31 protein-coding genes and 2 tRNA genes (1 of these 33 cut by a window edge) are annotated in these 57,671 nt (G+C 44.9%); 16 read left to right on the top strand and 17 right to left on the bottom strand.

All coding sequences use genetic code 11. From position 1 onward, the window contains the following. The 8 genes from tyrS to KUA50_RS11150 form a co-directional block, all read left to right on the top strand. Nucleotides 1-458, top strand: the end of a protein-coding gene (gene tyrS, locus KUA50_RS11185) for a tyrosine--tRNA ligase (protein WP_118115946.1). 844 nt of this gene lie to the left of the window's left edge; the window shows 458 of its 1,302 coding nt (coding positions 845-1,302); its start codon lies beyond the left edge, outside the window; the stop codon is at nucleotides 456-458. A gap of 65 nt (nucleotides 459-523) precedes the next feature. Further along, nucleotides 524-594 (top strand) — tRNA-Gln (locus KUA50_RS11180). 85 nt (nucleotides 595-679) lie between these two features. Then, nucleotides 680-1,201, top strand: coding sequence for an RNA polymerase sigma-70 factor (locus tag KUA50_RS11175; protein ID WP_218456089.1), 522 nt, complete (start codon nucleotides 680-682; stop codon nucleotides 1,199-1,201). Between the two features lie 24 nt (nucleotides 1,202-1,225). Continuing rightward, nucleotides 1,226-3,970 carry a TonB-dependent receptor gene (locus KUA50_RS11170; protein WP_256624130.1) on the top strand — a complete coding sequence of 915 codons (2,745 nt, stop codon included), beginning with the start codon at nucleotides 1,226-1,228 and terminating at the stop codon, nucleotides 3,968-3,970. A 56-nt stretch (nucleotides 3,971-4,026) separates the two neighbouring features. Next, nucleotides 4,027-5,046, top strand: a complete 1,020-nt coding sequence (locus KUA50_RS11165; RefSeq protein ID WP_218456090.1) for a DUF4249 domain-containing protein — start codon at nucleotides 4,027-4,029, stop codon at nucleotides 5,044-5,046. A 17-nt stretch (nucleotides 5,047-5,063) separates the two neighbouring features. Further along, on the top strand, nucleotides 5,064-5,879 hold the full coding sequence (locus tag KUA50_RS11160) for a FecR family protein (RefSeq protein ID WP_218456091.1): 816 nt from the start codon (nucleotides 5,064-5,066) through the stop codon (nucleotides 5,877-5,879). Between the two features lie 157 nt (nucleotides 5,880-6,036). After that, on the top strand, nucleotides 6,037-6,882 hold the full coding sequence (gene kduI, locus KUA50_RS11155; RefSeq protein ID WP_218456092.1) for a 5-dehydro-4-deoxy-D-glucuronate isomerase: 846 nt from the start codon (nucleotides 6,037-6,039) through the stop codon (nucleotides 6,880-6,882). An 83-nt stretch (nucleotides 6,883-6,965) separates the two neighbouring features. Continuing rightward, nucleotides 6,966-7,769 carry a gluconate 5-dehydrogenase gene (locus KUA50_RS11150; protein WP_218456093.1) on the top strand — a complete coding sequence of 268 codons (804 nt, stop codon included), beginning with the start codon at nucleotides 6,966-6,968 and terminating at the stop codon, nucleotides 7,767-7,769. Nucleotides 7,770-7,865: 96 nt separating this feature from the next. Here the strand turns inward: KUA50_RS11150 and KUA50_RS11145 are convergent, their stop codons facing one another. Continuing rightward, a complete protein-coding gene (locus KUA50_RS11145; RefSeq protein WP_022110103.1) occupies nucleotides 7,866-8,141 on the bottom strand; it encodes an HU family DNA-binding protein in 276 nt (91 codons plus the stop codon). Nucleotides 8,142-8,349: 208 nt separating this feature from the next. Between KUA50_RS11145 and KUA50_RS11140 the strand changes: the two genes are divergently transcribed. The 3 genes from KUA50_RS11140 to secDF all read left to right on the top strand — a co-directional run bounded on the left by KUA50_RS11140 (nucleotide 8,350) and on the right by secDF (nucleotide 13,589). Further along, the gene (locus KUA50_RS11140) at nucleotides 8,350-9,303 is read left to right on the top strand and encodes a rhomboid family intramembrane serine protease (RefSeq protein ID WP_022110104.1); all 954 of its coding nucleotides are present in this window, start codon (nucleotides 8,350-8,352) and stop codon (nucleotides 9,301-9,303) included. A gap of 54 nt (nucleotides 9,304-9,357) precedes the next feature. Further along, nucleotides 9,358-10,446: an endonuclease/exonuclease/phosphatase family protein gene (locus KUA50_RS11135; RefSeq protein WP_218456189.1), complete on the top strand. Its 1,089-nt coding sequence runs from the start codon at nucleotides 9,358-9,360 to the stop codon at nucleotides 10,444-10,446. 119 nt (nucleotides 10,447-10,565) lie between these two features. Then, nucleotides 10,566-13,589, top strand: coding sequence for a protein translocase subunit SecDF (secDF, locus tag KUA50_RS11130; protein WP_218456094.1), 3,024 nt, complete (start codon nucleotides 10,566-10,568; stop codon nucleotides 13,587-13,589). Nucleotides 13,590-13,838: 249 nt separating this feature from the next. On the opposite strand, the gene KUA50_RS11125 is transcribed toward secDF, so the two are convergent. After that, nucleotides 13,839-13,910, bottom strand: a tRNA-Arg gene (locus KUA50_RS11125). Between the two features lie 176 nt (nucleotides 13,911-14,086). Here KUA50_RS11125 and KUA50_RS11120 point away from each other — a divergent pair. After that, nucleotides 14,087-15,100, top strand: coding sequence for an endonuclease/exonuclease/phosphatase family protein (locus KUA50_RS11120; protein WP_218456095.1), 1,014 nt, complete (start codon nucleotides 14,087-14,089; stop codon nucleotides 15,098-15,100). Nucleotides 15,101-15,365: 265 nt separating this feature from the next. Here KUA50_RS11120 and KUA50_RS11115 read toward each other — a convergent pair whose 3' ends face one another. The 10 genes from KUA50_RS11115 to KUA50_RS11070 all read right to left on the bottom strand — a co-directional run bounded on the left by KUA50_RS11115 (nucleotide 15,366) and on the right by KUA50_RS11070 (nucleotide 31,368). Next, complete coding sequence (locus tag KUA50_RS11115) at nucleotides 15,366-15,821, bottom strand: DUF6078 family protein (RefSeq protein WP_218456096.1); 456 nt, start codon at nucleotides 15,819-15,821, stop codon at nucleotides 15,366-15,368. Between the two features lie 209 nt (nucleotides 15,822-16,030). Then, on the bottom strand, nucleotides 16,031-17,452 hold the full coding sequence (locus KUA50_RS11110; protein WP_218456097.1) for an ATP-binding protein: 1,422 nt from the start codon (nucleotides 17,450-17,452) through the stop codon (nucleotides 16,031-16,033). 526 nt (nucleotides 17,453-17,978) lie between these two features. Next, nucleotides 17,979-19,295 (bottom strand): ATP-binding protein, encoded by a 1,317-nt coding sequence (locus KUA50_RS11105; protein ID WP_218456098.1) that lies wholly within the window; start codon nucleotides 19,293-19,295, stop codon nucleotides 17,979-17,981. A 443-nt stretch (nucleotides 19,296-19,738) separates the two neighbouring features. After that, nucleotides 19,739-20,341 carry a hypothetical protein gene (locus KUA50_RS11100; protein ID WP_218456099.1) on the bottom strand — a complete coding sequence of 201 codons (603 nt, stop codon included), beginning with the start codon at nucleotides 20,339-20,341 and terminating at the stop codon, nucleotides 19,739-19,741. Between the two features lies 1 nt (nucleotide 20,342). Continuing rightward, a complete protein-coding gene (locus tag KUA50_RS11095) occupies nucleotides 20,343-20,636 on the bottom strand; it encodes a hypothetical protein (protein WP_218456100.1) in 294 nt (97 codons plus the stop codon). A 673-nt stretch (nucleotides 20,637-21,309) separates the two neighbouring features. Then, nucleotides 21,310-21,549 (bottom strand): hypothetical protein, encoded by a 240-nt coding sequence (locus tag KUA50_RS11090; protein ID WP_218456101.1) that lies wholly within the window; start codon nucleotides 21,547-21,549, stop codon nucleotides 21,310-21,312. An 11-nt stretch (nucleotides 21,550-21,560) separates the two neighbouring features. Next, nucleotides 21,561-26,981, bottom strand: coding sequence for a carbohydrate binding domain-containing protein (locus tag KUA50_RS11085; protein WP_218456102.1), 5,421 nt, complete (start codon nucleotides 26,979-26,981; stop codon nucleotides 21,561-21,563). 455 nt (nucleotides 26,982-27,436) lie between these two features. Further along, complete coding sequence (locus tag KUA50_RS11080) at nucleotides 27,437-29,428, bottom strand: glucosamine-6-phosphate deaminase (protein WP_218456103.1); 1,992 nt, start codon at nucleotides 29,426-29,428, stop codon at nucleotides 27,437-27,439. 86 nt (nucleotides 29,429-29,514) lie between these two features. After that, on the bottom strand, nucleotides 29,515-30,306 hold the full coding sequence (gene nagB, locus KUA50_RS11075; protein ID WP_218456104.1) for a glucosamine-6-phosphate deaminase: 792 nt from the start codon (nucleotides 30,304-30,306) through the stop codon (nucleotides 29,515-29,517). 171 nt (nucleotides 30,307-30,477) lie between these two features. Next, complete coding sequence (locus KUA50_RS11070; protein WP_022111103.1) at nucleotides 30,478-31,368, bottom strand: helix-turn-helix domain-containing protein; 891 nt, start codon at nucleotides 31,366-31,368, stop codon at nucleotides 30,478-30,480. 391 nt (nucleotides 31,369-31,759) lie between these two features. Here KUA50_RS11070 and KUA50_RS11065 point away from each other — a divergent pair, with 391 nt between their 5' ends. Continuing rightward, nucleotides 31,760-33,949: a glutamine synthetase III gene (locus KUA50_RS11065; RefSeq protein WP_218456105.1), complete on the top strand. Its 2,190-nt coding sequence runs from the start codon at nucleotides 31,760-31,762 to the stop codon at nucleotides 33,947-33,949. A gap of 351 nt (nucleotides 33,950-34,300) precedes the next feature. Here KUA50_RS11065 and KUA50_RS11060 read toward each other — a convergent pair whose 3' ends face one another. The 5 genes from KUA50_RS11060 to KUA50_RS11040 all read right to left on the bottom strand — a co-directional run bounded on the left by KUA50_RS11060 (nucleotide 34,301) and on the right by KUA50_RS11040 (nucleotide 44,090). Then, nucleotides 34,301-36,391 carry an Omp28-related outer membrane protein gene (locus tag KUA50_RS11060; protein ID WP_218456106.1) on the bottom strand — a complete coding sequence of 697 codons (2,091 nt, stop codon included), beginning with the start codon at nucleotides 36,389-36,391 and terminating at the stop codon, nucleotides 34,301-34,303. 62 nt (nucleotides 36,392-36,453) lie between these two features. Continuing rightward, a complete protein-coding gene (locus KUA50_RS11055) occupies nucleotides 36,454-38,574 on the bottom strand; it encodes a M6 family metalloprotease domain-containing protein (protein WP_218456107.1) in 2,121 nt (706 codons plus the stop codon). A 36-nt stretch (nucleotides 38,575-38,610) separates the two neighbouring features. Then, nucleotides 38,611-39,501 carry a Calx-beta domain-containing protein gene (locus KUA50_RS11050; protein ID WP_218456108.1) on the bottom strand — a complete coding sequence of 297 codons (891 nt, stop codon included), beginning with the start codon at nucleotides 39,499-39,501 and terminating at the stop codon, nucleotides 38,611-38,613. 34 nt (nucleotides 39,502-39,535) lie between these two features. Beyond that, complete coding sequence (locus KUA50_RS11045) at nucleotides 39,536-41,077, bottom strand: RagB/SusD family nutrient uptake outer membrane protein (protein ID WP_218456109.1); 1,542 nt, start codon at nucleotides 41,075-41,077, stop codon at nucleotides 39,536-39,538. A 25-nt stretch (nucleotides 41,078-41,102) separates the two neighbouring features. Further along, nucleotides 41,103-44,090: a SusC/RagA family TonB-linked outer membrane protein gene (locus KUA50_RS11040; protein ID WP_218456110.1), complete on the bottom strand. Its 2,988-nt coding sequence runs from the start codon at nucleotides 44,088-44,090 to the stop codon at nucleotides 41,103-41,105. A 408-nt stretch (nucleotides 44,091-44,498) separates the two neighbouring features. On the opposite strand from KUA50_RS11040, the gene KUA50_RS11035 reads away from it, so the two are divergent. The 3 genes from KUA50_RS11035 (at nucleotide 44,499) to KUA50_RS11025 (ending at nucleotide 57,327) form a co-directional block, all read left to right on the top strand. Next, nucleotides 44,499-46,979 (top strand): hypothetical protein, encoded by a 2,481-nt coding sequence (locus tag KUA50_RS11035; protein ID WP_218456111.1) that lies wholly within the window; start codon nucleotides 44,499-44,501, stop codon nucleotides 46,977-46,979. Nucleotides 46,980-47,155: 176 nt separating this feature from the next. After that, nucleotides 47,156-50,539, top strand: coding sequence for a M6 family metalloprotease domain-containing protein (locus tag KUA50_RS11030; protein ID WP_218456112.1), 3,384 nt, complete (start codon nucleotides 47,156-47,158; stop codon nucleotides 50,537-50,539). A gap of 47 nt (nucleotides 50,540-50,586) precedes the next feature. Beyond that, nucleotides 50,587-57,327, top strand: coding sequence for a choice-of-anchor J domain-containing protein (locus KUA50_RS11025; protein ID WP_218456113.1), 6,741 nt, complete (start codon nucleotides 50,587-50,589; stop codon nucleotides 57,325-57,327). Nucleotides 57,328-57,671 lie beyond the last annotated feature (344 nt).

Genomic DNA, 57,671 nt, shown 5'->3' with positions numbered 1-57,671 from the left:
AGACTATTGATGCTCTCGTAGAAGAGCATAAGCAGGATCCAGGTCGCCGTGTTCTCCAGAAGCGTTTGGCTGAGGAGGTTACTGTAATGGTTCACTCTCAGGAAGACTTGGATATGGCTATTGCAGCCAGCAACATTCTCTTCGGTAAGGCAACCAAGGAGAATCTTGCACAGCTTGATGAGGCTACCTTGAATGATGTATTCGCTAATGTACCTCATTATGATCTCGACAAGAACTTGCTTGGCGGAGCAGCAGTTGACCTTTTCAATCAGGAAGGTATGCAGATCTTCCCAAGTAAGAGTGAGATGCGTAAGCTCGTCAAGGGCGGTGGTGTTTCACTCAACAAGGAGAAGCTTGCAGCTTTCGATCAGATAGTAACTGCAGACGACCTTATTGATGGTAAGTATCTCTTGGTACAAAAGGGCAAGAAGAATTACTTCTTGATTACCGTGAAATAATCGTTAAAAGTATTGAAAATATTTGGTAGTGGAGAAAAAATCCACTACCTTTGCACCCGATTTATTGTCCTATGGTGTAATGGTAGCACTACAGTTTTTGGTTCTGTCAGTGGTGGTTCGAATCCGCCTGGGACAACATCTCGCAAAATAACCCTTCAAGTCTTCATGGATTTGGAGGGTTATTTTGTTATATAAGAGTTTAGTTTAGGTAGAGAAGGTTTATGCAAAAGATAGACTTGATATTTCAGCAGTATTATCGTCCGCTATGTCTTTATGCCACTCATTATCTGCATGATATCGATGAGGCTGAAGACGTGGTGCAGGATTGTTTTGTGAAATTGATAAGTAGGAACATCATGCCAGAAAACATCAAGGCTTTCTTATATACCTCTGTGCGCAATGCCTGCATCGACCGATTGCGCCGCCAGTTTCCGATAGATACGGAGATTTCTCCTTCTGACTTGAGCGGCACAATCTCTGATGATCAGGCGCAGGAATGTTCTTTCCGGGAGGCGGAACTGTGGACGGCTATCGAGCTATTGCCCGAACGATGCAGGGAAATCTTCCTGATGAGCAAGCGTGATGGCATGACTTATCGGGAGATAGCCGAAGAACTGAATCTATCAGAAAAGACCGTGGAGCATCAGATTTCCAAGGCTTTAAAGACCTTACGAGGCAAGAAAGATGATTTTCTTGCAGATTTTTTCTATATTTTACCTTTCATCCATGGGGGTATTCTGTAATTCTTGCGTTATAGCAATAAAAGAATGAATAAAAGTACAGTTATGAAAGGTAAAGAGATTATTTTTGCGCTCTCAATTCTAGCCTTGCCAGCTCCAACGTTGGCAGGCACGCCGAAGATGATGGTGGAAGCCCAGGCTGCTACCACAATCCGTCAGCAGATGGATTGGCTGCACCGCATCAGGAAAATCAACTTCGTTTATGATTCATCGCTTGATGGGGAATTGAACATCAAGTATCATGGACCAGATATCCAGCATCTTTCGGTGAAAAAGGCACTGAAGGCACTTTTCGAGAAAACTCATATTCTATATAATATCAATGCGAACTATGTGATATTGAAGCGAAAACCCGTACAACAAATATCAACATCTTACACGAATATCAATCACAAAGTTCAGCGGGTTCAGCGTCGCCATACTCTCAGCGGATACGTCCGTGACGAGAGTGGCGAATCGCTGATTAATGCCACCATTTATGATCTGACGGATGGCATCGGTACAACCACCAATGAATATGGTTTCTTTTCGCTTACCCTGCCCGAAGGCGAGCATCAGCTTCGCTTTTCGTATGTGGGCTATGCCGACAAGGTGGAGAAGCTGAATCTCTCGAAAGATATGCATCATAATATGGCACTCCGTGTTGATGGTAAATTGCCTGAGGTGGTGGTAGATGGCGACTTGAACTCTCCTCTTCTGACCACACAAACCGGCAAGCGCTCCTTTTCGAACAAGGATATCAAGACAGAGTTTGCCCTGATGTCTTCGCCTGATGTGGTGAAGACTCTGCAGCGTGTGAGTGGAGTGGCAGAAGGACAGGAGTTGGCAAGCGGACTCTATGTGCATGGCGGCAATGGCGATGAGAATCTTTTTCTGATTGATGGTACTCCGCTTTATAATACGAATCATGCGCTGGGGCTTTTCTCCAGTTTCAATGCCGATGTGGTGAAAAACGTGGATTTCTACAAGAGCGGCTTTCCTGCACGATATGGTGGAAGATTGTCGTCGGTGGTGGATGTGCGTACTGCCGATGGAAACATGAATCAGTTTCATGGTGCCTATCGCATCGGACTGCTCGATGCCAGTGTGCAGTTTGAGGGACCTATCCAGAAAGGCAAGACCTCTTATAATATAGGTATGCGCCGTTCCTGGTTGGATTTGCTGTCCCGTCCCCTGACCAAGGCTTTCTCTGATCCGGATGAGAAACTTTCGATAGGTTATTACTTCATGGACCTGAATGCCAAGGTAACCCATCGGTTCAGCGACCGTTCGAAGATAGACTTGAGCCTCTATCATGGAAAAGACAGTTGGGATGTGAAGGATGATCTGGACGAAAGCAAAGGAGATTGGTATCATGAAGGCGATTCATATAATAAGGAATTAACGAAGAGTCAGCTCAATTGGGGAAACTTCAATATGGCTTTGAACTGGAACTATCTATTCTCGCCGAAGCTCTTTGCCAACTTCACGGCTGTATATTCCCATAACCGTTCCAAGCTTTATTCTCTGGATGATGATAGAGAGATATATCCACAAACCCAGAAAGAAATGTTGTATAGCCATTTAGAGCATGGCTATACTTCTACTATCTATGATGCCGGTTATCGCACGGCTTTCGATTATCGTCCGAATCCCCGTCATCATATCCGCTTCGGTCATGACTACACGATGCATCTCTTTCGACCGCAGACAGTGATGCAACTTGACTATGTGGGCAGTGGAAGTGATGCTGAGATAGATACCCTCCGTGTGAATAGTACCAATAGGCATGTGTCTCATGAATGGTCGGCGTATGCGGAGGATGAAATCTATCTCAGTGATAAATGGAGCCTGGATGCAGGTTTTCATTTAGGATTGTTTCATATTAGCAATAAGAACTTTTTCAATATCGACCCTCGTTTCGCCCTGAAATACCAGTGGAGCCATGCGGTATCGCTGAAGGCTTCTTTCACGCAGATGACTCAGTATGTGCATAAGATATCCAACAGTTATCTGGATTTGCCTACAGATTATTGGGTGCCAACCACCAAGGATTTGAAACCGATGCGTTCTTATCAGATAGCGGCTGGCATCTATGCGCAGCCGAATCGCCACTGGATCTTATCGCTCGAAGGCTATTACAAGTTCTCGAAGCATCTTCTGCAATACAGCAGCTGGCTGGGCATCGAACCTCCGGCAGAGAATTGGGATAGTCAGGTGATGGATGGCAAGGGATTGTTCTATGGTTTGGAGGCAGATGCCACTTATCGTACCAATCACCTGACCTTGAGCGGTTCCTATACGCTTTCCTGGAACAAGCGAAAGTATGATGAGTTCTATCAGGACTGGTATTACGACAAGTATGACAATCGCCATAAGTTGAATCTTTCCTTGAGATATGATTTCAACAGGAAGGTGAGCTGCTATGCGGTGTGGAGTTATCATTCCGGCAATCATGCCACCGTGCCAACTCAGATTGTAGCACTTCCTGGTTTGCCGGATGGTGGCAATCAATACCCTGGCAGTTGGTGGAATTCGGCATCTTTTGTCTATGCCATCCCCAACAACCTGACCTTGCCGGCTTATCATCGTCTGGACTTGGGCTTTGATTTCCATCATGTTACCAAGCATGGACATGAGCGCATCTGGAACTTGAGCATCTACAATGCATATTGTCACCTGAACTCGATGTATGTCAAGGTGGATTACGATGAGAAAACAAAGCGGTTTACGGCAAAGAACAAGGGATTTGTCCCAATCATTCCTTCGTTCAGCTATACCATTAAGTTCTAAGGAATTGCATGGTGAATAGTAGATGTAGATTTATGTAAAGATAAAAAGAGATAAAAATGAAAACAATGATATATAGGGCATTTAGCCTCATGCTTTTATGTCTGGCGCTGATTTCCTGTAAGGATGATTTTGATATTCAAAAGCTGCAGGATCATTCCCGACTGGTGGTGTATTGCTTTCCTACCGAAGGTGATACCACGCTCGTCAGTGTAGCTAAGAGTCTGCCTGTAGCATCAGTAAAGGGGAATGTTGACATCTTATCCCGCGAAAAGGTAGATGCACATATTATATATAAGGTGAATGGGGTGGAGCAAACGGTGAAACGCATCGCAAACGAGGAAGAGGCTCAACTCTTTACCAGAAGCACAAACTCCGATGTCCTTTCACAACTGGTAGGCCAGTATTATGTGGTAGGCAAGCAGAATGCTGGAGATAAAATCAGTCTCCAGGTTTCTGCTCAGGATTTCTCATCTGTTTCAGCATCTACTTATATCCCAGAGAAGGTAGGAGTGGAGTTGGGCGATGTTAAATTGGAAATGAAATCATCGGATGGTTATAACTCGATAACCATTGATAGGGTAGAAGCCATTTTCCATGATAATCCTTCTTCGGAAGATTATTATTCGGTGAAGCTCAGATTACTGAATCGAGAAAAGAGCCGTGATCTGGGGCTGCTGACAGACAATGAACCCTTGTTGAACAAGAAGTCGAAGCTGGATGATGATTTCGGTATGGATGATTATGAGTATTTTGGTAATGCCTACATCTTCAATGACCGTACGATAAATGGCAAGACCTATACACTTCATCTGGATACATACTCTAATTCATATTATCAGTCATTTTATAGATTTTCTTATGTAGTAGATTTATACAAGGTAACTCCTGAATATTATCGGTTTCTCAAGAGTATCAACGATGCACAGAGCAACAGTTGGGCAGATGTGGGCTTGATGCAGGTTACGCCTACCTATTCGAATGTAAAAGGAGGCTTCGGAGTGGTGGCTGGCTACAATATAAGCTCTGTTTCGAAGTTCTTCTGCTCTTCTGATTCCGAAGATAATGGAGAAATTTAAAGGAAGAAAGGGATTCTATGATGAAGATCAACAAGAATGAACAGGAGTTTGTGCTGAAGTATTTTCAGCCGGGCAAGCTGGATACCCGGAAGGCCTTGCAGAAGGTGAAGGTTCGGGTAGGCATTGCTAATGAAGAGGTTTCGCATACTGCAACTGTATCTTTACGAATGCGTCGCATCCGTTGGATAGCTGTGGCTGCATCTATTCTGGTGCTCTTCACTATAGGCGCCTATACGCTTTTGCAGCCTAAGACGGTGACGCTTTCTGCCGAATCAGAAGTAGTGGCGTATCATCTGCCTGATGGAACGAAGGTATCGTTGATGCCTCATTCTTCTCTTTCCTATCAGGAAGATGATTGCAGAAAGGTGGATATGAAGGGCTGCATCTATTATCAGGTGAAGCATGATGAACAGCATCCTTTCGATGTAGTAGGAGAACATGGACACGTAAGAGTGCTCGGTACCCAGTTTATGGTGGATGAAAGAACGGATGTTCCCGAAGTAATGGTAACCAGTGGAAAGGTGCTTTTCACGGCTCGCAGTTCTGCTGAAGGTGTTTTCCTGATTAAAGGCAAGCGGGCACGTCTGTTGAAAGGGGCTGTCCAGCCTGAGCTGTTGGCGGATTATGATATCAACGATGTGGCATGGGCTACGCATCGCCTGCATTTCGACAACACTCCATTATCTGAAGTATTGGAGGAACTTTCTAAATTATCAGGCACAAGATATACGGCTTCTGATGAGAGCAAGCGTCTGACGGGTGATTTTGATGCAGATTCCATTCCGCAGGTCATCCAAGTGATAGAAGAAACATTGGGTGTTCAGATACGATAAGAGTTGAATAAAGCATCGTAAAAAGGAACCAATTTGAGAAAAATAGAAAATAAATTAAGAAATAAGTAAAAAGTGATATTCTTTCGTACATATTTAATAGTGAGATTCAAAAATATTTTGTATCTTTGCCCTCAGAACAAACAAATCGAAAGAAGTAATGAAGACGAATTATGAATTGAGATACGCATCCAATCCGGTTGATGCAAAGACGTATGATACCTCCCGATTGAGAAAGGATTTCTTGATCGAGACTCTTTTTGTGGCAGATGAAGTCAATATGGTGTATTCCATGTATGACAGAATGATAGTGGGTGGTGCTATGCCTGTCAATGAAAAACTGAAGCTGGAGGCCATAGAACCTCTGAAAGCTCCATACTTTACGACCCGTCGTGAAATCGGAATCTTTAATGTGGGCGAAGGCGTAGGTGTCGTTCAGGTAGGAGAAGAGGTCTTTGAGTTGGGGCTCAAAGAGGCTCTTTACATTGGTAGTGGTGAGCGTGATGTATTCTTTGAAAGCAAAGACCCAGCCAGTCCAGCCAAATTTTATTTCAATAGTACAACGGCTCATCAGAGTTATCCATGCAAGAAGGTGACGAAGGCTGATGCAATCAGTGTACACATGGGATCACTGGAAATGAGCAATGAGCGTACCATCAACAAGATGTTGGTTAATCAGGTATTGCCTACTTGCCAGTTGCAGATGGGTATGACAGAACTTGCTACAGGTTCTGTTTGGAATACGATGCCAGCCCATGTTCACAGTCGTCGTATGGAAGCTTATTTCTATTTTGAGGTTCCTGAGAGTCAGGCTGTGTGCCATCTGATGGGTGAACCGCAGGAAACACGCCATATCTGGATGAAGGGCAATCAGGCGGTTCTTTCACCAGAATGGAGCATACATAGTGCTGCTGCCACTCACAATTATACCTTTATCTGGGGTATGGGAGGTGAAAATCTTGACTATGGTGATCAGGACTTTTACGAGATTACAGACTTAAAATAATAAAATACGTATGGTCTGAAGGAGTGTTTCGGAAGACCAGTGTATGAAAGATAATCATAAACAACTATAAATCGAACAAAAACATGGATTTTTCTAAGTTATTCTCTCTTGAGGGTAAGGTAGCCCTCGTAACAGGTGCCGCTTACGGCATTGGTTTTTCAATTGCTGAGGCTTATGCCAAGGCTGGTGCAAAAATCGCTTTCAACTGCCGTAGCCAGCATCACATGGATCAGGCTTTGGCTGACTATAAGGCTAAGGGTATTGATGCTAAGGGTTATATCTGTGATGTAACTGATGAAGAGCAGGTTAAGAATATGGTAGCTGATATTGAGAAGGAACTCGGTGTGATCGATATCTTGGTTAACAATGCTGGCATCATCAAGCGTATTCCTATGACAGAAATGTCTGTAGAGGATTTCAAGCAGGTTATCGACATTGACCTTAATGCTCCTTTCATCGTTTCTAAGGCAGTTCTCCCAGGTATGATCAAGAAGGGCCACGGTAAGATTATCAACATCTGCTCTATGATGAGTGAGTTGGGCCGTGAGACTGTTTCTGCTTATGCTGCAGCTAAGGGTGGTTTGAAGATGTTGACCCGTAATATCTGCTCTGAGTTCGGTGAGTATAATATCCAGTGTAACGGCTTGGGCCCTGGTTATATTGCTACACCACAGACAGCACCTCTTCGTGAGCGTCAGGCAGACGGTAGCCGTCATCCATTCGATAGCTTCATTTGCGCTAAGACTCCTGCTGGTCGTTGGTTGGAACCAGAGGAGTTGATGGGTCCTGCGGTATTCTTGGCTTCTGATGCTTCAAATGCGGTAAATGGTCACATCCTTTATGTAGATGGTGGTATTTTGGCATACATTGGCAAGCAGCCTAAATAAAGAAGCTTTCGGCTTTCCAAAGAGAGGCTTATATAAAATGGAATAGGGCAGTCCAATACGGACTGCCCTTTATTTGTCTTAAATAATCTTTACAAATTATTCGTTGATAGCATCAGCAAGTTCTGCACCAGCCTTGAATTTAGCTACCTTCTTTGCTGCAATTTGGATCTTCTCCTTAGTAGCAGGGTTGATACCCTCACGAGCAGGGCGCTCGCTGACACTGAATGTGCCGAAACCTACCAACTGGATTTTATCACCAGCAACGAGAGCCTCTTTGAGAGCGTTAGTTGTAGCGTCAAGAGCCTTCTTTGCATCAGCCTTGCTAATACCAGCACCAGCTGCAATCTTGTCGATCAATTCTGTCTTGTTCATAATTTTTCTTTATTAAATGATTAATATTTTCGTTCCTTATCCAATTTTGCTTACAAATATAGGTTATTCCTTTTAAAAAAACAACAAAAAGAGAAGAAAAATGTAGATTTTATTGAAATTTAAGTGTAATATGCTTATTTTATGGTGCTATAACGGATATTTTTCGTAATTTTGCCCCAAATTTCGTAAAAAGATAAAGTTTTAGATTATGCGTAATATACCTATAGTTACAAAGAACTTGCTGATAGTGAATATCGTGGCTTTCCTGATTACATATATATTGGGAAAGGACGCTTCAGGTGGTTATGTTCTAAATGATCTCTTGGGACTCCATTTCTTTATGGCATCTGATTTTCAGGTCTATCAACTGATTACTTACATGTTTATGCATGGTGGTTTCGAGCATATTATCTTCAATATGTTTGCACTTTGGATGTTCGGTTGTGTCGTGGAAAGAGTGTGGGGACCTAAGAAATTCCTTTTTTATTACATAGCTTGTGGGTTAGGTGCAGGATTGTTTCAGGAGTTGGCTCAGACTATTCAGTTTTATTTTACAGCGTCTGAACAGTTTCCGGAATTGACAATATCCCAATTATGGACCATAGGACATAATAGTGCTGATGTTTTGAATGGTTGGACTACCGTTGGAGCTTCTGGTGCCATTTATGGTATTTTGTTGGCTTTTGGTATGATATTTCCAGAGGAACGTATTTTCATTTTCCCATTGCCTATTCCTATCAAGGCTAAGTATTTTGTAATAGGATATGCTGCTATCGAATTGGTTTCTGCCATCGCTACAACAGGTGATGGTGTGGCACATATTGCTCACCTTGGTGGTATGGTTGTTGGATTCTTTATGATTCGTTATTGGAGAAAACAAGTTAATGGATATAGTGGCAGCAGTGCTCGTGATGCTTTTGAGAAACTTCGTGATTCTTTAGGTGGAAAGCGTAATCGTCAGCATTTTAACTATACCCGCAATCATAATCCTCAGTCTGATAACAACTCTTACCAGTCTCATCAGCAGGATTGGGATTATAATGCCCATAAGCGTGCCACCCAAGAGGAGATAGATCGTATATTAGACAAGATTCGCAAAAGCGGCTATGATAGTTTGACAAAAGATGAGAAGCAGACTCTTTTTGACCAGAGTAAGAAATAAGCTGGTTTTTCTGGGCACAATAGATTATGATATAAAGAAATAAGTGGCAAGATGATATTTAAACAATTGAGGCAGTTTTCTATCAGGATGATTGCGGGGGCAAATATTGCTACCATAATTATCCTGTTTCTTATAGGCTTTTCAGATCATCTTCATCCGGAAAGATTTGCCATGTTGTCGAATGTAGGTTTGCTTTTCCCTGTTTTTCTCTTCATCAACTTAGGGTTTCTTATCTTTTGGCTGATATTTAAGGTGCGTTATGCGCTGATTCCTTTCATGGGGTTCATTATCTGTTATGTACCTGTGCGTGAATATATTCCCTTCAATATTCCTCGTGAGGCTCCGGAGGGTTCCGTCAAGATCCTTTCATATAATACCTGGGCTTTTGCTGAGGGAGAGATGGGGGAAGATGGCGTTAATCCTATTGTGAAGTATATCAAAGAACAGAATGCAGACATTGTATGTCTTCAGGAAGCAGGACATAATGGGGATGTGGAGAACCAGTTGGATTCTCTTCTCTACCCGATGTATGCTTATCGGGATACAACCTGGCATTTGGGAGGCGGTAATGTGATTGGCATATTGAGCAAATATCCGATTCTTTCTAAGGAACGTATCCCATATGAGTCAGCGGGAAATCTCAGTGTGGCTTATCAGTTGGAAATCAACCATGAAAAGGTACTCTTGATTAATAATCATCTGGAAACAACGGGGTTGACCTTGGAAGAACGGGCGCAGTTTAAGCAACTGATCAAGGGAAAACTGGAGACTGATACGGCTGAAATCACTTCCAAGTTGCTGGTCGTGAAATTGGGAGAGGCCACCCGTAAGCGAGCATCACAGGCAGAAGCAGTCGCAAATTACATCCGTCAGCATCGGGATATGAGTATTATCCTCTGTGGTGATTTCAATGACGGACCGATTTCTTATACCCATCGAACTATAGCCGATGGGCTTACAGATTGCTATGTAGCAAGTGGCAACGGACCGGGTATCAGTTATCATCATGCGGGATTTTTTGTAAGGATTGACAATATGATGTGTTCAGATGACTGGGAACCATATGAATGCAAAATAGACCGCAAAATATCGTCATCTGACCATTATCCTATCGTTTGTTACCTAAAAAAGCGGGATAAATAGCAAAAAAGCCTCAAATTATTCTTATAAAAGAAAAAAAATGATTATTTTTGCACGTCATTATGTTGATAATAAAGAAATTAGACGAAAATAAAATAAATAATTAATAATAAATAATAGAAATGCAAAACAAAGGAATTGTAATTTGTGTTGCCGTCTTATTGACGCTTGCAAGCATCTTCTATCTGTCATTCTCAGTAGCAACAAGCTACTATGACAGTGAGGCTGCAAAGATCAAAGACCCTATTGCCCAGCAGGACTATAAGGATTCTGTGAAGTACTTGGGTGTTTATTCTTATCAGAATTGCTTGGAAACTCAGATCGGTCTTGGACTTGACCTCAAGGGCGGTATGAATGTAATTCTTGAGATTTCTGTACCTGATGTAATTGAAAACCTCGCTGACCACAAGACAGACGCTGGTTTCACCAATGCCATGAAGGAAGCCAGAGCTCAAGAGGAAGCTAACGGTGGTGACTTTGTGTCACTTTTCATTAACGCTTATCACAAGAGCGCACCAGGTCATAAACTCGCAGAGGTTTTTGCTACCCAGCAGTTGCAGGGTAAGGTTTCTCCTCAGAGCAGCGATGCAGAGGTAGAAAAAGCAATCCGCAGTTCTGTACAGGATGCTATCGACAACTCTTTCAATGTTGTACGTACTCGTATTGATAAGTTTGGTGTTGTACAGCCTAACATCCAGAAGTTGGAAGGTCAGCAGGGCCGTATCATGGTAGAAATGCCTGGTATCAGCCAGCCTGAGCGTATGCGTAAGATGCTTCAGGGTAGTGCTAACCTTGAGTTCTGGGAGACATATAACTCTGAGGAAATTGCTCCTTATCTCCAGCAGCTTGACACTCGTCTTGCTAATGGCGACCATGAGGTAGAGGCTAAGGATTCTGTTGCTGCTGATTCTGCTAAGAAAGAAGTTGCAAAGGCAGAACCTGCTAAGGCTGCTCCTAAGTTGAACCTCAAGAAGGGTGATGAGGCTAAGTCTAAGATCAATGCTGAAGAGCAGAGTGCTGCTGCCATCAAGGCTCATCCATTGCTGGCTCGTTTGCAGTTGGTTCCTGGACAGGGTCTGAGTACTGTGGGTTATGCAAGTGTTCGCGATACTGCAGCTATCAACAAGTTGATCCATTCTGCTTTGGCTAAGCAGGTGTTGCCTTCAGACTTGAAGTTGCTCTGGAGTGCTAAACCAGCTGACCATTTGAATGTGAAGAACATCTATGAACTCCATGCTTTGAAGGTGACTACCAGTACTGGTCGCGCTCCATTGGAGGGTGATGTGATTACTGATGCTAAGGACGAGTTTGAACCTACTACTGGTGCTCCATGTGTAAGCATGAAGATGAATACTGAGGGTGCTCGTAGATGGGCTCAGATGACTAAGGCTAACGTAGGTAAGGCTATTGCCATTGTTTTGGATGGTGTAGTTTATTCTGCTCCTCGTGTAAATGGTGAGATTGCCGGCGGTAGTTCTCAGATTACTGGTAACTTCACTATCGAAGATACGAAGGATTTGGCTAACACATTGAAGTCTGGTCGTATGCCAGCTCCTGCCCGTATCGTTCAGGAGGAAGTTGTTGGTCCTACTCTCGGTGCACAGTCTATCCAGATGGGTATCATCTCATTCGTTGTGGCTTTCGTACTCTTGATGGTTTACATGGTGATGATGTACAACATCATTCCTGGTATGATGGCTAACCTTGCATTGCTTGTCAATGTATTCTTCACATTAGGTATCTTGACGTCATTCCAAGCAGCCTTGACGTTGCCGGGTCTTGCCGGTATGGTCTTGTCTTTGGGTACGGCCGTGGATGCTAACGTGCTTATTTATGAGCGTATCAAGGAAGAACTCCGTTCTGGTAAGGGAATGAAGCAGGCTGTAGCTGCCGGTTATGGTAATGCTTTCTCTGCTATCTTCGACTCTAACTTGACATCTTTGATTACAGGTGTTATCCTGCTTGTTACTGGTACCGGTCCTGTTCGTGGTTTCGCTACAACCTGGATTATCGGTATTGTTGTATCATTCTTTACTGCTGTATTCTTGACTCGTTTGGTTTACGATTATAAGTTGAATCACGACAAGTGGATGCATTGCAAGTTTGATACTCCAGTTTCTCACAACTTGATGCAGGGCAAGAAGTACAAGTTCATGTCTATGTACAAGACTACCTTTACTGTAGCAGTTGTAGCAGCTGTCGTATTCATTGGTAGCTTTGTAGTTCGTGGCTTGAGCAAGAGTATTGACTTCACCGGTGGTCGCAACTATGTAGTTCAGTTTGAGAAAGCTGTAGAGCCAGAGCAGATTCGTACCGTTCTTGGTGATGCATTTGTCAATGCAGATGGAACCAAGGCTAACACAAGTGCTATTGCTATCGGTACAGATGGAAGAACCATCCGTGTATCTACCAACTATATGATTGAGAGCAACAGTCCTACAGTAGATGATGAGGCTGAAACAATCCTTTATAATTCATTGAAGAAGGCTGGTTTGGTTTCTCAGCAGAATGTTGAGGCTTTCAAGAATCCAGATGTACGCCAGGGCGGTTCTATCATCAGTAGTACAAAGGTAGGTCCTTCTGTAGCTAAGGATATTACAATGGGTGCTATCTACAGTGTGCTTTTCGCATTGATAGCTATCTTCCTCTACATTTTGCTCCGTTTCCGCAACGTAGCATTCTCTGTAGGTTCTACTATCGCTCTTGCATTTGATGCTTTGACTGTTGTTGGTTTCTACTCACTCTTGTGGGGCCTTGTACCATTCTCATTGGAGATTGACCAGACCTTCATCGGTGCTATCCTGACTGTGGTAGGTTACTCTATCAATGATAAGGTGGTTGTGTTCGACCGTATCCGTGAGAACATGAAGCTTCATCCTAAGGGTGATCGCCAGCAGCTTTTCAATGCTTCTATCAATGAGACATTGGCACGTACTATCAATACTTCAACTTCTACCTTGATTGTGTTGCTCTGTATCTTCATCCTCGGTGGTGACAGTATCCGCAGCTTCGCATTCGCTATGATTTTGGGTGTTGTATTCGGTACATTGTCTTCTATCTTCATTGCTTCTCCAATGGCTTACATCGTTCTTGGTCGTAAGATTAAGGAAGAGCCTGCTGAGGCAGAGGTTGTTGCTGTTAAGTAATACTGGGCAGATCAATAACCATATAGAAGCGAATTAACATGAATAATTTCTCCGTCTGGTGAAAACCAGATGGAGAAAATGTTCCAAAGAGAATGTGAATGTTCTAAAGAGGATATTCTATGAAGTGAATATTTTGAATGAAGGACATTTCAATGATTTGAGGAACTGAAAGATATAATAAAAGGTCGCATTCCAGAAAGGAAGCGACCTTTTATCGTATCAGCTTGAATGCTGATAACTATCTCCATGTGATTCCACCGAGAATCGAACTCGGATCAAAGGTTTAGGAAACCTCCGTTCTATCCATTAAACTATGGAACCCTTTGTGGATAGTTTGGATTGCTTGTAAGATGGCATGAACAGCAATCTGTCTGCAAAGATAATGTAAAAATCTGACTTGACAAAGAGAATAGGCAGAAAATCAATGTTATTTTGTTGAGAAACCTTCTAAAATTTGTAATTTTCATGTGTGGATACGAATTTAAAATCTCATAATTATGTTTTTATCTCTTCTTTTATCTTCCTTTTTCACGTTTGTAGAGTTGAATTGTGAAAACCTTTTCGATACCGTACATGATTCTCTGAAGAATGATACGGAGTTTCTGCCAGAGAGTGATTATCACTGGACAAGAACCCGATATTGGAAGAAAATCAATCATCTTTCCCAGGAAATTATTGCTTTAGGAGAGTTGGCTACACCTTATTATATATATAATGGCAGTCTAAGCCAGAGTAAGAAAAATCAGTTGCAAGGTAAGGGACGCCAAAATCAATGGCATTTGCCGGATTTGGTGGCTCTCTGTGAAGTAGAAAATGATTCTGCTATGATTGCTTTGACCAAGCGTTCTCTGTTGCGCAAGGCTGGTTATGAATATGTGATGACCTCCTCTCCTGATGAGCGTGGCATAGATGTAGCGTTGATGTATCAGCCTTTTTCATTTCGTCTGCTCCATCATCATGCTATACGTATCAAGCGTTTGCCTGAAACTCGTCCCACTCGTGATATTCTTTATGCCAAAGGAATTTTGATGGGGAAAGATACGCTTCATGTTTTTGTAGTTCATGCCCCAAGTCGTAGGGGAGGCGAGGCTGCTTCCCGTCCTTATCGTCTGCAGGTAGCCAGTCAGTTATCGCAGGCTGTAGATTCTATCTATTCTTTTAATAATGATGCTAAGATTATCGTGACAGGTGATTTCAATGATTATTCTGATTCTCCTGCATTGCTGTTTCTTGAGCATCATCAGTTGGTGAACATCAGTCAGGATGCGCATGGACGGAATGGAGCTAAGGGTACTTATCGTTACCATGGAGAATGGCGCAGTCTTGATCAGATGTTGTGTAGTCAGTCTTTGGTAGGGCAGAAAATCGCTTGTGAGGTGGGAGATTTGCCTTTCCTTTTGCAGGAAGACGATAAATATGGTGGTAAGAAGCCATTTCGTACCTTTCTGGGTCCCAGGTATTTAGGAGGGTATAGTGACCATTTACCACTTGTTGCATGGTTTAAGTTATAGGTTGTCGTGAAATAATCTTGATATTCTTTGCTATATATATCCTATGTTTGCCAATATTCGGTAAATATACGGAAAAGCCATAGAACAGACTAATTGACATAACAGAATATTGCCCAAATTGTGGTCCTTAGTTTGGGCACTTGTTGCCCGCCTCGTGAGCACCGGTTGCTCGTCTCATGTTCACCGGTTCCCCATCACGTGGTCCCCGAGGGACCGCTTGGAGAGCATGGCAGGATCTGTAGTTTCCTATATTTAGTTGACTACATTAGCTTCTGGTGAAGTCAATTTCATCAGAGAAGTGTTCGAATTCAACATCATGATATCCGTAACTATCGAATAGTTGTTTGATGTATTCCTGTTGTTCTGGCAGGAGTTTGAGTTTTCCCAATTTGTATCGGTAGTATTGTCCTTTACTGCCGAGATATTCTCTCATTTTGGCGCGTAGGGCAGGAGCGTCTTTCACTTTTATTTCGGCAAAGAGTTTGTCGAATCCCCATGCCATTTTCACGACACGCAGTGGTGTGAAGTACTTGCATTTTCCGTCTTTCTGAGCATTTGGGAAAATGGCTTCTCCTCTATCCTTCTTGTCTTTATCGTAGAGTGCAGATAGATAGTGTATGCATTTGTCTTTCATCGGACATGGTTCGGTGAAGCAGTAGGTGATGATACTAGGTACGTTTCCATACTCAAAAGCTTGTTTCAACAGTTCCTTTTCATCCATGTTTCTTTAAGTATTAAGAATAAAACTTTTTTGTTTTATTAAACGCAAATATAGCCTATTTATTGCCTGGGGATGGGATTATTATCTGTTCTTGAATACATTTTTTATGTTTTTCATGTATTATTCTTGTATCTTGTGCAGATACAAGGGTTGTCTATCGAGAGGGTGTGTCATAAGTCTGTGACGCACCCTCATTTGTTTATACGACTTTATCCGAACAGGTCGTCCATTGTAATTTGTACTTGAGCCAAGGCTGCATACTGTGTAAGTCGCACGCCAAAAGTAGTAATCATCGTTGTGATAATACCACTTTTTATCCCTGTTTCTGCCACGAAATCAGCCATACGATTACGAATGCGCATATCCTCCTCCTTAGTGATCGTGTAAGGCATCTGCGAATACTTGATTTCGCATAGATTCACGAGATTATCGGCACGTTCTATCAGTAAGTCGATTTGCGCAGCTGGCTTTGAAACCTTACTTCGCCAAGAATAATACTCGGTATGGATTTGGTCTATCCCCAAGAAATGCTTGATTTGAGGAATATGCAACATACAAACTCGCTCAAAAGCCAAGCCATACCAAGTATTTTGACGAGGTTTTCCCATCAAGTGAGTCCAATATCCCGTGTCCGTCGTACCAGGATGGCAAAACGTCATATAAAATAATGTATAGAGGTCGGTGAGCTGAAAGATTTGATCTTTCTGCTTTATCTTCTTATCCCTGGTATTATACCCTCTTACGAAATCGCAATTTATCAAGTCACTAAGAACCTTTGTCAAAGTTCCACCCGATTTCAGCTTCAATTTCTCCATGATTTCCTTTCGGGTCATACCTTGTCTGCATGAGGCAAGTACCTCTATGACACGCATATAGGCCTCAGAATTTCTAAACAAGGACGAATATAGTCTTCCATATTCTCGCTTCAGTTCAGCGTGGGATGAGAAAAACAATCTGTCGACATTCCCTTCCACACCTTGCTTTTTATCCAACAAACTGAGATAATAAGGCACCCCACCAAGGATGCTATATATCTGAAGGATAGAAATGCGAGTCCATGAGAATCCATAAGCTTGCAGCAGCAGTTCCGTCTCACGAAGAGTAAAAGGAGCAAGATACATCTCGTGCGTTATCCTATTATGAAGCCCACCATGACTATCTATCAGATTAGCTATCATCCACGACGTGGCACTGCCACAAACGATAAGCATGATTTCACTTTGGTAAGCTGCCCATCCGTTCCAAAAGTGCTCAAAAGCCTGTTGGAAACCAGATTTCGGCGTATCCAAGCATGGTAGTTCATCGATAAAAACAACGAGTCGTTCTCCTTTCATTTTTGCCTTTAACAACTGTTTTAATGCCTCAAAAGCCTCTGTCCAATTCGTAGGAATAGGCTGTTTGGAATCTCCATATTCCCTCAGCGCAAACCCGAAATTAGAGAGTTGCGCCTCAGCTGGTGCCTCTATAGACCCAGACATATCAAAGGCAAACTTATCACGGAAGAGATTTCTCACAAGATAAGTCTTGCCGATACGACGCCTGCCATATACAGCCACAAACTCAGCTTTGCCAGAATGATAATATTCTGTCAACAGCTCGATTTCTTTCTTTCGTCCGATAATTTGCTCCATACCTTTTTTATCTAACTTTAATGATGGTGCAAATATAAGATAATTATCCGAGAAAAACAAGGATTCTTTAGCCAAATCGATGAATTTTAACTCGATTTGGCTATAGAATAGGTTATACTTTAGCCAAATCGAGCAATTTTCCTTCGATTTGGCTATAGAACGCCTTGTTGTTACCTTTCTATTTCATCCTTTCAACTATCCCTTAGAACTGATAATAAACTGAGCCCACTTTAAAAAGTAAGGCTGTTTAAAATGTTTATATTTCACGAAAATAATCTCTGATTTATGCCGTTATCTGGAGTGTTTTTCGTATCTTTGCCATGCTTAAAGAAGTTTTCTGCAAAAATACAAATCTTTTGCGGAAAGGCAAAGCCCGAGCTTGTGAAAGTTTGGGCTTTGTTGTAAATAAAAATGTTTTTTAAAGATTTCGTATCTGTGAAAAGGCAAAAAATAAAAAGGGGTGCGTCACAGACTTATGACACACCCTCTTCTATTTTCCTATCATATCTATAGTTGTGCCGTTAAGTTAAGTAGTCAAATAGTCTTCAAGTAAGAATGGGATGACTCCGACATATATTACTCCATCATCATCTACCCACATCTTTTGGCTACCATCGAGTACTACAATTTTACGGAAGAAGTCGTCTGTGTTATGCAGAGAGAATGTTTCTTGTCTTTTCTTTTCGGGAGTGTTGACATTTAAGGCAGATTGAATATATACCTTTTCGCTGCCAATGTTGACTACAAAATCAATTTCATATTGACATCGTTTGCGTTTGCCGTCAAGCATTTGGTCAACCTCTACAACTCCAACATCAACATTGTACCCTCTATGCAAAAGCTCGTTATACAACATATTCTCCATTAAATGTGAGCGTTCTTGCTGCCTAAAGTTTAGCTTGGCATTTCTTAATCCAAGATCAACTGCATAGTACTTCTGGATGGTATTGAAATACTTCCTTCCTTTGACGTTATATCTTTTTGCACTGTTAAAAAGAAAGGCATCTTCCAGATAGTCGAGATAGTTTTTTATTGTGTGATCTGATGTTGACTTATCTAATAGTGAAGCAGCTGTACATGCCAGTTTATGAGGGTTGGTCAGTGATCCTATAGATGAGGATAGTGCATCTACTAAAGCACTTAGAACAACATCGTCTTTTAGCTTGTATCTTTCCACAATATCCTTCATATATACATTTGTAAAAAGTCCTTGTAGATACTTGGCTTTTTCTTTCTCATCTTGCTCTAAAACAGCTAAAGGCATGCCGCCATACATCATATATTGTTCGAGAGCATCTGCTTTTTCTAATTTGGAATATTCAAAGAATTCTTTAAAGGTTAAAGGAAAAATCCGAATCTCTGTACCACGATCTCGAAAGTTGGTCACTATGTCTTTTGATAGCATTTTTGAATTAGAACCTGTAACATAGATGTCAAGATTTGGGCGAGACATCAGGTCATTCAGTACATCATAGAAAGTAACATATAGCATATCTTTGTCTTCCTCTGGTACTAAAGATTCATCTATATCCGTATTCTTTACTTTATATGATAATTGAATTTCATCTATCATCACGTAATATTTCTTATCTTCAACTCCTGTTTGCTCTATTATATAGTCATACAGTTTGTTGGGATTTCTGAACTGGATGTTGGATTTTCTGTCTAATGCAAGTTCTACAAAGCTATCAGCACTGACGCCACCCTCTATAAGCTTTTGCTTAAAAAGGGTGTTTAGTAGGTATGATTTTCCGCAGCGTCTGATGCCGGTGATAATCTTTACCTTTCCATTCCATCTTTTCTGCATAAGCAGAGATATGTATTCCTTTCGCTCTATTACCATATTTTTAACTTTAGACGATTCTTACTGCAACTTTTGTCGCAATTGCGACTGTTTTTGCACTGCAAAGATAGACATTTATATTGAAATTCCCAAATCTTACTGCAACTTTTGTCGCAATTGCGACTGTTTTTGCAGTAGAACGCGGAGAATATGCATATAGAACACTTCTGTTATATAGATTTGTTTCTGTTTCAAAAAGCGCAGAATCCCGTCTGCAATATGTGTTCGATACTGCGTCATCGAAATCTTTGATCTCCGATTTCTATAATTGTTCCATCAAATCCGGCTTTAGCAAGAAATCCATTAACCCGACAATATAAAATCCATTGTTGTCATGATATGGTTTTATGTCATCGCGCATTATGATTATCTTCTTAAAGGAATCATCATCAGAAAGTTTGACTGCGGATTTTGTTTTTATAATTGTACTCATATCAATAACTTTAGAATAAATCAGCCAATACTATGGAGATGATTCCTGATGCAACAGCACTTAAAATCCATAGGAAGACTTGTAATGCACGTCTTACAGTAAAATGTACACGAGCCCAGTGAACATCGGGAGCTGTTGTATCCATGAGAAGTTCCAATTCGCTATATTTATTGTAGGCCTGCTGATAAATATCTAACGCTTCGTTAGTATTGATACTTTCTAAAATCTTAGCTTTACGTACAGCTCTTACTGCATCAGAGCGTAGAGATTTATATTTTGGATAAAAAGTGCCGTTTTGTAGCACCGTCAAATCCACATGTCTTGTTTGTTTTTCAAATAATAAAACCGAATCGTGAATAGATAAGTTCAAACACTTATAGCAGTCAAGTATAATTCTAAGCACATGACGTTCTGCTTTATGTATTTCGGCATTTCTTTGCTCTGAAGTTATATCTTTAAAATAGCATCGAGCAATATGGTCATGCAATGCACGTATTTCATTAAATAATGGTAACGGGAACTGTTCTGTTCTCGCTTCTACTTCTGCAATAAGCGGTTTGATAATCGTATTGTAGTCGTCATATAAAGCTATAATTTGCTTGCTATTATCCATTTTAAATTCGTGCTAAACGTTTATCTATATCATTTTTTGAAACTAAACGTTTGAAAAATAAATAGACAGACCCTCTACTAACCATGTTTTTGAGAGAGAATGCAGGGGTGAGTTTTTTGCCAATACGAGCCTCGACAAGTGCATCTAACTCTTCCGCACTCATCTGCAATATCTCATCGTAAGTTTTTCCTAACTTCCGACTTAATGTTTCTCGTGTCTGTTCATTCAGTATATGCATAAAACTCATTCTTACATTAATTAATGCAAAGGTAATTATTTCTCTGTTATCTTCCAAGTATTTTTTACGAATTTAACACAAAAAATATCAATGGGTGATAATAACGCAGAATCCCGTCTGCAATATGTGTTCGATATTGCGCATCAACATCTTTAGCCCTTTGTTACGTTATCTAATATAGTAATCAAAAAATTGACTTATACTATAAAAAGTTTCCATCCAAAAGGCGATATTTTAGTCTATGACAATCCAAGCAGTTGAAGCATTCATATAGACAATGAAAACGGGATGGTTCCAATCGAACCATCCCGTTTTTATTGGGTGAGCCTTAGTTATTACTAACTTTATTTGATGGCCCTGGTCTTTATATTGACGTGATCAGTTCGTGTTTGTTTATGAACCGTCTCGCCGTAATACTCGATTTAGGATTGGCATAAAACTCGTCTGTCTGGCTCTTCGTCATGGCATCGTTGCAGAAGGGTAACTCTGGCGTATGAAGTCCTCTTGCAACTCGTCGGTGTTCACCACCAGACTTGGCGGATAGATACTCCATTACATACTTTTCTCCCTATAGTTGGGTGGTACACTTTTAAGTTAGAATCTACATATCTATATCTTTTGCAAAAAAAACTGTCTTGCTACTCAGAACATTCGCGGCGTGGCTCTTTCGCGCTACGAATGTGCTGAGATGCAAGACAGGTTTTCTGTTTTCATTCAAGTCTGAATCCTATCAGAAGTCAGAGAAAGCATTGTCATCAAAGAACCAATCAGTCTTTTTGGCATAATCACCCTCTGATACGCTTCCTGTGTTATCAGTACTTAAATCTGTACTACCATCCATCGAATTGTGCGGAGCATCAGGAGCTGCAAACGTGCTGTTAGCATCACCTTGGAGACTGTTAGAGAGTAGTTTTGACTCTTCTTCATATTTTATAAAGAAGATTGTCGGAATAATATAATCTTTTTTCATCTTTGTAACAATTATTTCTTTACATATTTCTTACCATTAACTATATAAACGCCTTTAGGCAGTCCGTTAAAATTAAGAGCTTTACTACGAACCAACTGTCCATCTATGGAATAGACATCAGCAGAATGAGTAAGGATACCACTCTCAAAGAGCAGATTTTCAATGCCTGTAGTATTGTCTTCATCATTCTCAAAACCGTTTACATTCATATTTTGTAGCGAAATCGCCTTTGCGCCAGCAGTTTCCCTATTAAAATAGATGTAAGATCGGTAAGGTTTTATCTTCATTCCATCTTTAGGAATACGTGAGAGAACACCCTTATTCGTCACTACGTAAGATCCTTCATTAAGCGTAGTATTAGTGAATGTACCCTTAAAGACGAGTGCATCGCTCTGCATTGACTTTGCAACAGGATATGTATTTCCATCAGTTCCTACACTAAAAAGCGGACTGTCAGCCTCACCGAATGTGGCGCGGGTTGTTATGCTATTGATGACTGAATGGTCTGTCTTATCATTATCTGCCTTATTGGTAGGGAAAATAAGATAAGGATAACCGGCGATGATGTCCTGATTGGCATGCTCGATAAACATCACTTTCTTGTTGGAAGTGTCGATGTTTTTCATCAGCACCACCATGGTTCCGTCGCCGAAGACCTCCTCTATCTGTCTCCTATTGATGGAATAAGGCAGACAGATGGCATTCCAATAGTTCTTGTAGAACGTGCGATTAAGTTTGACATTCGCATTCTTTGCATCAGTAGGCGCAGAATAGTCTTTTCCATCCTCAAGCACGACATCTTTGACTTTTGAAGCGTCAACAATTTCACCTGTTGCCCTCCATTCATCATGCTTAGCGTCTGGTTTCACCTTATGATATTTAGCATGTATGCCTTTCTCGAATGTAAAGCCTGCCAGTCCGAGCTTTGCCGTATTTGAGAAGATGTAATAGGTCTTGCCAGGAAGCACATTGAATGTATATCTGACAATGCCCTTAGTGATCAGCACATGTCCATCTTCATCTTTGCCAAGTTTGAAGACGTGCTGCTGCATACCCGGATTAGGCCAGTTGTCGAGGAATGACCATTTGTCATCAAATTCTTTGATGTTGTTAGTGAAGGAGTTCATTGTTGCTGTATTATAAGCGAACTTTGGATCGCCCCAGCGATACTCGGCTCTGGCGCGTCCATCATCTTTCCACATCTGCGCTGCCACCTTACTCTTGGTGTCCGCCACCACTTCTTTGACTATCTCGCCTTTCTCATCAGCCACATATACCTTCTTGACTGTAACGTCGATAGGCTCATCTTCGTTATCGTGACTGACACAGCCCTCCTGCATCACATAGACAGAGATCAATCCTGCATCTGTAGGCTCTATCTTGATGTGCGAACCACGGCAAGGCAAGAGCCAAGGTGTCTCGTTGGCAACAGAGTTGTTGTTTGTCGGGGCAGAATAGTTGCCTGTTGTATTGTCATCCCCCTTCAGTTGCTCGCTCTTCGCCGCATAACTGCCATTTGTGGAGAACGTCGCTTTGGCATCATTGAAGAATTCATGGAATACATCTTCTTCCGTCTGACGGCTATTAGTAAGGTAACCATTTCGGTCAGCATTCTTCTCGAATTTATGTCCTTTCCATAATTCTTTTTTCGAATATGAGTCTGTATTACCATAATAAGTACCATTATTATAAGTCCATCCTCCGAGTGTCACTCCGACTGTCTTGTCATCATTATACAATGTCTGACCGACCGTGTAACCCTGATCATCAGCCACCTTGCAGAATGTACCTTCCTTTGGCTCCACTACAATCTCATAGGATGAGAAGATACGATTTGATGGCTCAAAGGCATACTGGTCATAGATGTCACAATCATACTTATTCTCGTCATTGATGAGCTCTGCCGTTATCACAGTGCTGCCGGCTATGCCATGCAAAGTGACGTTTCCTGTAGCGTCAATGGAAGCCACATGAGGAGAAGAACTCGTATACTTGAATTTATAACTCGTATCATCAGTGTGTACTCCATTGACATACAGGGCCTTACATGGAAGTGACTCTTTAGTAGGATTCTTCACCACACTAACCACATTATTATTATTCGAATTATCCACAAACTTTATCTGTGCGAAATTCTTGTTAGTGGCTTCCATTCGGATTATGTCTATGTCAGATGGCATAGTAATGCTGTTTTCTCCAGATGTTGTACCACCAACCTTGAACAATATTCTATCACAATCCTGACTTGGCGAAGGAATAGTTACATTCTTTAACTCAGCATTATTCCAATTCACATTATCATCTTTCTTGTTCTTGTATTCCATCCTCACATACGTACCCTCTACCAGATTGGAGAACACCACCTTGACGCCCTGTGAAAGATGGAGAGCACCGTTCTTTGCATCTATCTGTATCTTTTTACCATTAGTGACAAACCGCAAGCCCTTGAAAGCAGGTATCTCAGTGATTCCATCATAGGTCAATGCTGCTGCTGAGGAGAAATTGGTATTGAGCGTATAAACGCCATTGGATGAAGCCCACATGTTCTTGTTCAGCAAATCAGGATTGAAGAAAATGTTGTTTTCCAGATTTCGATCGAAATGCCAAACTGACGGTGAATAGTTCTTCTTCTTGATAATCTCATTGATCTCACGCTTTGACAGCACACGATTATAGATTACGATGTCGTCATAGGCAAACGCCACGTCATAGCCGAATTCCACATTGTTGGCATTGGCGCCACCGAGCACTATGCTTTTCAGTCCTTTGATACACCCTTCCAGCGAGCTGGCATTATGCGTGGCATAGCCACCCAAACATGTCGGTTCTCCATCTACATACATATTAAATCGTGACAGGTTGTCATACTTCTGGTAAGTGATGTAATGCCAGTTGCAGTCCTTATAGAAATTCTTGTTGTAGAAATCCGTGTTGGACTTTGTGTCACACAACTCGCCAAAACTGCTTGTACCGCTATTATAATCGAATGTAGTATCATTCACTCTCATATAGCCGGTAAGTCCACCACTGCAGGTGATATTAAACATATGAGGATTATATATTCCGTTATTTTGATCTGGATTCGGTCCATTATACGTATCTCCTGCAATATAGAACATTGACGGCTCGTCATAAGCCAGTCCGCGATTGACTGCTAAATCTCCATTTACCCAGAATCCTATTGTCACCTTTCCTGTGGTTTGTATTCCAGGTATACCGTCATGGCCAGAAAGGGAATTCTTCTCACCCAATACTACACGCATATAGTCTGACGCGCCATATCTGTCATAGATATCTGCATCAGGGATATTCTGGAAATAATGTCCGAAAACAGCATCCTTCACGATATACTTATCCTTATTGACAATCTTGCCATCTTGGATGCCAAGTCGGCTGATCAGATAGTGTTTCATATTTTTATTATCTGATTCGTTTGCGACATTGTATTTTTCTTTACCGTCTTGTATATATTTTTCTGTTGTAGGATATATATCGACACCATCATTTTCATCCTTTTCGAATGTCAACTCAGCCAATTTACCGTCATCGAGGTTGATGGAGGCATTATCCTGGCTCTCATCCTTTACGCCATCTGGTCTGTAGGATCCTTTATGGATTTCAAGCAGGGTGCAGGCACTGTTGGGATCTGAAAACTTGAGCTCAAGAGAAAACTCCGCGCCCTCTCCTACTTCAAACTCATACAGCACATTGTAAGTTCGAGTTTCCGTGGTGCCACTATTGTCATCTACCTTTCGTGCAACGGTCTCTGCACCTGTGAGGATATTTCGCAATGTCACTGATGATACTCCTTTCGTGCTCGCCATCTGAGCATAAAGGGTGTGCTTTCCTGGAGTGAGCTGGATGGAATTATAGACATTATGATTGCCGTTACAATTTGGATCAGCACTGGTACAATTATGGATTGAACACTTAGTATAGCCTCCTCCACCGTAAGTCAGCGACCAGTTATTGTCATTTACCTCATGCTTCCAACCGTAGTAAGAGGGGCTTGAGCTGTTGGTAATATTCTTGTTTATCGCTGGCATATCCCATTTCCACTCTATGTCAGACTTATACATATCTGTGGTCTTGTCTTTGAAGAAATTCCAAAGATAAGCAGGTGCGCTCGCTTCCACATTATGCCAAAGTCCATCAAATGTGACAGTGGTGACAGGCACTCCATTCACACCTGTGAAATCATATCTCTTGAATTTATGCTCTTCACCATTCTCTCTGGTCGTAGCCCAGTCCTTATTACTAACCTGATTTGAGAGGCCGCATCCATTGCGGAACAGAAGGTTTTCTATGATGGTGTTGAGATGCTTGATGCCAAGTATTTGATCACTATTGCCATGCAGATGGATAAACGGAATAGGGTTTTCCGTAGCGAGGTTCATGTGAAACTCATTGAGAGGGTAGCCACTGCATGAACCGTATGCCGCAAATGTGCCATTGAGCACTTTCGCACAAGCGTATGTCATCATGCCGCCCATGGAGAATCCACAGAGGTAGAACTTCGTCGGATCGACGGAGATATAGCTGTTGGAAGCGTTCTTTGTCTTGTAGTCAGCCTGTATCTTATCCACAAGTGCCTTGATAAACTTAGTATCTGCATTCTCTTTTCCAGTGGCTTCCCAACCGGTAGTGCCACCAAAACCGGCCTTCCAGTCGTCACCGGGATAGTCTGCTTTATCCTTTTCAGCATCTCGTCCTTGAGGATAGACCACAATGAATTTTTTCTCCTCGGCGAGTGAGGTGAATAAGGGCTTTCCAGGATCCTTCGGATCATCTGTACCACCACGTCCGTGGAGAGAGAATACCACTGGCACATTCTCTTGTCCTTTCACAGAAGCAGGTACATAGAGCCAGTATTCACGGGTTTTGCCATCGACATTTATAGTGCGTGCTACGTTATCGGTCTTTACACCAAACTCAATATCATCAATCAGCACCTCGCCACACTTACCATAGTTAATCACGATGACGTTATAGTCTGTACGGTCGGCAGTTACCTCACCTTCATAAGTAGCCCAACTACCTGTTACATTTTTTTCAAAAAATGCTATCTGTTCGTAAGATCCGGTATTGTGCTGCATAATCGCCTTGATTTTGCCGTCTCCACTGACTTTTTTTGCTTTTAAGCGAAAAACGTAAGTTGTTCCTTGTGTAGCAGCAAAATTGTATTTCAACTGTGCATCCCAGTCATTTGAAGCCTGTTTAGGAGTAAGACGAGCACACTGCGAGCCATCAGGACCGCCGATTGGCTTTAAGGATCTACCGCAACAGTTTCCCTGTTCTTCCCAGCTGCCCCAACCAGAATCAAACGTCGAACTATTACCTTCCAGCAGATTTCTAGCGATGTTAAGTGATTGAGCGCTACAATTAGCCCAAATAGCATACAATACAGTTAAAATTAAACATAATTTTTTCATAACATAAATTTTTACAAAGAAACATCAATACAAACAATGGTGATTCCAAAATGATTAAACGTATATGTTCCCAAATGTGATGATTTTATATTCGCGGGGGACAATGGTACTTAAGATTTTATAATTTTAGCGTTGTTTTAATTCCAGATTTACTCTGAAAATGCGATGCAAAATTACAACTTTTCCGATGATTTATATTTCTATAATATAACAATAACTTTCGCTAATGTTACATAAAGAGGGAAATATACGAAAATGCTACATGAGGAAAAGTTCGTGTTACACCAGAGAAAGTTGTCCGATTTTTCCGAAAGACAGCAGGGGGATTACATGACACTGCGAAACTCTTCACCAATCCCAAAAGAACCTCGTAATCAGTGCCTAAAAATAGAGCCCCCAGCTGAAATTCAGCTGAGGGCTCTTAAGATATATTCAGTTATGGAATCTGAATCAGATTATAAAGGTTTATATTCTACGAATGCTTCCATCGCCTCATAGCAAGCAAGACCCAAGTTATCATACAACTGGGCTGTAGCGCGGTTTCTGTCTTCCGCACGCTGCCAGAAGAGACGGTCGTCATTGCCGAGGAAAGGAGCACTTTCCATCTGAGACTGGTGCTTCAGGATAGAATTACGCTTAGCACGCAATTCCTCTGGGCTCAATGGAACACACATCTCGATGTTCTCAATCTCCCATTCTGCCCATGCTCCACGATACATCCAGATGCGGCAATCCTTCAGCCACTCTGCGCCAGCCTCCTTCTCGAGGTCGATGGCTGCGAGTACGGCGTCAGTACACTTGCGGTGTGTGCCATGAGGGTCTGCCAAGTCGCCAGCTACATAGATCTGATGAGGCTTCACCTCCTGCAGCAACTGTCTTACTACTGCTACGTCCTTCTCGGTCATAGGGAGTTTTTCTATCTTACCGCTCTCATAGAATGGAAGGTCGAGGAAGTGGACATGATCCAGCGGGATCTCATTATAGGTACAAGCAATACGTGCCTCGCCACGACGGATAAGACCCTTGATGGTAAGAATGTCTCTTGTATCGAAGTCGCCCTCCTTCTTGTTGGCAAAGAATGTCTTGATCTCCTTGTACTTGTTGGCGATGATGCTGTCCTTGGATTCTGCAAAGAGCTGATTGAAACCATTGATGAAGTGCATGAAGCGTGTTACTTCCTCATCACCTACTGCGATGTTGCCGGATGTCTCGTAAGCCAGATGCACGTCGTGGTGCTGCTGAACCAGACGGCGGATGGTTCCGCCCATAGAGATAACGTCATCGTCTGGGTGTGGAGAAAACACTACGACACGCTTTGGATATGGTTTGGCACGCTCTGGACGATAGGTATCGTCAGCGTCTGGTTTACCACCAGGCCAACCGGTGATCGTATGCTGCAAGTCGTTGAAAATCTTGATATTAGCATTGTATGCAGAACCATAGAGAGCCAACAGCTCGCTCAGACCATTCTCGTTGTAGTCCTTGTTGGTAAGCTTCAGGATTGGTTTGTCGATCTTCTGGCAGAGCCAAACCAGTGCAGAACGTACCAGCTTGTCTGTCCATTCGCATGATGAAACCAACCAAGGGTGCTCAATACGGGTAAGATGGGCAGCTGCACTCAAATCCAATACCACCTGTGCGTCTGGGTGAGTCTGCAGGAAAGTAGCAGGCAGGGTATCTGTGATGTTGCCCTCTATCACCTTCTGCATAATCTCAGACTTTTCGTCGCCCCATGCTGTCAGGAATACGGTCTTGGCTGTCAGGAGAGTGCCAACACCCATTGTGAGTGAACATGGAGGAACCTGCTCCTTGGTCTTGAAGCTGTTTTCCATCTCCTCGCGTGACATGTTGCCGATGAGGATGATACGGGTGAGCGACTGGATGCTTGACCCCGGTTCGTTGGCTGCGATATTACCCATGCGGCCGATGCCGAGGATGGCAACGTCGAGACCACCGAAGGTCTTGATGCGCTGCTCATAGAGGCGGCAGGTGTCCTGTACAGCCTCCTGTGCGATGCTGCCATCGAGGGTGAAGATATTCTGTTCTGCAATATCCACGTGGTCGAGGAAATGCTCCTTGAGCTGGTTGATGCTGCGGATAGAACTGTCCTTGCGGAGTGGGTAATACTCATAGGCATTGAATACTACAACATTGCGGAAACTCAGCTTCTTCTTCTCGTAGCGGCTTACCAATTCATCATATACGGGATTGATAGAGAGGCCTGTGCCCAATGCCATCACGTAGTACTTGCCTTCGTGCTGGGCAGCCTTAATGCCCTTCTCAATGCAGTCGGCAATATGACTACAGCCTTCGCTTACAGATGCGAAGATATCGGTATGAATTTTCTCCATGCGGGATATTTCGGAGTATTCCACGGTCGTCTTAGGCTTGTAGAATTCCACAGGTACCTTGTTGAGTACGATTTGTGAACTAAGATTTAATCTCATAACGTAATATATTTATGTAATGTAATATATTGATAATGTTGGAATTTTCTCTCGGTCTGTTGGAATTTTCTCGGTCGAGGGGTCTTTTAGATATTGTTCTTCTCGATATCCTTGAAGTAGCGGTAGGTTCCCACTTTCAACTCGTCTGTAGCCATTTCATCACAGATGATGATGCCGTGCTTGTGGAGCTGGAGTGCGCTGATGGTCCAAGCCTGTGTAACAGGACCTTCGATGGCAGCGTGGAGAGCCTGTGCCTTGTTGTGGCCATTGCAGAGAATCATCACCTCTCTTGCGTCCATCACGGTGCCTACACCTACGGTAAGAGCCAAAGCAGGAACAGCCTCAGGATCGTTGCCGAAGAAGCGTGAGTTGGCGATGCGGGTGTCGGTGGTGAGAGTCTTCACACGAGTGCGTGAGGTGAGGGAAGAGTAAGGCTCATTGAAGGCGATGTGGCCGTCAGGACCAATGCCGCCGATGAAGAGGTCGATACCGCCTGCAGCCTTGATCTTCTGCTCGTAGCGCTCGCACTCAGCTTCGAGGTCTTCTGCATTACCATTGAGAATGTTGATGTTCTCCTTAGGGCAATCAATGTGATCGAACAGATTCTTTGCCATGAATGAGTGGTAGCTCTCTGGATGAGACTCTGGCAAACCCACGTATTCATCCATGTTGAAAGTAATGACGTGCTTGAATGATACCTTGCCTTCCTTGACAGCCTCTACGAGCGCTGCATACATACCCATTGGGGATGAACCGGTTGGCAAACCAAGTACGAATGGACGCTCTGCTGTTGGAGCGAACTTGTTGATTGTCTCTACTACGTGATTGGCTGCCCAACGTGACAGCTCATCATAATTTTTTTCAATAATTACGCGCATAGTCGTTAGTATTAATGATTTGTTTTTAACTATAAATAATGTATTTATTTAACTGATTTATTTTTGTTGAATCAATTCTAATTTTGTCGCAGCAATGAAACCGATAGTCTTTCTGTCAGACCTTTTCAGCCTTTCTGATAGTTCCCTTTCAGTTGTTCCTGTACGATTCTGTCAGCTGTTCCGGCAGTTCTGCGGACTGCATCCGATGTGGGTCTTCACGAATTTGCAGAACGAGGCATAGTCGTCGAACCCGAACCTTTCGGCTACTTCCTTGATGGGAATATCGGTGTATTTCAACTCAGCCCTGATCTTATCTACTGCATGTTCCAGGATGATGCCGATGGCAGGCTTTCCTGTGTACTGCTTGACAATCTTTGAGAGATATTTCGGACTCACGCATTGCTTGTCAGCATAATAGGCCACGGTGCGATGGCAACCGTTGTCAACTGCCAGGGCATTGGAGAACTCCAGAAAAATCCTGTCGGCACTGTGCCTGTGCTGCGTGGTAATCACGTTGTCGTAGGCAGGCACATGAATGTCGTTGATTACATAGAAGAAGATACTCGCCATCAGACTTTCCTTCAGTTCGTTGCAGTAGTGGTCGTGCCGATTGCTGCGGAAACGCAGAATGTTGACGAACGTACTGATGAAATTGTGGATAATCTTCTGGTTGTAAGATATCAACGGTTTCTGGTTGAGAGCATTGAACATAATCCATGCATCTCGGTTGCTCGTCAGCAGGCGGCGTACTGCCGAGAGGGAATAGCCTACCATCGTGATGAGGCACCTCTCGCTCTTGCGGATGCTGTGAACGATGACGTTGGGAGGAACAAGCAGCAGGTCGCCGGCAAAGAGTTCTATCTTGCGGTCGTCGAAATTCAGGCACAGATTGCCGTCCAGACAGAAGAGCATCATCAGGAAATTGACCTTGATGCTTTCTTCTTCGTCGGGAAATAGCAGCAGGGGAGATGCTACTACATAATCCGGGTCGGAAAAAACCGAATTGCCGTCTTCTTCTGCAAAGTCTTGCAGCTGATAACTTGTTAGTCTGTTGTTCATCATTCTTTTATTGTCGGTGCAAAGTTAATAAAAAAAGAGGGAATTCCATTACATATTTTTCCCCATTATTCTACCTTATACCGCAATATTGAGTAAAAAGGCGTTTTTTAATTCTTTTTTAGGAGAAAAAAAGAAGAAAATGGGGAAAAATATGTAACTCTAAAATGCTTATTTTCCTATTCAAATTTGTCACCTTATAATATATAGTGTATCATTACCTTATTATATATAGTTTCATCGTCTCATTTTATTCAGATAAGGTTGTCTAATATATATAAAGATGTGATTTTATTTGATATAAGTTTGAAATTTGCATAAAATGTGAGCAAAATGTTAGTGTTTTGCCAAAAAATTACTAACTTTGCACCCGCAAACTTATAAATACGATAAAAGAATGGCTAATTTGAGATTTGAGGTTGTAGCCGAGGCCTTTAAGAAAAGACCTGTAGAGGTGGAAGCTCCCAAGGTTCGCCCTTCGGAATACTTCGCCAAGTATGTATTCAACCGCCAGAAGATGTACAAGTATCTCCCATCTGATGTTTACGAGAAACTCATCGATGTGATTGATAATGGTAATCGTCTGGATCGTTCCATCGCTGATGCTGTGGCTGCGGGCATGAAGCTTTGGGCAGAAGAAAACGGGGTAACTCATTATACGCACTGGTTTCAGCCTCTTACCGAGGGTACTGCAGAGAAGCATGATGCTTTTGTGGAGCACGACGGCAAGGGTGGTATGATTGAGGAATTCTCAGGCAAGTTGCTTGTGCAGCAGGAGCCTGATGCCAGTTCGTTCCCTAATGGCGGAATTCGCAACACTTTCGAGGCCAGAGGTTATTCTGCCTGGGACCCAACTTCGCCAGTCTTTATCATCGATGATACGCTCTGTATCCCTACCATTTTTATTTCTTATACAGGTGAGGCCCTCGATTATAAGGCTCCACTGCTCCGTTCGCTCCATACACTGAGTGAGGCAGCTACCGAAGTGTGTCATTACTTCTATCCTCAGGTGAAGAAGGTGCAGACCAACTTGGGATGGGAACAGGAATATTTCCTCGTGGATGAAAGTCTCTATTCTGCCCGCCCTGACCTGATGCTCACCGGACGTACGCTGATGGGACACGATTCTGCCAAGAATCAGCAGATGGATGACCATTATTTCGGAACCATCCCTGAGCGTGTGCAGGCTTTCATGAAGGATCTGGAAATCCAGGCACTCGAACTCGGTATTCCTTGTAAGACCCGCCATAATGAGGTGGCTCCTAACCAGTTTGAGTTGGCGCCTATCTATGAGGAGTGCAATCTTGCTGTAGATCACAATATGCTCCTGATGAGTTTGATGAAGCGTGTGGCACATAAGCACAGTTTCCGTGTTCTCTTGCACGAGAAGCCATTCGCTGGCGTCAATGGTTCGGGTAAGCACAACAACTGGAGCCTCTGCACTGATACTGGTGTTCTGCTTCATGCGGCAGGCAAAACTCCTGAGGATAACCTCCGATTTGTAGTGTTCATCGTGGAAACCCTGATGGGTGTGTATAAGCACAACGGTCTGCTGAAGGCTTCTATTATGAGTGCAACCAATGCCCATCGACTGGGTGCCAACGAAGCTCCACCTGCCATCATCTCCTCTTTCTTGGGCAAGCAGCTCACTGATCTCTTAGACCATATAGAAAAGGCAGATAAGGAGGAACTCTTTGCATTGGCAGGCAAGAAGGGAATGGAACTGGATATTCCTGAGATTCCAGAGCTGATGATTGATAACACCGACCGCAACCGTACTTCACCTTTTGCTTTTACCGGCAATCGCTTTGAGTTCCGTGCTGTGGGTAGTGAGGCCAACTGTGCATCATCTCTTATCGTGCTGAATGCAGCTGTGGCTGAGGCTCTCGAAGAATTCAAGACCCGTGTGGATGCACTTATTGCCAAGGGTGAGGATCAGACTTCTGCTATTATAGATATTGTACGCGAGGATATCAAGACTTGCAAGCCTATCCGCTTCGATGGCAACGGCTATTCTGATGAGTGGAAGGAAGAGGCTCAGAAGCGTGGACTCGACTGCGAGGCTTCCTGCCCAGTGGTCTTCGACCGCTATCTGGATAAGGAAAGCATCGAGATGTTTGCCAAGACCAACGTGATGAGCGAGAGCGAGTTGAAGGCGCGCAACGAGGTGAAGTGGGAAACCTATACCAAGAAGATTCAGATTGAGGCTCGTGTGATGGGCGACCTGAGCATGAACCACATCATCCCAGTGGCAACCCACTATCAGAGCCGTCTGGCAAAGAATGTAGAGGGCATGATTCACATCTTCGGTGGCGAGGAAGGCAAGAAGTTGACTGCCCGCAATGTGAAGATTATCCGTGAGATAGCCGAGCGCACCGAGGCAATAGAGCGTGGTGTAGAGGCATTGGTAGATGCCCGCAAGGTAGCCAACAAGATAGAGAGCGAGCGCGAGAAGGCAGTAGCATATCACGACACGGTAGCTCCAAAGATGGAGGAGATCCGTTATCAGATAGACAAGCTCGAGCTTCTCGTAGCTGATGAGCTTTGGACCTTGCCAAAGTATCGTGAGCTGCTGTTTATCAGATAATATTTCCTGAATTAGGAATTGAGATAATAAAAAAAGAGTGCATTGTTTGTTACAGTGCACTCTTTTTTTGTTCCGTGAATATGGTAAAGTAGGTTAAAAGTAATATAAAGAACGTGTATATAGCAAAAAAACTTAGTTTGCTATCGAAGCAGGCTTCATTGGTCATTGAAATAGGCTTCATTTGACGATGAAGTAAGCTTCATTTCAAATGTGTAGTGTGAAGTAGAATGGCATCTATAAAAAATAAGCTCCCTTGACTAAGAAATGCCAAGGGAGCTTTATCATTTTATGACTTCATATAGTTCATTTTATGATTTCATATTACTTCATATGATTTCATACAACTTCATATTACTTCACAACAACCTTGATGGTCTGGCCATTTGAAAGCTTCACGAGGTTGATACCCTTTGTTGGAGCATTCAATTTCTGACCATCGATGGTGTAACGACCTACCTCTTTCACCTCGTTCCAGTTGATAACGTTAGAAATGCCGGTAAGGTCACTGTCGCCAACTGCTACCATGTTGGTGTTATCTACCCACAAATCGTTCATGGCAGATGCAAGAGCAGTCTTGCCATCCTTCTCTGTCTCTTTCATAGGACGGCTTACAAACGCAATGATATGCATGTTCTGGCTCTTCCAAGCATCATCAAGCTCAACCTCATAGTCGTTCTCGTAGCTGTTGCCGTTGGTCTGGAGAGCATCACCGAGTGTACCAGTCACAATCTTGCGCAATACGTAGTTGTGGGTGAACCTAGGCTTTGCAATAGAACCACCAGTGTTCTGCTTGCCGATTACCTTATCCTCTGTAAGATAAACTGTGAGGCGGGCATCATCACCAATCAGCTGCTGGTATTGGTTGATGAGCTTACCCATTACCTTGATACTCAACTTGCCTGTTGCGTCATCAAGTTTAGAATCGATACCTACGGTAGAGAATGATGGATAATATGCTGCAGACTCGTTGATGATTGTGTTGAGCATGCTAGCAACATTATCCTGGTCGCTTGCATCCTGAGCAGCCATGTTCACTGTCAAAGCCTTCTCGTAATTAATCACGTCATTATCGTAGAAGTATCTGTTGAAGGCACCGGAACCATCTGATGGAGTAGAGTAGTAAGCCAACTTGTTAGCCTCTGGCACTGTGAATTCATCTGATAATGTTTCTACAGAACCATCTTCATTTACCTGCTGGCTTTCTCCGTGGATAGAAACGATAGCAAGGTCGTCGTCTTCACGAGCCTTGGCTGTCTTGGTGAGTACCGCGTCTGCAAAGAAGGTGTATTTTGACATCTGGCATGCGTAGAACTCTACCAGGTTCTTGGTACGGTCGAAGTTGTCCTTATATACCTTGAACTTGGTGGTCAACTTATCGTTGGTCAAGTCGCCCTCTGGTTCTTTTCCTTCTACCAGTACAGGATATACTGTTACCTCATGTTCGCCAATAGCCCAATCCTTGTTGATAGGAAGTCCTACTGGAATATTGGAATAGTCGGCATTGGTGATCTCTCTGAAATTGTCACCGACATTATCTTTGTCGTATGTGAAAGTACCCATTTTCTCGCCATCCACCTCAATGCCGAATTTTACGTTTGTGATGTTGTCACGTCCGTCATTGTGGCAAGTGAAGGCTACGCCTGTCTTAGTGTCGTTTTTCACAAATGGTGACATGGCTATCTTGTCCATTACCAAGTCGTGGATGATGAAGTTGCCGTCTTCCTTCTCGATGATGAGCTGAATCATGAGATTAGAACCGTCAGTTCCAAGGTAGATAGGCTGCCATGCCCAACTGTTTGGGTCGTGCTTACCATCAATGTCACCAAAAGCCAAAGCACCGCATGTTCCTGCGTAGGTACCTGAAGAGGCGATAGGGTAGCCTGCATCTGCACTCATGTTGCTTGGTGTGAAATCGTAGTATGGCAACAAACCGTCGAAGGTCTTGGTGTCAATCTTATAAGGCTCGTCAAACCAAACGTAGTTCCAGTGTGCTACGGTTGAAGGTACTTCCTTTGATGCCAGGATGTCGCCTACATAAGGAGTACCGTTCTCTATCTTCACGTGGCAGACACCCACCTTGCTTGCGCCGATAGGAATGTTGACATAGAAGCGGGCACCTACAATCTTGCAACCCTCGAATTTCTTGAATGCATCGCTATAGAAAAGTGTACCCAAAGATATAGCTCCTTGTGTATCTGCTGGGAATGTAGCTGGCCATACATAGCTCTCGTCATAGCTGTAGTTGATGTATCGCTGGTTGTCGGCGATGTCAGAACCTGCTCTTGTAGCTACTTTCTTGGTTGAATTCTCAACCTTTTGTGGAGCAGAGGTCTTTGCCCAATTCTGGGAGGAAGCATTCATGTTGATGTGCTTCATGCTCTGGGCATTGGCAGTCATTGCCATCATGGCAAGGGCTGCTGTCATCAAGTAAATATTTCTCATTTTTCTTTTTGTCTTAAATTGTTATTCTTGATGGGTGCAGTGAGACACCGCACCCACTTAACTTATTTCTTAACGTAAACCTTCTTTGCGGTTCCATCTGTAAAGGTCACGATGTTGAGACCTTCGAAAGGAACATTGCTCTTTTCGCCAAGGACATTGTAGTAAGCCTTTACTTGCTTATCGGAAAGCACGATGTTGCTGATGCCCGATGTTGAGCCTTCAGCCACGTAGACCTCATCGATAAAGAATGCGTCTGATGCAAAGGTAATCTTTACTCTTCCGTTGGCTGTAATCTTGGTAGAACACTCGTTCCATTTGTTTGGCTCCAGCTTGAAAGTTGCAGTCTCTACTGTTCCGTTGTTGACAGTTACGGTCATTGTCTTGCTTGACAGATCGTAAGGGGCAGCCTTGAATGTAAGAGTTACATTGCCATTGATCTTGATCTCAGGAGAGGTGAAGGTGATGTTGGTGGCTCTTCGCTTGCCTACACGGGCACACTGGAAGCCTCCCTTGAAGGTCTGCACATTAGATGTCCAGCCGTTCTTGTCTGGTGAGAATGCACCGTTGGCAAATTGGTTGGTGTTGCCGATTATATAGAAGCCCTTGTCATCGTTGCCACCTGTACCCAGGCACTTGTCAAATGTTTCCTGGAAGATGTAGTTCTGCTCCACGTTGTTCTTGTTCAAGTTCTGGAAACTGAAAGAGGCTGTGCCGTCAGCAGCGATAGCCATATCCGAGAGGATGATGTTCATCAACTTGGTGCCGTCGGTGTTCAGATTGTACGTGTTGCAGGCAGGGGTGGTGTTGTTAGCCAGACGATTCTTGTTGCCGTAAGGCCAAGGGTCGTTCTCTTCATTCTTGTCGCTCTTTATGTTGTCAGCAGGGATGAGGGTGATACGCTCATGGTCGTTGATACCAGCCATCATGGAGTTTGGAATATTGTAATTCCAAGCCTTCAGGTTGTAGTCGATGTGGTTGATGATGATGCCCGATCCTGCAAGTCCTGCGTCCCAACCTTTCTGCTGTCTGTTCTCTATCAAGTAATACTCGTCAGAATTGTTTGGATTCTTGAAGATGTAAGCATCGCCGCCCTCTGCAAGGGGTTTCATGCCTGATACTGAAGTATTCTCCTTTAACTCGATAGGGGTAATCCAACCTGCGGCATACTTCTCGTAAGCTGTATATCCGGCAGGAGTAAAGCCGTTGCCATTGTAGTTGCCCTGGCACATCAAATCCCAGGTTCCCATACCATACAGGCCAGTGTAGTTTACATCGTATGCATCAGGATAGCCGAAGCAATGAGAGAACTCATGGCAGATGGTACCGATACCGTCCACCTCGTTGGATGTAGATAGCTCGTTGGAACATGCATAGTTTGTCAACGTCTTGTTGCCGCACTTCACTGGGCTTGTCATTCTTCCCTTGTGTGGCCAGATGGTGTTGTCACCTCCGCCAGTAGCCTCGCCACGTCCGGCATAGACCACGAATACCATCTCCATCTCTCCGTCTCCATCCCAGTCGTATGGAGAGAAGTCGATGCCTTCTGCGGCAGCCTTGCCTAGACATCCAGAGATCATCGCCTGTACGTTCACGTCCTGTTGGCCTCCTTCGTTCTTGCCATAAAAAGCTTGCTCGCCGAGGGTATAAGGACCCATTACGTCGAAGTTCATCTCAAACTTGCCGTTGCTCTGTGCCTTGAAGTAGTCGGCCACGCTACCCTTGAAATTACCCTCGCTGAACCCTGGCTCGTTGGCTACACGGTTGTAGAATGCCTTAGGGTCGTCCATGGTGAACTTCTTGTCGGAGAACTGAGCCAGCAGGATGAGACACTTCTTTTTGCCGGTGTAAGAAACGCCTCTTGTGAGGCTTGTGCTTCCATTGGCACCAGCAAGGAGGTTCTTCTTAATGATGTTGTCAGGGCAAGCCTGCTGGCGCATCACTTGGGCGCGAGTCCGTAGCTGAGCCATGTTGGCAGGCTTCAGTCCATCGGATGTGTCGTAAGAATAGCGGTTGCCATCCTTGTCCTCCCAGAAGTGGAGGAACTCATCGCCACATAGCTGAACCTGGACAGTCTGTCCAGTCTTCAGCGTAAATGTCTTCCATATGCCACGCTTGGCAGGTACTGCATGGATAGTAGTACCAACCATTAACATGGACAAGATGAATAGCAGTTTCTTCTTCATAAAACGTAATTGTTAATTGTTGTTTTATCTCTAACTTTACTTCGCTCTGGTCAACTTGATGTTCGTCACGCGGAAGAACTCGGCATACTGGCCGCTGATTAAAGCATAAGCAAACAGATATTTGCCTTCCTCGAAGGTAATCTCCTTGCAATCGTCAGACCATGTACCCTTGATAGGTGTAGTGGTGAGCTTGCCGTTTTCGAGGTTACTCAACAGGATGTTGACCTTTCCGATTCCGTTGCCAGCGTCGAAGTCCTCGATGAAGTTGTACTTCATCAGGTTGTCGAATGCCACATAGCCCTGCTTGGTTGCCGCATCGTAGTGGTAAGACAGTCTTGCGGTTGAAGAACTCATGGCCATGCCTGTCATGTACAGGGTGTTGTTGTAGTCGCCCTCGTCTTCATTGCTTGCACCAATGATCTTCACTACGGAAGTCATGGTCTCGCCGGTATAGCTTACGCCTGTGAGTACCCATTTGCCCTGCAACTTCTCGTAGATGTTGGCATCGTTGTCCTTCAGGGAGACCATCGTGGTAGCGTTGCCTATCTTTGCACCCTTGGCAGAGACGATGGTAATCTCGAAAGTACGATCTTCGTTGATTTCCTCATCATCTACAGGCTCTACTTCGATGTGTGCCGTGCTGTCGGAGATGTTGATGGTCTTGTCTGTAATATAATAATGTACGTCTTCCTTAGCAGGGTTGCTGCCCACCTCTTTCACCTCTACAGTGACATACACATTGCCATTGGTCTTGCCAGTCACCTTGATAGGCACATTGGTCAGTCCCTGGCTCTCCTTGATGTTCATGGTGGCATTCTCCATGCTTACGGTCACGTCGGAAGCCGTGTTCCATGAGTCATCGTCGCTGGAGCAGGCACCGAAGAAAGCGACTACGGCCAGCAACATGAATAATTTGATGTATTTCATATCCGAATGAATTCTTGTTTATTACTTCGTTTGATTAATAACCTGGGTTCTGCTGTCCCTTCAGAATTGGGTTGGCATCCAGCTCGGCCTTTGGAATAGGCCAGGTGAGGCGATAGTCGTTGGCTTTATATTGTATCGCCTTACCCTGCTTCACGATGATTTTGTCCAGCGTCTCGTTCTCCTCGTGGAGTGACACACGCTTGAAGCCCTTTCCATAGCGGCGGATGTCGCTCATACGCATGCCTTCGCCGATGAACTCACGCTCACGCTCCTCTTCTACAACCTTGAGGAATGTGGTTGGCTCAGAATAGGTCTGAGGCTCATAGTCCACGATACGATTGTTGAGGAATGTGTTGAGATATTTATTGGCATCCTCCATGTGGTTCAGCCTTGCTTCTGCCTCTGCGGCGATGAGGTACATCTCAGAGAGACGGAATGGCTTGCTCATATTCATGAGGTTGTTGTTGCTGCTGGTGCGAAGTTCTGAGTTACCAGGGAACTTGTTGAACACGTATGCCTCATAGTTGCTACCTTCCACCTGAAGGTTCTCGTAGAGTTTCAAGAATACTTCGGCACGAATGTCACCCTCGTTCATCCACAAGAGGTCAAGTGTGCCATAGGTAGGAATGTAATCCGCTTTGGTCTCCGACTCGCTTACGAAAGGAGTGGCGTTGCAGCCGCCAAGTTCTGTAGGAGTCATGTTGGGACGGAAGATGATTTCCGTACCTTCGTCGTTGGTCCATAGCTTGGCATAGTCCTTGATGGTGGTGAGTTTGTACTTGCCACTGTTGATGACAGCCTCGGCATACTTGGCTGCGTTTTCCCAGTCGCCCTTCACCAGGGCAACGCGAGCTTGAAGTGCTCTTACGGTCAGGGAATGGATGTAAGCCAAAGGCTGACTTTCCTCTTTTTCTACTGTCACCCCCGACTTCTCATAGGCCGCCAGTCCTTCATAAGCCTTCTGCATATCTTCCTCTATGAGGGCGAAGGTCTCATCCAGGGTAGAGCGGCTTGGATAGTCGGCGAGGTTACCCGTAGGGTTGTATTTGGTTGACAAAGGAAGTCCGCTTGCAGCCTTGCTTGGGTCGCACTGAGTATATGACTGGCAGAAATGGTCTGCCAACCAGAAGTATAGGTAGGCGCGCACGAAGTGGGCTTCTGCTGCATAATGGGCGAAAGCCACCTTGTCGTTTGCGCTGAAAGCGTCGCTTGCCGTCATGCTGGCGGCGTGGTCCATAATGGCATTGGCGGTGGCTATGGTAGAGTAACAGCCACTCCACTTGTTGGAAATGTCACCATCTGATATGGTGATGGTACCATTGGAGAATGTACCAATGCGGTTACCATTGCTGATCAAGCCATGGAACTCGTCCATCTGGATGTCGGACAAGTAAAGCCAGGTGCCCGATGTTACTCCTCTCATGCTGGCATAGAGAGAATTGCGGAACTGGCGAAGATCCTTCTCCTTTTCGATGGCAGTCTGGTCGTCCAGAGAACCGTATGGGGCCTGGTCCATACTACAAGATGTGAACGCCATCGCACACAGAAGCATCAATGAAAAATATATCTTCTTCATAATTCTTTTCTGATAATACTTTTATTTAGAATGTTAACTCTGCACCAATCACGAACTGGCGGGTGTTTGGATAGTTGAACTGAACGACATTCTTGTCTGGCTCAGGGTCATATCCGTCGAATGGAGTGATGGTAAAGAGGTTGCGAGCTATACCAAATACTCTGATGTCCTTGATGTAGTGTACAGCCTGCATCCATTTCTTAGGCAACTGATACTGAAGGGTCAGCGTCTTCATGCGCAGGAACGATGCGTTGCTTATGGTATGGCTGTCCAGGTAGATTTCGTAGCCGTAGGCTGGAATGTCTGTCACCTGTCCAGGTGTGGTCCATACGTTCAGCATATCTACACACTGGTTGTAGGTGGTACCCTGATTGGCGTTCTTGGTGAAGTAGTCGTCGTTTACCATCATGTACTTGCCCGATTGCCAAGCAAAGTCAGCGATGACGCTGAAGCCCTTCCATGTGAAGTTGGTACCAAAACCACCAAGCCATGGGGCGTAACGGTTCTTGCCCAGGAATACGGAGTTGTTGGTCTCGTCATACACCTTGGTGATGTTGCCGTTCTTGTCGTACCACATAGGCTCTCCTGTACGAGAATCTACGCCTGCATAGCGCACCTTGTAGAACTCACCTAAGGCATGACCTACCTCCAGTTTCAGACCAGTGCTGGTAAGCTCGTATTCGTTGCGACCAGCGAACAACTCTGTGATTTCGTTCTTGTTGTAGCCGATGTTGGCTGATACTGTCCAGCTCATGTCCTTGGTCTTGATCAAGTCCACGTTGACGGTTGCCTCGAATCCCTTGTTGACCATTGAACCGATGTTACCCATACCGGATGTGAAACCTGTAGTCATAGAGTAAGGAATCTCCATCAGCATGTCGGTGGTCTTGTTGCGATAGAAGTTGGCATCTACTGTGACACGGTTGAAGAGTCCGATGTTCAAGCCGATGTTCAGTTTACCCACCTTCTCCCAGGTCAGCTTGTCGTTGCTTGCCTGTGTGATGTCGATGGAACCCTCGCCATTGTAGTTACTGCCCGAACCGAAGAGTCCGTAGAAGTCGTAAGAGCCGGCACCAGAGTCGTTACCTGTAGTACCATAGTTGGCACTGATGGTGAGGTCGTCCAACCATTTCACTGTGCGCAGGAAGTTCTCTTTCTTGGCGTTCCATTTCAAGCCTACAGAGCCGAATGTACCCCAGCGGTGCTTAGGCGCAAACTTAGAGCTGCCATCGAAACGGAGAGATGTATATACGAAGTACTTCTCCTTGAAGTTGTATTCTGCTGTGCCGAAGAGAGAATTGGCAACCTCCTTTGTACGGCTATCTACCTGGTCGGCAGGAGAGATGGTAGTCGCTGTGTTCAGCGTCATGCGGCGTGGGTCTGTCTGACCGGTTGTGAGGATGCCGAAGCTTCTGCCCTTCTGTATGCGGGTCTCCTCGCCTAAGAGGACGTTCACATAGTGAGGACCGAAGTTGTGACGAAACTCGGCTGTGTGGGTCAAGGTGTAAGCGTAGTAGCGCTTGAGGCTTGCTGACACACCACCTGTCCTGGCGTTAACTACCTGTCCCATTGGTGTGGTGAACTTATCGTATGGGAGGCTCGTTCTGTCGGAAGTGAGGTCGTAGCCGAACATAGACTGCAAGGCTGTGAATGTCAATCCCTCAATTGGAGTGAACTGTTCGTTCAAAGAAAGGTTGACGGTTATGTTCTTGTTAGCCTGTGTCGTGTTCTTAGAGTAGAACCAAGGCATTGTGAACTGCGAATAGAGAAGAGCCTCTGCACGGTTGCCCTTTACCATATTGCCGGCTTCGTCGAAGCTATAATAATAAGGTGTATCATAAGGCAAAGCCATCTTGGATGCTACCAGAGGGTTGGTCACGTAAATCTGGCTATTGTCCGCCCACTGGCTGTTCTGGCTGTAGTCCTGTACACCGAAGTTGGAACTGAAACCTACCTTGAAGAATTTATTCAAGCGAGAGTTGATACGGGCTGCCAGGGCACTGCGGCGCATCTCTGAATCCTGTATCAAACCATCTTCCTGATGGTGGTTGAATGACACGTAATAGTTCATGGTCTGTCCACCGCCCTGCAATGTAGCATTGATGTCGGATGTTGGAGCCGAATTGTCTATCATTTCATCGCGCCAGTTGGTGCTGATACCATACTTGCTCACCAAGTTGCGGATATTATCGCTCACTGGTTGACCAATCATGTCGCGGAACTGGATATATTGTTGAGAGTTCATCATCTCCTCACCCTTGCTGGTAGCAGAAGAGATACCATACTGTGCCTTTACGGTGAGTTGTACCGACTCGTTGTACTTAGCCTGCTTGGTAGTGATAACAATTACACCATTGGCAGCACGAGAACCATAGATAGAGGTTGACGCAGCATCCTTCAACACGGTGATGTTGGCAATATCTGATGGGTTCAATGTGCTGAAGAAACTTGCGGTGATAGGAGAACCATCGAGAATGAACAAAGGCTGGTTAGAAGAACCGATAGAGTTGACACCACGCAAACGAATCTGAGCAGACTGTGAAGGGTCACCGGCAGATGACAGAACAGACAAACCAGATACCTGACCAGCAAGAGCATCAGTAAAGTTTGGGGTTACGACTGTTTCCAACTTCTTTTCTCCGATGTTGGAAATAGCGCCAACTACAGATCCCAACTTCTTGGCAGCACCATAACCAGTAACGATTACCTGCTCCAGTACCTGCGTGTCAGGATCCAAAACAACCTGCATCTTTTCTGATGCCTTTAATTTCTTTGTTACCATACCGATGTAACTGAACTCAAGCTCTGCTTTGTTGCTTTCAACATCCAGAGTGAAGTTACCATCGATGTCGGTAACAGTACCAGAAGTAGTACCCACAATCTTGACAGATGCACCGATAATCGGTGAACCGTCTTCTGAAGAGGTTACTACACCAGAAACGTGAGTTTGTGCCAACGCCATTCCCAAATTAAGGAAGACGCAAGCAATAAACATCATGAGTCTTTTTTCCATAGATCTCTTTTTTTATATTAATTGTTATTACTTATTTTTTAAGTGTATTCTACTAATTTTTTTCGTTATATCTGACCCTTTTCGAAGGGACATCGCTTTAAACGGTGCAAAAATAAGCATTTTTTATATTTCTTCCAAATGTTTTTGTGAAAATATAAAATAAAAGCTATATTATTCTAATAACTTGACGTTTTATAAGGGAAAAATGGATGAAAAATCATATTTTTAGTGTTTATTGAACTTTTTTGTAAGGAAAAGTTGGTTTTATGTAGTTTTTATGTAGAAAATCTTGTGAGTTTCGGGATAAATTATTACCTTTGCCGCCAAATGAGAGGAAAATTAACGCTAAAGGTGCGTGATGAGTTACGAATAATAAATTTAAATATCATAATTTAAAAAGTCGAAAGTATGAGAAAAGTTTTACTTTTTGCGACAGCATTGTGCCTTTCTTCTGCAGCAATGGCACAGACATCAATTGAATCAGCTCTCGATGCCAAGAATGGTGAGAATACCTACAAGGTAGAGAGCAGTGAGGCTAAGAACACTTATTGGAAGTTTACAGCAGACAAGAACTATCTTGCCAAGGTATCTCCATTGTCTGGATCAAGCAATGTTCCTACTGTATTTACATCAGTAGAAGGAACAGACTCGCTCACCCTGGGTGGTGCGGGCTTGAAGTATCCTTCTAAAGCGTATGCCTTGGAAAAGGGTAAGACCTATTACTTCATTATGAACATGATGGGTGAGTCGGGCTTCAACCTCGACTTGTCTGAGATGTCTTCTTATGGCAAGGGTCTCTCTCAGGAGAATCCTGCCGAGTTGAAGGTAGGTGAGGAGTTGTACCTGGGTAATCCGCTGGGTGCTCAGTATGAGAACACTACTGCCTATGTTACCTATACAGCAGAGAAGACTGCGCAGCTTCAGCTCGCTTTCTCAAGCTATGTTTCAGGTGCCAATGTGAATGGTAATTATGCTTCTACAAACTATGATCAGGCTACAGGCGGATATGTACTGAAAGTGAGCGTAGAGAAGGGTAAGACTTATACCATCGCACTGAATCTTCAGGGTAGTGTCGTTACAAACTCTAAGCTCGTAGAGGTGAAGGCTGGTTCTCTTGAGATGCCATTCGCCTTGAACGAGGGTGAGAACAAGGTACCTGCCGAGAAGGGCGACTACTACTTTACTTATACTCCTACCAAGACGGGTTATCTGAACATCTCCAGCGATGCTGTGCTTGCTGGCGGTCAGGTAAAGGTATATTCCAACTTGAACAATATCACCTATCAGCAGGTAGCGGCTTCTTCTGAGCCTGGTACCTATAATGTTCGCGTTGAGATTCCTTATACAGGTACTACCTATTATATTGTAGTGAACAAGTTGCAGGATTCTGCTGCCGAGGATGTAATCAAGGCAGAAATGCAGGCCTACCAGCCAGGTGAGACTGTGAATACAGCCTTCGAATTGACTGAACTCCCTGTAGAGAAGACTTTGCCTAGTGCCAAGGGTACCTATTATTATAAGCTCACGGTTCCTGCCAACACAGAGAAGTTTGTTACGGTTGAGACTGATGCCAATTTCGATGCAGCTACTTCTATCATCTTCTACAACCAGCAGAATGGCGAGTATGGTGCTGCTACTGTAAAGGATGGCTTGCTGAAGACTTACGTTGGTGGCCAGTCTTACGAGATTACTTATATCCTGAAGGTTACAGCCAATGAGGATAATCCATTGGCATTCAAGGTTTCATATCTGGATGTAGAGAAGGGTTCTCTTGCAACAAACCCAGCTGAAGCTGTGGAGGGTGAAAACGAAATCACCGTAGAGGGCACAGAATACTTCAAATATACAGCTACCAAGAATGGCAAGCTCAATGTGGAGGTTGAACCAGGTGTTACCGTCAGCTTCCCTAAAGGTACAGGCCAGTGGGATGGTGAATACACAGCCATCAACAAGGGTACCGACTTCTTTATCGAGGCTACTGCCGGAACCACTTATCTGATTAAGGTATCTGGTGCAGCCCAGGGTACAACCATGTATCTGGAAGAGAAGGAGTTCGCTGCCGGTGAGTCTCGCACCAACCCTATCGTCATGGAGGATGATGAATATACATTCACCAAGGCAGGTGCTGCTGACCTCTGGTTGCAGTATAACGTAACTGAGGATGGTGTTCTCGACTTCGCCTGCGACCAAGGCTATAATGGTGGCAGCGACCGCATCGAAATCTTCAAGAATGAGGAGCCATACGGAACTACCATGATGGGTACTGAGAACTTTGGTAGTGTTTCAGTCACCGTATATAAGGGTAAGGTTATCGTTAGCAAGGGCGATAAGCTCTATATCCACTGCGTTATCGCAGGTAAGGTTACCGGTAGCAAGATCAAGTTTACCAAGCATGAGGCTGAGCCAGGTGAAACTGTAACCAATCCATTGGTTATCACCAAGGGTAAGACCGTAACAATTACAGGTGCTTCCCGCAGTACTCCTGTATGGATGAAGGCTTCACTCCCTGCTGGTACAACCACCTTCCGTCTGAGCGGTTACTTGATGACTGCCCTCTATAACAGTCTGGAGGATGCCAAGAATGGCGCCAATGCCGAGGAGGTAAGAACCAATTACGTACAGCTGCCTGATGGCTCTTACGTTTATGAGTTTACCAAGGAGATGAAAGCAGCTGGTGATGTTTACTTCCAGTTTGTTGATTCATACGGTGCTACCGACTTCACATGGATGAATAACGATGCAACTGGCATCTGGAACATCGAGGCAGCTGGCAACAGCAAGGTATCTATCTTCAAGATGGATGGTACTCAGGTAGACCAGATTTCTGGCAATGGTGTATATATCATCAAGTCTAATGGTAAGACTAAGAAGGTTGTCATCAAGAAGTAATGGGTCTTAGCATGATGGCGCATATATAATATAAAAAAGGTGCAAGTGGGGTACAAAAACTCCGCCTGCGCCCTTTTTTCGTCAAAATGCCACTTGCTTTAGGCCTGTTGTTACAACAGAAAAAGAGAAGAGAATTAAGCATTTATTAATAATACACATTAAAAAACGAGAAAACTATGAGAGGTCTCAAAAGACTGCTTTTGGCTTCCGTATTGTGTGCGGGATATACCCAAGCCACTTGGGCTATCAAGGCATATCCCCATCCAATCATGATGCGGCAGCCTGACGGCACCACCTTGTTGGTAAGAATACAAGGTGATGAGAATTTCCACTTCGTTACTACCACGGATGGATTTCTCCTGAACAAAGACAAGAAGGGTTATTTCTGTTACGTGGATTACGACAAGAAAACCCAGAAGAAAGTGATGACCAAGCAGAGAGCACACAATGTGGATGTGCGCTCCGACAAGGAGAAGAAACTCCTGGAGTCACTGATCAGTGCGAAAGATGCCACTGCCGACATCTTGAGCGGAACCCCTATCATGAAGAAGGCGCCTAACAAGTTCCTGAGCCGCCGTATCGTGGCTCCCCACAAGTATGCTGTTGAAACACGAAGCGGCGAAGCTGCTGTCAAGGAATCGCAGTATCTGGTGGTCCTGGTTAACTTCCAGGATAGCGTATTGCGCCACACCCAGCAGGACTTCGACCACTGGCTGAACCAGCCTGGCTACAGCGAGAACGGTGGTACGGGTAGCGTGAAGGATTATTACCGCGACAATTCCATGGGTCAGTTTATCCCTAACTTCAAGGTAGTGGGGCCATACACCCTTTCCAAGCCAACAGCCTACTATGGTGGCAACAGCAGCGACACCAACGGTACTGATACCAACCCACGCGACATGGTGAAGGAGGCTGTGGAACTCGCCAAGAAGAACAATCCTGATATGGATTTCCGCCAGTTTGATAACGATGGCGATGGCATCATGGACAACTGCTACGTAATCTATGCCGGATATAGCGAGGCAAGTACTGCCAATGATGATGATATCTGGCCACACAGCTGGTATCTGGACGACAACACCACCATCGATGGCGTGCTGATTCACGACTATTCCTGCTCTGCCGAGCTGGTAGGTATGCCTGGTACTCCTGTAGTTCCATCTATGGATGGTATCGGAACCTTCACCCATGAGTTCGGCCATGTGCTGGGTCTCAAGGATATGTATGATACCGATGATACCAGCAATGGTAAGGGTATCGACCCAGGTGCCTACAGCCTTTATGCTTCAGGTAGTTACAACAACGACAGCCGCACTCCTCCTTGCCTGATGGCATTCGAGCGTATGCAGCTGGGCTGGATGAAGGAAGGCGAGGACATCGTAGAGGTGAAGAACCCTGAGGATGTTACCCTCACTGCCATCGCCGACAACAAGGCGCGCTTCATCAACTGCCAGCCAGACCGTACACCAGGTACAGGTATGGAGTGGTTCATCCTGGAAAACCGCCAGCAGACGGGTTGGGACAAGTATATCCCAGGTCATGGTCTGCTCATCACTCATTACGACTATACCGATGAGATGAAGAAAGACTGGTGGGATATCAACGGACCAAACAACAGCGCCAAGCATCGCTGCATGTATATCGTGCCAGCCGACGGCATCGACAACGAGGTGACCCGTAGCGGCGATACCTATCCAGGTAAATCTGCCAATACATCTTTCACAGATACCACCACACCTAATTCCCTGAATTGGGCGAAGGAACCGGTTAACGTGCCTATCACCAATATCATGGAGCAGGACGGCAACGTGATGTTCCAGGTTAATGGCGGTACCAGCAAGTGGAACTTCATCAAGACACTTGTGCCAGAGAAGATTTACGATACACAGGCAACCTTCAAGGCAAACGTCGAGAGCAACAAGGTAGATGTGGACGAGGTAGGCTTCTGCTGGAAGGAAGGCGCTTCTGCCGACCCAACCCTCAGCGATGGCGTGAGCGCAGCAGGAAAGGTGGAAGATATCAAGAATGCTTCTTTCACAGCCAAGAGCCTGCAGCCAGGAACCACCTACAGCGTACGCTCTTACATGAAAATGAGCGATGGCAGCATGGTATATGGTTCACCGGTTCCATTCACTACCGAGTGGGCATACGCCAACGTAACGCTCAACACCCCATTCTACCAAGACTTCAAGCAGTGGAGCGACGGAAATCCTGACGGTTGGAAAATCGTAGATAACAACGGCGACGGTACCACATGGTTCCAGGACGAAAACCAGGGAGCTGTCCACTACTCACTCAACTATTGGAACGACGCAGATGACTACCTCATCGGTCGCCGCCGCATCCATGTGCCGGAGAAGGGAACCCTGTTCTTCACACGTGGCGTAATAACCCAAGAAGGTGGTGCTATCGGCGTAGAGAACCTGGACGTATTGGTATCTACCAAGACTAACGATATCAACGACTTCCACGTAGTAAAGCGTTTTTCTTTTGCCGATTACTTCGGCGCACAGCACATGGAGGAGGTAGATCTGAGCCAGTTTGTCGGCAAGGACATCTACGTAGCCTTCCGTGTATGCTCAGAGAGGTTGCAGAACGACCTCTGGCTCTGGGACGTGATGGTGACACAGAAGCTCGACACGCCACAGAACGTGAAGCTTGAGCGCACTGCTGACAACATGCTCACCGCATCATGGTCGCCAGTGGCTGGTGCAACAGACTACTATCTGTGTCTGGCAAGAGAGACCACGAAGACCAACTCCGTGTCTGAGTTCACGCCAATCGATTCATACCAGAACGTGAAGGGTAACGTGGTATTGGGCACAGGATCCGTAGAGTTCCGTGGCAGCGGCTCCGTCACCACACAGGATTGTCCAGAGGGTATCACGGGCTGCAACTTCATCGTCACCACATCCGGTCCTCTCGGTACGTCAGAACTTTCCGTGGAGGGAACCCAGGACGGCAAGACATGGACCGCCGTAGGTGCCAAAATCAGCCTGAAGGAGTATGACTCCGAGGGTCAGGAAGAACAGTACAAGGACTACCTGGAGGGCAAGAAGTACAGACAGCTGCGCTTCAACTTCAAGCATGGTGGCAGAAACGGACGCATCAAGTACCTCACCCTCATCTACAACGATGGCAAGGAATACGAGAAGTTGGCTGCCGGTTCTGTAGGAAATGCCACAGCGGTGCCTATCAAGAACAAGGAAGACGGCGAGTACGATGAGGGCAAGTACCGTGTATGGGTATCATCCGGCTGGAACGGCCTCTACTACGACGAGTCTGTCCCTGCCTACTACCAGGCAAGCACTTCCACAGCCATCACCGACGTGATAGGCGATTCTGGCATCAGCTTCAGTGTGAACGGCGGCAACGTACAGGTGAACGGCATCAAGCCAGGCTACACCGTAAACTGTGTTTCGGCAGCCGGCATACAGCTCTTCTCTGGCGTGGCTAACTCTGGTAGCATGAGCTTCCAGGCACCTGCGGGTACAGGCTTTGCCGTCATCGCCGTATCGGGCGAGGGAAAGACGTATCGCACCAAGATTATCATCAGATAATCGTGCAAGTTTTTTAATAATAACTCATAGCATCAAATAGAACATTTATGAAACATTATAAATATTCTGCCATCTTGTTGGCGGCAATGACCTGCGGAGCTGTATGGGCTTCGGTGGATGCGCTGACTGATGGAAAGAAGGGTGAAGGCGAAAAGGTGAAGCCATCGGAGAATTTCGTGGCTCAGTCTCGCAAGGCACCTGTCGTTCGCTATACCAAAATGAAGGTGGAAGGCAATGCCGAAGGTGTGCCTTACGGACTCCAACTGATGGGTGTGAACGACAAGACGGTGAAGTTGAGCTGGATTTCACCAGAAAAGACCGATGGCTACTTCGATGATTTCGAGAATCATCAGGACTTTGCCATCAATTCAGCTGGTAACGTGGGCTGGTCGTATATCGACGCCGATAATAACAATACCTATACCTGGCAGGCTTGTACCTTCCCAACTCAGGGTCAGAAGATGGCTTTCGTGGTCGTGAACCCTTGGGAAACCTCTCCTGCGGTGAACGAGAATCCAAATTTTCAGCCTTATTCTGGCAAGAAGATGCTGGTGGATTTCAGTTCTATCGACGATAAGAACAACGACTACATCATTTCGCCAGAGTTGAACTTCGACCGGGACTTCCAGTTTAGTTTCATGGCTCGCACTTACAAGATCGAGGGCGACAACTTTGCCGCTGAGCGTGTTCGCGTAGGTTATTCTACCACCGGCAAGCGTCCTTCCGACTTCAAGTATGTGAACGAAGGTCCATACGTGGAACTGCCTGCGGCTTGGACACTCGTGAAGTATAACATTCCTAAGGAGGCGAAGTATGTAACCATCAACTGCGTTTCTGAGAGTGGATTCATGATGATGCTCGACGACATCTTCGTGGGAACCAACAAGATTCGCCCTACCCGGAGCAAGAAACAGCTGGCTGCTGCCAACCCTGTGGTGGGCTTCAATGTTTATCGTGACGGCAATAAGGTGAACGAGACTCCTATGGATTCTGCACGCTTCACGGATAATGTGCCAGACTATGCTGACTTTACCTATACGGTGACTGCCGTTCATCAGAATGGTCAGGAGTCTGCCCAGAGTGAACCTCTGAAGGTGAGCGTTCCGGATATCCGCCTGTTGCCTTTCGAGGACGACTTCGACGACTGGACGCTCCATGCCGACAAGTGGACTACCGTGAACCTCGACAACAACAAGGAGAGCAAGTGGTCTATCGACTACTACGAGTATGGATTGGTTGACCCATCCGCTACCTACAGCTGGTCGGCTTTGACCAATTACAACCAGGCACTGGAGAGCCGCGAGCTGAATACTCCAAACAAGGACAATACCTACCTGCGTTTCAACCTGCGTCTCCGCAACAGTGAGCAGACCAATGTTGACTACATGGAGGTAGAGTTGAGCTGCGATGGCGGAAAGACCTGGGAAGGTCTCGATGTATTCGACAACTACTCTGGTGGCTTCGACTGGACAACTTATACCTATCCTATCGGTGAATATCTGAGCAATAACCTGTTCAAGATCCGTTTCCGTGCGCATGGCGACGATGCCAAGTGGATTAACTATTGGTACGTAGACGATGTGAAGGTATGGAACCCGGTTTGGGCGAAGGGACAGCTGAGTGTCAAGACTCCATCTGGCACCATCTCCAGATGTCCTGTTACCCTGACTGGCGATAACGGTGCTGTAATCAGCGAGACTACCGATAAGAATGGTGTGCTCAAGCTCGACCAGATAGAGGAGGGTACTTATACCGTAAGTATCATCCGTGAGGGCTACAACGAGTATAAGGGTACATGGACCGTCAAGGCCGATGGTACCAACAACTTCACAGCCAATTTGGAGGCTCCAAAGGTAGCGCTTTCTGCCAACACCGTGAGTGCAGACCTGGAGGCTGAGGCTAACATCACCAAGAACTTCACCATCAAGAACGAGGGTAACGGTCCTTTGATCTGGTATCTCAAGGAGAATACCAACAAGGGCACCGGCGACATCTCTCACCGTTGGGAAACCATGCCATCATGGAACACCTCCGGCGACTTGCAGAGGTCTATCGCCTTCGATGGTGAGTACTACTATACCACCTCTTCCGTAGAGTTGGGTAAGTTCTGGAAGTACGACAAGAACGGTAAGTTCATCGAGCAGTTCTCTATCCCAGAGATGTATTACAAGCTCTACGACCTTGCCTTCGACGGCCGCTACTTCTACGGCAGCGACTGGTCTAACCGTATCTTCAAAATCGATTTCGACAACCGTCGCATCGTGGATATCATCACCGTGGGTGGTGTTTCCGACTTGAAGATTACCCACTGTACCTACGATCCAGCCTACGACGGCTTCTGGATTGGTACCTTTACAACCATCGGATTGGTTGACCGCAAGGGTAAGTTCATCCGTAAGATGGCTGCCTTGACTACTGATGGCAACATCGCTGTCTATGGTTCTGCCTACGATAACGTAACTCCTGGAGGTCCATACCTCTGGTTGTCTGATATGACTGCCGAGTCTTCAAATAAGTTTGATAAGCTGCAGCTCCGTCAGTATGACATCGCCAGGGGTGTATTGACAAATGTGAAGCACGTATTGACCGATGTTCCTGGTTATGTATTGGGTGGTCAGGCCACTGGTCAGAACTATGTCTGCGGTCTGTTCTCTTCTATGGATGTAGTTCCAGGCAAGTTGGTTCTGATGGGAATACTCAACCAGAGTCCTAACCTGGTATTCAACTATACCCTGGCAGAGACCAACAAGTGGCTCAACCTCTCTCCTAAGCATGGTACGCTGGAGCCGGGTGCAGAGCAGGTAATCAACGTAGGTCTCGATGCTCTGGAGGCAAAGAAGGGCGACAGCTATGCTACAACAGCTACTTTGTTCACCAACCCAGAGTTGGAAGCACAGACCATCAGTTTCAACCTGAATGCCACATCTGAGTCTTCTGCTCCACGTCCGTTGAGCCTGAAGGCTGAGCCTAAGGCTGCCTCTGCCGTCCTCACATGGGCTAAGGGCAATGGTGCAGCTGTGGCAGATGGATATAATGTATATCGCAACCACGTGAAGGTGAATGCTGCTCCAGTGAAGGAGATGCAGTTCACGGATACCAAGCTGGTTTACGGCAAGTATTCTTATCAGGTGACAGCGGTCTATAATGGCAAGGAGTCGGCAAAGAGCGATTCTGTAGTAGCCTTCGTCAGCGAGGGTGCTCAGTATTATGCTCCTCTCAACCTCACTTCAAGCATCAAGAACAACAAGAATGTTCACCTGAACTGGGATTCTCCATTGTTAGAGGCTGCCCATCGTGATACCATGAGCTGGGCTACCGGCAAGCACGAGGATGAGCTGGGTCTGGCTTCAGGCGGTTATTTCTTCGCAGGTGCCAAGTGGGATGCTGAAGATTATATTCCTTACCGCAACAAGAAGGTTTCTTCTGTTTCCATCCAGTTGGTTAACACAGTTACCTATCTTGCACCTCGTATCTATGAGGATGGTAAGATTATCTACAGCAAGAAATATAGAGGCGAAATCAAGTATGACGGTTCATTCACCGATATTCCATTGGAGAAGGATATTATCCTGAAGCCAGGACATTCTTATATCTTCGCATTCCAGATCATGAACGATGCGGATGTACATCCTCTGAGTCTCGACGACAGCAAGGCAGTGAATGGCAAGGGTAACCTGCTCTCTGTGGATGGCAAGAACTGGTTTACTGCAGCTGAGTCGGCTATTAGCGGTAACTTGAACATCCGCGTAAACGTGGCTCCTAACAGCAACGATACTGAGGAAACCCCTGTGGGTTATAACATCTATCGTGATGGCGTGAAGGTGAACAGCATTCCTGTGGCTGGTCAGTCATTCGATGACGTTCTCTCTAACGCAGGTACCTACAGCTATCAGGTAACATCTGTATATGCTGATGGCGGTGAGTCTGAGTTTGGCGGCAAGACTTCTGTTGAGGCTTATGCCATCGAGAACCAGACGGCTCCTCATCACCTGGATGCCACTGTAACCCGCAACCGCGACATCTCACTCCGTTGGGATGCTCCTACCGTTTCTGAGATGTCAATCCCTGCAGATGTAGCTAAGCGTCCTGTAACAACCGATGCAGCTATGCCTGAGTTCGTAAGAGAATTCGACGGTGCGAAGTCTTCTATGGCTGTGGCTACCGACGGCAAGTACATCTATACCTCTATCTATAACGAGGATGGTAGAATCGATGTGTTCTCTATGGATGGCAAGAAGGTGAAGAGCTGCGTGGTAAGCGATATCGACGGTATCCGTAACCTGGCTTACGATGGTCAGTATCTCTATGCAGGCGACTACAGCACCAAGATGCACGTCATCAATCCTGTTACCATGAAGTTGATGAAGAGCATCGATATCTCTGAGTACTCACGCCACTTGGCTTACATCCCAACACTGGATGGCGGCAAGGGCGGCTTCGAGGTCGGTGACTGGGAGACCAGCATCTACATGGCTAAGGATGGTAGCAAGTTGGCTACAGGTCCTGTCCTGAAGGGTGCTTCCGGCACAGCTTACTACGATGGCAAGCTCTATGCTTTCGAGCAGGGCAATGAGGCGAATGCCTATACCATCGGCATCTATGATATGGCAAGCGGTGAGCGTGTAGGCTCGCTCGATATGGGCAAGTATCTTGAGATTGACAACATCTCTTCTTACAAGGCAGGTGGTATGTCTTCGTTCGTATCTCCTGAGGGCATCACTTACATGTTGCTCGCTCTGCAGCGTCAGGGTGCTGCTACCAAGTTCGTCGTTCTGGATATGGGCGGCTTGAAGACGGTGGCTGGTTACAATGTATATCGCAATGGCGAAAAGTTGAATGGCGAACCGCTCACTCGTCGTTTCTATCAGGAGACCATGAGTCAGGAGGGCAATTACGACTACAGCGTAGAGACCGTTTATATTGATGGTACTACTTCGGCTAAGTCGGCTGTTGCCACAGCTACTATCGTGGCTTCTGGTGATGCTAAGGTTCCTGAGAATGTACAGGCAGTGCAGTCAACCTATGGCTACAACGTGCTCCTCTCGTTCAAGGATCCTGATATGTACAAGACTGCTGCTTCAGTCAACTCATTCGAGTCTTCTGTCAATGATACAGAGGTATTCGGTGCAGAGGGCGAGAGCTACAAGTCTAACTGGATGGTAAGTTCTGACTACTCATTCGATGGCAGCAAGTCGATTGTTGCAGCTCAGAAGGCTGAGGCATTCGGTGTTGTGAAGGCAGAGGGCATGAAGTATGTTCGTCTTGCAGCAAGAAATGCTGATGACCATAAGGGTAATGGTACATTCGATATCTATTATTCTGTAGGTGGTACTCACCGTGACAACTTCATCCGTCTGCAGACTGTGACAACCACAGAGCAGTGGCAGGATGTGATGTGTGAGTTGCCTGAGGGTACAGAGTACATCGGCTTGGCCAAGGCTGCGGGTAATCCAGACCAGTATATCGACGGTGTAAGCTTCTACAAGGAGGCACCTCAGACCGACTGCTACGGATTCGACATCTATCGCAACGGCGAGAAGATTACCGCTTCTCCGGTACAGGGCATCTCTTACGTAGATCACAACCTTTTGATTGGTCATTATGATTATCAGGTGAAACTGGTTACCAAGAACTCTGCAGAGAGTGAGTTGAGTGATGCAGTAAGCCTCGATCTCTATTATGACAATGGTAGTCTGGCTCCAACCTCTCTGCGTGTAGAGAACAATGGTGGTACCAGAAACCTGACCTGGCAGACTCCTGCCCTGGGTGAGCCTATCTACTTGCGTTGGCACGATGGCAACTGCTACGATGCAGCCGGTCAGCCTAACGGTGGTGCCTTCTTCGCAGGTGTCAACTGGTTTGCAGAGGACTTGAAGGATTACGGTCATCTGGCATTGAGCGATGTAGAGGTTTACATCAATCAGGTTCCAGATGCTCTCTATGTATTGGTTTATCAGAACAATACGTTGGTTCGCCAGCAGTTTGTTCCAAGCCTGAAGGAGTATGCCTTCAATACCATTCATCTTGACGAGCCACTCCCAATCGACCCTACCAAGAGTCTCCGTGTGGCAGTATATGTAGAGCACAACCAGATTACAGTGCCTCTGGGTTACGATAAGGGCCCTGCTCGCAGTGGTCGTGGTGACCTTTATTCTTCTGATGGTATCTCATGGAGTACGATGGAGGATTCAGGTGCTGATATCGATGCCAACTGGAACATTTCTGTTGGTTTGAGTCCATACTCTCCTGCCAGCTCAATGAAGGCAAGAAAGCAGGGTGCTGAGGTTCTCACATTCAAGCCAAAGGCAAATGTATCAGCTGCACCATTGAAGGTGGCTCATGTGGCACAGGGCGCAACTTCTCAGAAGAATGCCTTCCTGGGTTACAATGTTTATCTGAATGGTGACAAGTTGAACAACGACTTCATCTCTGGTAATTCATACACAGATAATTCTTCTGTTGTTGGCAATTATCTTGAGTATCAGGTAGCAGCCGCTTATTCTGTTACGGGTGAGCAGTATTCTAACAAGGTGACTCTTGTTGTTACTGGCATCGATGGTGTAACAGCCGATAAGTTGAAGATTACTATTGCTGGCAGCACATTGCGTATCGTGGGTGCTCATGCAGGCGACAAGGTAGCTGTTTATGCTGCTGATGGTAAGTTGGTAGTAAATAGTGTTGTAACCGACGATTATGTTCAGAACATTTCATTGTCATTATTGCCAGCCGGCACATACATCGTGAAGGTAGGTCATGATACCGTGAAGGTTCGTGTATCTCATCGATAAGATTCGATTATAAACAAAAAAAGAGGGTGCATTGCAATTGCGATGCACCCTTTCTTTGTTTTAACCAAATACTATTCACAATCGTATTTATAATCTGCCGGGCCATCAGCATCAACTGGCCAGTCTGGATTCTGAGTAAGAGTACTCATGCCGGCAGCCTTCTCAAAATCCTCGATGATGAAGCGAGCCACCTCGTTTCGTGGGTAGCGCTTGCTTGTTGAATTCGCGAACGGTCTTATAGTTCGAATTAAGTTAAATATTTATAAAAGTTTTGATTAAAAACTCGTAACTTACACATAATTAAATAAAAATGTGTAATTTTGCAGTCCGATTATTTCGGGGAT

This window comes from Segatella hominis, from assembly GCF_019249725.2.
GTDB lineage: Bacteria > Bacteroidota > Bacteroidia > Bacteroidales > Bacteroidaceae > Prevotella.
The sequence above is the reverse complement of the archived record's forward strand: the minus strand, read 5'-3'. Positions and strand labels throughout refer to the sequence as shown.

Bases quoted from the DNA above. Each gene is read 5' to 3' on its own strand.
- KUA50_RS11175 (WP_218456089.1), top strand. From the start codon at position 680: ATGCAAAAGATAGACTTGATATTTCAGCAGTATTATCGTCCGCTATGT.
- KUA50_RS11170 (WP_256624130.1), top strand. From the start codon at position 1,226: ATGAATAAAAGTACAGTTATGAAAGGTAAAGAGATTATTTTTGCGCTC.
- KUA50_RS11165 (WP_218456090.1), top strand. From the start codon at position 4,027: ATGAAAACAATGATATATAGGGCATTTAGCCTCATGCTTTTATGTCTG.
- KUA50_RS11160 (WP_218456091.1), top strand. From the start codon at position 5,064: ATGATGAAGATCAACAAGAATGAACAGGAGTTTGTGCTGAAGTATTTT.
- kduI (WP_218456092.1), top strand. From the start codon at position 6,037: ATGAAGACGAATTATGAATTGAGATACGCATCCAATCCGGTTGATGCA.
- KUA50_RS11150 (WP_218456093.1), top strand. From the start codon at position 6,966: ATGGATTTTTCTAAGTTATTCTCTCTTGAGGGTAAGGTAGCCCTCGTA.
- KUA50_RS11145 (WP_022110103.1), bottom strand. From the start codon at position 8,141: ATGAACAAGACAGAATTGATCGACAAGATTGCAGCTGGTGCTGGTATT.
- KUA50_RS11140 (WP_022110104.1), top strand. From the start codon at position 8,350: ATGCGTAATATACCTATAGTTACAAAGAACTTGCTGATAGTGAATATC.
- secDF (WP_218456094.1), top strand. From the start codon at position 10,566: ATGCAAAACAAAGGAATTGTAATTTGTGTTGCCGTCTTATTGACGCTT.
- KUA50_RS11120 (WP_218456095.1), top strand. From the start codon at position 14,087: ATGTTTTTATCTCTTCTTTTATCTTCCTTTTTCACGTTTGTAGAGTTG.
- KUA50_RS11115 (WP_218456096.1), bottom strand. From the start codon at position 15,821: ATGGATGAAAAGGAACTGTTGAAACAAGCTTTTGAGTATGGAAACGTA.
- KUA50_RS11110 (WP_218456097.1), bottom strand. From the start codon at position 17,452: ATGGAGCAAATTATCGGACGAAAGAAAGAAATCGAGCTGTTGACAGAA.
- KUA50_RS11105 (WP_218456098.1), bottom strand. From the start codon at position 19,295: ATGGTAATAGAGCGAAAGGAATACATATCTCTGCTTATGCAGAAAAGA.
- KUA50_RS11100 (WP_218456099.1), bottom strand. From the start codon at position 20,341: ATGGATAATAGCAAGCAAATTATAGCTTTATATGACGACTACAATACG.
- KUA50_RS11090 (WP_218456101.1), bottom strand. From the start codon at position 21,549: ATGAAAAAAGATTATATTATTCCGACAATCTTCTTTATAAAATATGAA.
- KUA50_RS11085 (WP_218456102.1), bottom strand. From the start codon at position 26,981: ATGAAAAAATTATGTTTAATTTTAACTGTATTGTATGCTATTTGGGCT.
- KUA50_RS11080 (WP_218456103.1), bottom strand. From the start codon at position 29,428: ATGAGATTAAATCTTAGTTCACAAATCGTACTCAACAAGGTACCTGTG.
- nagB (WP_218456104.1), bottom strand. From the start codon at position 30,306: ATGCGCGTAATTATTGAAAAAAATTATGATGAGCTGTCACGTTGGGCA.
- KUA50_RS11070 (WP_022111103.1), bottom strand. From the start codon at position 31,368: ATGATGAACAACAGACTAACAAGTTATCAGCTGCAAGACTTTGCAGAA.
- KUA50_RS11065 (WP_218456105.1), top strand. From the start codon at position 31,760: ATGGCTAATTTGAGATTTGAGGTTGTAGCCGAGGCCTTTAAGAAAAGA.
- KUA50_RS11060 (WP_218456106.1), bottom strand. From the start codon at position 36,391: ATGAGAAATATTTACTTGATGACAGCAGCCCTTGCCATGATGGCAATG.
- KUA50_RS11055 (WP_218456107.1), bottom strand. From the start codon at position 38,574: ATGAAGAAGAAACTGCTATTCATCTTGTCCATGTTAATGGTTGGTACT.
- KUA50_RS11050 (WP_218456108.1), bottom strand. From the start codon at position 39,501: ATGAAATACATCAAATTATTCATGTTGCTGGCCGTAGTCGCTTTCTTC.
- KUA50_RS11045 (WP_218456109.1), bottom strand. From the start codon at position 41,077: ATGAAGAAGATATATTTTTCATTGATGCTTCTGTGTGCGATGGCGTTC.
- KUA50_RS11040 (WP_218456110.1), bottom strand. From the start codon at position 44,090: ATGGAAAAAAGACTCATGATGTTTATTGCTTGCGTCTTCCTTAATTTG.
- KUA50_RS11035 (WP_218456111.1), top strand. From the start codon at position 44,499: ATGAGAAAAGTTTTACTTTTTGCGACAGCATTGTGCCTTTCTTCTGCA.
- KUA50_RS11030 (WP_218456112.1), top strand. From the start codon at position 47,156: ATGAGAGGTCTCAAAAGACTGCTTTTGGCTTCCGTATTGTGTGCGGGA.
- KUA50_RS11025 (WP_218456113.1), top strand. From the start codon at position 50,587: ATGAAACATTATAAATATTCTGCCATCTTGTTGGCGGCAATGACCTGC.